The sequence below is a fragment of the Actinomycetospora aurantiaca genome (genome assembly GCF_037401875.1).
GTDB classification, from domain to species: Bacteria; Actinomycetota; Actinomycetes; order Mycobacteriales; family Pseudonocardiaceae; genus Actinomycetospora; species Actinomycetospora aurantiaca.
Genome location: NZ_JBBEGN010000002.1, coordinates 502832 through 559597 on the forward strand (window position 1 = coordinate 502832; position 56766 = coordinate 559597).

At 74.9% G+C, this 56766-nt stretch carries 52 protein-coding genes and 1 pseudogene (1 of these 53 running past the window's edge); 36 read left to right on the forward strand and 17 right to left on the reverse strand.

Annotation, left to right across the window (positions count from 1 at the left end; all coding sequences use genetic code 11):
* The first annotated feature begins 103 nt into the window (after nt 1-103).
* The gene (locus WCD74_RS07070) at nt 104-271 is read left to right on the forward strand and encodes a DUF3117 domain-containing protein (protein WP_018335229.1); all 168 of its coding nucleotides are present in this window, start codon (nt 104-106) and stop codon (nt 269-271) included.
* A 4-nt stretch (nt 272-275) separates the two neighbouring features.
* Nucleotides 276-1757 carry a leucyl aminopeptidase family protein gene (locus tag WCD74_RS07075; RefSeq protein WP_337694120.1) on the forward strand — a complete coding sequence of 494 codons (1482 nt, stop codon included), beginning with the start codon at nt 276-278 and terminating at the stop codon, nt 1755-1757.
* On the opposite strand, the gene WCD74_RS07080 is transcribed toward WCD74_RS07075, so the two are convergent.
* The gene (locus tag WCD74_RS07080; protein WP_337694121.1) at nt 1754-2791 is read right to left on the reverse strand and encodes an O-methyltransferase; all 1038 of its coding nucleotides are present in this window, start codon (nt 2789-2791) and stop codon (nt 1754-1756) included. The two genes, WCD74_RS07075 and WCD74_RS07080, sit on opposite strands and share 4 nt — an antisense overlap.
* A gap of 180 nt (nt 2792-2971) precedes the next feature.
* Here WCD74_RS07080 and sigE point away from each other — a divergent pair, with 180 nt between their 5' ends.
* The 4 genes from sigE (at nt 2972) to tatB (ending at nt 6440) form a co-directional block, all read left to right on the forward strand.
* The gene (gene sigE, locus WCD74_RS07085) at nt 2972-3565 is read left to right on the forward strand and encodes an RNA polymerase sigma factor SigE (protein WP_337694122.1); all 594 of its coding nucleotides are present in this window, start codon (nt 2972-2974) and stop codon (nt 3563-3565) included.
* Nucleotides 3562-4227 carry a zf-HC2 domain-containing protein gene (locus tag WCD74_RS07090; RefSeq protein ID WP_337694123.1) on the forward strand — a complete coding sequence of 222 codons (666 nt, stop codon included), beginning with the start codon at nt 3562-3564 and terminating at the stop codon, nt 4225-4227. Before sigE ends, WCD74_RS07090 begins: the two co-directional genes overlap by 4 nt.
* 153 nt (nt 4228-4380) lie before the next feature.
* Nucleotides 4381-5970 (forward strand): trypsin-like peptidase domain-containing protein, encoded by a 1590-nt coding sequence (locus WCD74_RS07095; protein WP_337694124.1) that lies wholly within the window; start codon nt 4381-4383, stop codon nt 5968-5970.
* 14 nt (nt 5971-5984) lie between these two features.
* A complete protein-coding gene (gene tatB, locus WCD74_RS07100) occupies nt 5985-6440 on the forward strand; it encodes a Sec-independent protein translocase protein TatB (protein WP_337694125.1) in 456 nt (151 codons plus the stop codon).
* Between the two features lie 6 nt (nt 6441-6446).
* On the opposite strand, the gene WCD74_RS07105 is transcribed toward tatB, so the two are convergent.
* The gene (locus WCD74_RS07105; protein WP_337694126.1) at nt 6447-6935 is read right to left on the reverse strand and encodes a MarR family winged helix-turn-helix transcriptional regulator; all 489 of its coding nucleotides are present in this window, start codon (nt 6933-6935) and stop codon (nt 6447-6449) included.
* Between the two features lie 81 nt (nt 6936-7016).
* Between WCD74_RS07105 and WCD74_RS07110 the strand changes: the two genes are divergently transcribed.
* The 5 genes from WCD74_RS07110 to WCD74_RS07130 all read left to right on the forward strand — a co-directional run bounded on the left by WCD74_RS07110 (nt 7017) and on the right by WCD74_RS07130 (nt 12234).
* Nucleotides 7017-7907: a dioxygenase family protein gene (locus WCD74_RS07110; protein WP_337694127.1), complete on the forward strand. Its 891-nt coding sequence runs from the start codon at nt 7017-7019 to the stop codon at nt 7905-7907.
* A gap of 166 nt (nt 7908-8073) precedes the next feature.
* A complete protein-coding gene (locus WCD74_RS07115) occupies nt 8074-9606 on the forward strand; it encodes a glycosyltransferase (RefSeq protein ID WP_337694128.1) in 1533 nt (510 codons plus the stop codon).
* Between the two features lie 41 nt (nt 9607-9647).
* Nucleotides 9648-9824: a hypothetical protein gene (locus tag WCD74_RS07120; protein WP_337694129.1), complete on the forward strand. Its 177-nt coding sequence runs from the start codon at nt 9648-9650 to the stop codon at nt 9822-9824.
* Nucleotides 9825-9826: 2 nt separating this feature from the next.
* Nucleotides 9827-10780 (forward strand): polysaccharide deacetylase family protein, encoded by a 954-nt coding sequence (locus tag WCD74_RS07125; protein ID WP_337694130.1) that lies wholly within the window; start codon nt 9827-9829, stop codon nt 10778-10780.
* Nucleotides 10777-12234 carry a lanthionine synthetase LanC family protein gene (locus WCD74_RS07130; protein ID WP_337694131.1) on the forward strand — a complete coding sequence of 486 codons (1458 nt, stop codon included), beginning with the start codon at nt 10777-10779 and terminating at the stop codon, nt 12232-12234. The genes WCD74_RS07125 and WCD74_RS07130 overlap by 4 nt, the downstream gene beginning before the upstream one ends.
* 18 nt (nt 12235-12252) lie before the next feature.
* On the opposite strand, the gene WCD74_RS07135 is transcribed toward WCD74_RS07130, so the two are convergent.
* The 3 genes and pseudogenes from WCD74_RS07135 to WCD74_RS07145 all read right to left on the reverse strand — a co-directional run bounded on the left by WCD74_RS07135 (nt 12253) and on the right by WCD74_RS07145 (nt 15340).
* Nucleotides 12253-13386, reverse strand: coding sequence for an Mrp/NBP35 family ATP-binding protein (locus WCD74_RS07135; protein WP_337694132.1), 1134 nt, complete (start codon nt 13384-13386; stop codon nt 12253-12255).
* A gap of 216 nt (nt 13387-13602) precedes the next feature.
* Nucleotides 13603-14043: pseudogene (locus WCD74_RS07140) on the reverse strand (DUF1003 domain-containing protein); the annotation flags it as partial.
* Nucleotides 14036-15340 (reverse strand): magnesium transporter MgtE N-terminal domain-containing protein, encoded by a 1305-nt coding sequence (locus WCD74_RS07145; protein WP_337694271.1) that lies wholly within the window; start codon nt 15338-15340, stop codon nt 14036-14038. The pseudogene WCD74_RS07140 and the gene WCD74_RS07145, both read right to left, overlap by 8 nt.
* A 154-nt stretch (nt 15341-15494) precedes the next feature.
* On the opposite strand from WCD74_RS07145, the gene WCD74_RS07150 reads away from it, so the two are divergent.
* The 4 genes from WCD74_RS07150 to WCD74_RS07165 all read left to right on the forward strand — a co-directional run bounded on the left by WCD74_RS07150 (nt 15495) and on the right by WCD74_RS07165 (nt 18981).
* Nucleotides 15495-16454 (forward strand): HpcH/HpaI aldolase/citrate lyase family protein, encoded by a 960-nt coding sequence (locus WCD74_RS07150; protein WP_286053761.1) that lies wholly within the window; start codon nt 15495-15497, stop codon nt 16452-16454.
* Between the two features lie 43 nt (nt 16455-16497).
* Nucleotides 16498-17691 carry an acyl-CoA dehydrogenase family protein gene (locus WCD74_RS07155; protein WP_230751495.1) on the forward strand — a complete coding sequence of 398 codons (1194 nt, stop codon included), beginning with the start codon at nt 16498-16500 and terminating at the stop codon, nt 17689-17691.
* Nucleotides 17692-17808: 117 nt separating this feature from the next.
* Nucleotides 17809-18270 (forward strand): BLUF domain-containing protein, encoded by a 462-nt coding sequence (locus tag WCD74_RS07160; RefSeq protein ID WP_337694134.1) that lies wholly within the window; start codon nt 17809-17811, stop codon nt 18268-18270.
* 192 nt (nt 18271-18462) lie between these two features.
* The gene (locus tag WCD74_RS07165) at nt 18463-18981 is read left to right on the forward strand and encodes a YflT domain-containing protein (RefSeq protein ID WP_337694135.1); all 519 of its coding nucleotides are present in this window, start codon (nt 18463-18465) and stop codon (nt 18979-18981) included.
* Nucleotides 18982-19156: 175 nt separating this feature from the next.
* On the opposite strand, the gene WCD74_RS07170 is transcribed toward WCD74_RS07165, so the two are convergent.
* Nucleotides 19157-20245 carry a magnesium and cobalt transport protein CorA gene (locus WCD74_RS07170; protein WP_337694136.1) on the reverse strand — a complete coding sequence of 363 codons (1089 nt, stop codon included), beginning with the start codon at nt 20243-20245 and terminating at the stop codon, nt 19157-19159.
* Between the two features lie 313 nt (nt 20246-20558).
* Here WCD74_RS07170 and WCD74_RS07175 point away from each other — a divergent pair, with 313 nt between their 5' ends.
* From WCD74_RS07175 to WCD74_RS07200, 6 genes are read left to right on the forward strand one after another with little or no spacing between them, the layout of a single operon-like run.
* Complete coding sequence (locus WCD74_RS07175) at nt 20559-21062, forward strand: MaoC family dehydratase (protein WP_337694137.1); 504 nt, start codon at nt 20559-20561, stop codon at nt 21060-21062.
* Between the two features lie 57 nt (nt 21063-21119).
* A complete protein-coding gene (locus WCD74_RS07180; RefSeq protein WP_337694138.1) occupies nt 21120-21281 on the forward strand; it encodes a hypothetical protein in 162 nt (53 codons plus the stop codon).
* A gap of 44 nt (nt 21282-21325) precedes the next feature.
* Entirely contained in the window at nt 21326-21835 is a 510-nt protein-coding gene (locus WCD74_RS07185) for a PH domain-containing protein (protein ID WP_337694139.1), read from the forward strand.
* Between the two features lie 14 nt (nt 21836-21849).
* Nucleotides 21850-22704: a PHP domain-containing protein gene (locus WCD74_RS07190; RefSeq protein ID WP_337694140.1), complete on the forward strand. Its 855-nt coding sequence runs from the start codon at nt 21850-21852 to the stop codon at nt 22702-22704.
* Nucleotides 22705-22714: 10 nt separating this feature from the next.
* Entirely contained in the window at nt 22715-23548 is an 834-nt protein-coding gene (locus WCD74_RS07195) for a RecB family exonuclease (RefSeq protein ID WP_373696038.1), read from the forward strand.
* Nucleotides 23549-23567: 19 nt separating this feature from the next.
* Nucleotides 23568-24125, forward strand: a complete 558-nt coding sequence (locus WCD74_RS07200; RefSeq protein ID WP_337694142.1) for a hypothetical protein — start codon at nt 23568-23570, stop codon at nt 24123-24125.
* Here WCD74_RS07200 and WCD74_RS07205 read toward each other — a convergent pair.
* The 5 genes from WCD74_RS07205 to WCD74_RS07225 all read right to left on the reverse strand — a co-directional run bounded on the left by WCD74_RS07205 (nt 24109) and on the right by WCD74_RS07225 (nt 30068).
* The gene (locus WCD74_RS07205) at nt 24109-25314 is read right to left on the reverse strand and encodes a kynureninase (RefSeq protein ID WP_337694143.1); all 1206 of its coding nucleotides are present in this window, start codon (nt 25312-25314) and stop codon (nt 24109-24111) included. The genes WCD74_RS07200 and WCD74_RS07205 overlap by 17 nt on opposite strands.
* Nucleotides 25311-26159: an oxygenase MpaB family protein gene (locus WCD74_RS07210; RefSeq protein WP_337694144.1), complete on the reverse strand. Its 849-nt coding sequence runs from the start codon at nt 26157-26159 to the stop codon at nt 25311-25313. The genes WCD74_RS07205 and WCD74_RS07210 overlap by 4 nt, the downstream gene beginning before the upstream one ends.
* Nucleotides 26156-27082, reverse strand: a complete 927-nt coding sequence (locus tag WCD74_RS07215; protein ID WP_337694145.1) for an alpha/beta fold hydrolase — start codon at nt 27080-27082, stop codon at nt 26156-26158. Before WCD74_RS07215 ends, WCD74_RS07210 begins: the two co-directional genes overlap by 4 nt.
* Before the next feature lie 63 nt (nt 27083-27145).
* Nucleotides 27146-28495 (reverse strand): Rv3212 family protein, encoded by a 1350-nt coding sequence (locus WCD74_RS07220; RefSeq protein WP_337694146.1) that lies wholly within the window; start codon nt 28493-28495, stop codon nt 27146-27148.
* A 13-nt stretch (nt 28496-28508) separates the two neighbouring features.
* Nucleotides 28509-30068 (reverse strand): DEAD/DEAH box helicase, encoded by a 1560-nt coding sequence (locus WCD74_RS07225; protein WP_337694147.1) that lies wholly within the window; start codon nt 30066-30068, stop codon nt 28509-28511.
* 400 nt (nt 30069-30468) lie between these two features.
* Between WCD74_RS07225 and WCD74_RS07230 the strand changes: the two genes are divergently transcribed.
* A complete protein-coding gene (locus tag WCD74_RS07230; protein WP_337694148.1) occupies nt 30469-31107 on the forward strand; it encodes a ferritin-like fold-containing protein in 639 nt (212 codons plus the stop codon).
* A 92-nt stretch (nt 31108-31199) separates the two neighbouring features.
* Nucleotides 31200-31430 carry a DUF3107 domain-containing protein gene (locus WCD74_RS07235; protein ID WP_337694149.1) on the forward strand — a complete coding sequence of 77 codons (231 nt, stop codon included), beginning with the start codon at nt 31200-31202 and terminating at the stop codon, nt 31428-31430.
* A gap of 28 nt (nt 31431-31458) precedes the next feature.
* Here the strand turns inward: WCD74_RS07235 and WCD74_RS07240 are convergent, their stop codons facing one another.
* Nucleotides 31459-32139, reverse strand: coding sequence for a TetR/AcrR family transcriptional regulator (locus WCD74_RS07240; protein ID WP_373696039.1), 681 nt, complete (start codon nt 32137-32139; stop codon nt 31459-31461).
* Between the two features lie 174 nt (nt 32140-32313).
* Here WCD74_RS07240 and WCD74_RS07245 point away from each other — a divergent pair, with 174 nt between their 5' ends.
* From WCD74_RS07245 to moeZ, 3 genes are all read left to right on the forward strand, one after another.
* Nucleotides 32314-33354 (forward strand): alpha/beta fold hydrolase, encoded by a 1041-nt coding sequence (locus tag WCD74_RS07245; RefSeq protein ID WP_337694150.1) that lies wholly within the window; start codon nt 32314-32316, stop codon nt 33352-33354.
* On the forward strand, nt 33351-34328 hold the full coding sequence (locus WCD74_RS07250) for a DUF3152 domain-containing protein (protein ID WP_337694151.1): 978 nt from the start codon (nt 33351-33353) through the stop codon (nt 34326-34328). Before WCD74_RS07245 ends, WCD74_RS07250 begins: the two co-directional genes overlap by 4 nt.
* A gap of 152 nt (nt 34329-34480) precedes the next feature.
* Nucleotides 34481-35656 (forward strand): adenylyltransferase/sulfurtransferase MoeZ, encoded by a 1176-nt coding sequence (gene moeZ / locus WCD74_RS07255; RefSeq protein ID WP_337694152.1) that lies wholly within the window; start codon nt 34481-34483, stop codon nt 35654-35656.
* 328 nt (nt 35657-35984) lie between these two features.
* Here the strand turns inward: moeZ and WCD74_RS07260 are convergent, their stop codons facing one another.
* A complete protein-coding gene (locus tag WCD74_RS07260; protein WP_337694153.1) occupies nt 35985-37415 on the reverse strand; it encodes a cation:dicarboxylate symporter family transporter in 1431 nt (476 codons plus the stop codon).
* A 120-nt stretch (nt 37416-37535) separates the two neighbouring features.
* Here WCD74_RS07260 and WCD74_RS07265 point away from each other — a divergent pair, with 120 nt between their 5' ends.
* A complete protein-coding gene (locus WCD74_RS07265) occupies nt 37536-38219 on the forward strand; it encodes a response regulator transcription factor (RefSeq protein ID WP_337694154.1) in 684 nt (227 codons plus the stop codon).
* Here WCD74_RS07265 and WCD74_RS07270 read toward each other — a convergent pair.
* A complete protein-coding gene (locus WCD74_RS07270) occupies nt 38151-39821 on the reverse strand; it encodes a sensor histidine kinase (RefSeq protein ID WP_337694155.1) in 1671 nt (556 codons plus the stop codon). The genes WCD74_RS07265 and WCD74_RS07270 overlap by 69 nt on opposite strands.
* Nucleotides 39822-40055: 234 nt before the next feature.
* Here WCD74_RS07270 and WCD74_RS07275 point away from each other — a divergent pair, with 234 nt between their 5' ends.
* A complete protein-coding gene (locus tag WCD74_RS07275; protein WP_337694156.1) occupies nt 40056-43913 on the forward strand; it encodes a glycosyltransferase in 3858 nt (1285 codons plus the stop codon).
* A 143-nt stretch (nt 43914-44056) separates the two neighbouring features.
* Nucleotides 44057-44932 (forward strand): hypothetical protein, encoded by an 876-nt coding sequence (locus WCD74_RS07280; protein WP_337694157.1) that lies wholly within the window; start codon nt 44057-44059, stop codon nt 44930-44932.
* Here WCD74_RS07280 and WCD74_RS07285 read toward each other — a convergent pair.
* Together WCD74_RS07285 and WCD74_RS07290 are read right to left on the reverse strand one after the other, a co-directional pair.
* The gene (locus tag WCD74_RS07285; RefSeq protein WP_337694158.1) at nt 44929-45975 is read right to left on the reverse strand and encodes an MBL fold metallo-hydrolase; all 1047 of its coding nucleotides are present in this window, start codon (nt 45973-45975) and stop codon (nt 44929-44931) included. The two genes, WCD74_RS07280 and WCD74_RS07285, sit on opposite strands and share 4 nt — an antisense overlap.
* Nucleotides 45976-46054: 79 nt before the next feature.
* Entirely contained in the window at nt 46055-46957 is a 903-nt protein-coding gene (locus WCD74_RS07290; RefSeq protein ID WP_337694159.1) for a 1,4-dihydroxy-2-naphthoyl-CoA synthase, read from the reverse strand.
* Between the two features lie 232 nt (nt 46958-47189).
* On the opposite strand from WCD74_RS07290, the gene WCD74_RS07295 reads away from it, so the two are divergent.
* Nucleotides 47190-49418: an FUSC family protein gene (locus tag WCD74_RS07295; RefSeq protein WP_337694160.1), complete on the forward strand. Its 2229-nt coding sequence runs from the start codon at nt 47190-47192 to the stop codon at nt 49416-49418.
* On the opposite strand, the gene menE is transcribed toward WCD74_RS07295, so the two are convergent.
* On the reverse strand, nt 49415-50575 hold the full coding sequence (gene menE / locus WCD74_RS07300; RefSeq protein WP_337694161.1) for an o-succinylbenzoate--CoA ligase: 1161 nt from the start codon (nt 50573-50575) through the stop codon (nt 49415-49417). The two genes, WCD74_RS07295 and menE, sit on opposite strands and share 4 nt — an antisense overlap.
* Before the next feature lie 61 nt (nt 50576-50636).
* Between menE and WCD74_RS07305 the strand changes: the two genes are divergently transcribed.
* From WCD74_RS07305 to WCD74_RS07330, 6 genes are all read left to right on the forward strand, one after another.
* A complete protein-coding gene (locus tag WCD74_RS07305) occupies nt 50637-51617 on the forward strand; it encodes an o-succinylbenzoate synthase (protein WP_337694162.1) in 981 nt (326 codons plus the stop codon).
* 121 nt (nt 51618-51738) lie between these two features.
* Nucleotides 51739-52620, forward strand: a complete 882-nt coding sequence (locus WCD74_RS07310) for a TIGR02569 family protein (RefSeq protein WP_337694163.1) — start codon at nt 51739-51741, stop codon at nt 52618-52620.
* A gap of 138 nt (nt 52621-52758) precedes the next feature.
* Complete coding sequence (locus tag WCD74_RS07315) at nt 52759-54138, forward strand: nitrate/nitrite transporter (RefSeq protein WP_337694164.1); 1380 nt, start codon at nt 52759-52761, stop codon at nt 54136-54138.
* A gap of 19 nt (nt 54139-54157) precedes the next feature.
* On the forward strand, nt 54158-54997 hold the full coding sequence (locus WCD74_RS07320) for a uroporphyrinogen-III synthase (RefSeq protein ID WP_337694165.1): 840 nt from the start codon (nt 54158-54160) through the stop codon (nt 54995-54997).
* Between the two features lie 16 nt (nt 54998-55013).
* Nucleotides 55014-55682, forward strand: a complete 669-nt coding sequence (locus tag WCD74_RS07325; protein ID WP_337694166.1) for a sirohydrochlorin chelatase — start codon at nt 55014-55016, stop codon at nt 55680-55682.
* Between the two features lie 210 nt (nt 55683-55892).
* Nucleotides 55893-56766, forward strand: the 5' portion of a protein-coding gene (locus tag WCD74_RS07330; protein WP_337694167.1) for a serine/threonine-protein kinase. It continues 701 nt past the right edge of the window; only the first 874 of its 1575 coding nucleotides appear in the window; its start codon is at nt 55893-55895; its stop codon lies beyond the right edge, outside the window.

The following is a 56766-nucleotide window of genomic DNA, read 5'->3' on the forward strand; positions in this document are numbered from 1 at the left end:
CCGATGTCGTGCCGTGCGCGCGGATGGGGAAGAATCGTCGCGCGGTGCGCAACGTCCCGGCGACGGGGCGTCGCCACGACGACCATCTGGAGGGAGCACGACTATGGCGGCCATGAAGCCCCGGACCGGTGACGGTCCCCTCGAGGTCACCAAGGAGGGGCGCGGCATCGTGATGCGCGTGCCGCTCGAGGGTGGGGGCCGGCTCGTCGTCGAGATGACCGCCGACGAGGCGGGCGACCTGCGGGAGGCCCTGTCCTCGATCTCGTCGTGACCCGATGAGCGTCCCCTTCGCCGCCCCGACCCTGCCGACCCCGCTCGCGGACCTCCGTCCCGTCGACCCGGGGTCCGCGCCGGACGGGGCGGCCGCGGTCCGGCTGTGCCGCACCGGCGAGGACGCCACCCCGCCGGACGGGGCGCCGAGCGGGTGGATCGCCTCCGCCGGGGCGGTCGCCGCCCTGGCTCCCGGCGACGACGGTGCGGGCCGCTGGCTCGTCGGCGCCGGCGCCGGGACCCCGAAGGACTGGCGGGCCGCGGGCGCGGCGGCGGTGCGGGTCGCGACCGGCCGCTCCGACCCGGGGGTGCTGTTCGGTGCGGACGACGGCCCCGCGCGGCTGCACGTGGTCCCGGACGACGACACCACGCCGGACTGGACGGCCCTCACCACCGGCCTGCTCCTGGGGTCCCACCGCTTCGCGGTGCGCTCCACCGCACCGGCCGACCCGCCCACGGTGACCGTCGAGGTCCCCGCGGCCGACCGGTCCGCCGTCGAGCGGGCGCTGGTCCTGGCGCGGGCCACCGCCGTCGCGCGCGACCTCGCCGACACCCCGTCCGGGGCGAAGTCCCCCGCGTGGTTCGCCGAGCAGGCGGTGGCCGCCTGCGCCGGCACCGACGGCCTCACGACCGTGGTCCGCGACGAGGACTGGCTCCACGAGCACGGCTTCGGCGGCGTCCTGGCCGTCGGCGGTGGCTCGTCGCGCCCGCCGCGCCTGCTCGAGATCACGTGGGACCCGCCGTCGGGCTCCGGGGCGGCCCCCGTCGTGCTGGTCGGCAAGGGGATCACGTTCGACACCGGCGGCATCTCCATCAAGCCGAACGCCGGCATGGCCGACATGCGCACCGACTGCTCCGGCGGCGCCGCGGTGGTGGGTGCCCTGGTGGCGATCGCGCGCCTGGGCCTCGACGTCCGGGTCGTCGGGCTGGTCCCGCTGGCCGAGAACCACGTGTCCGGGGCGGCGTACCGGCCCGGCGACGTCGTGCGGCACTACGACGGCCGCACCACCGAGGTCACCAACACCGACGCCGAGGGCCGGATGGTCCTGGCCGACGCGCTCGGGTACGCCGTCGCGACGCTGGGGCCGGCGGTGGTCGTGGACGTCGCGACGCTCACCGGGGCGATGAAGGTGGCCCTCGGGGTGCGCACCGGCGGGCTGTTCGCCACCACCGACGAGCTGGCCGCGGCCCTCACGACGGCGGGTGCGACGACCGGCGAGGCGTGGTGGCGGGTGCCGCTCGCGGCGGGTCACGACGACGACGTCGACTCCCGGCTCGCCGACGTCCGGCAGGCCCCGCCCGGTCCGGGCGGCATCGTCGCGGCCCTGTTCCTGCGGCGGTTCGTGGGCGACGTGCCGTGGGCGCACCTCGACATCGCCGGGCCGGCCCGCTGCGACGCGCCGCACGAGGAGGTCGCCAAGGGCGCGACCGGGTTCGCCGCGCGCACGCTCGTGGAGTTCTGCGTGGCGAGGGCGACGAGCAGTTAGCCGAGCAGCGAGGCGCAGAGCAGGCCGTCGGACACCGGCAGCAGCAGCGGGGCGAGGCGCTCGTCGGTGCGCACCGCCCGGACCGTCTCCCGCAGCGCCGCGGACACCGCGTCCCGGCGCGCCGGATCGGTGATCCGCCCCGTCCAGCACACGTTGTCGAGCGCCACCACCCCGCCCGGGCGCAGCAGCCGCACGGCCTCGGCGAGGTAGCGCGGGTACTCCACGGTGGCGGCGTCGACGAGCACGAGGTCGTAGGCGGCGTCGGACAGCCGCGGCAGCACGTCCAGCGCCCGGCCGGTGATCATCCGGACCCGGCCGGCGCCGTACCCGGCCTCCGCGCACGTGAGACGGGCCAGCCGCTGGTGCGCCACCTCGGTGTCGATGCTGGTCAGCAGGCCCTCGGGCGGCATCCCGCGGAGCAGGCTGACCGTGCCGACCCCGGCCCCGCTGCCGATCTCGACGACCGCGCGGGCCCGCCCGGCCGAGGCGAGGAACGTCAGGGCCGCGGCGGCGCCGACCCCGACCGGCACGATGCCGTGCTCCGCGGCCCGCTCCCGGGCGGCGGCCAGGACCTCGTCCTCGGGGCTGAAGTGCTCGGCGCGGGCGCGGAGCCGCTCGCGCTCGCCGTCGTCGGGGTCGAGGTCGGCCGTCGCGACGACCGCGGTGGTCGCCGTGTCGACGTCCTCCTCCGGCGGGGTGGGCGCGTCCGGGTCGACGAGCCGCGGCAGCGGGTGGGCGGTGGTGGCGGCCTCGTCGTCCGCGCCGCGCCGGGAGGGGAACGTCGTGCTCGGCAGCCGCAGCGGACCCGTCGGGACCCGCGGGTACACCGGGATGCGGGCCGTGGCGCGCCCCGGACGGTGGCCGTGGCGCCGGCCCGCGTCATCGCGGGGCCGCGTCGACGTCCTGGGAGGGGACGGCGGGGCGGCAGGAGCAGCGGGAGGGGTGGGCGTGGCGGACGGGGCCTGCTCGGGACCGACGACGCGCAACGGCGTGCGGGCACGACGTGTGCCCTCGCGTCCCCCGTCCTCGCTCACGCGGCCCAGGCTAGATCGGGATCACGCCCGTCCGGCCGCGCCGCGCCGGGCGCGTCCCGGTGGTGACGGACCCGCCCCCGCGCCGACGGTCGAGCTCCGCTCCGCTCCGTCTCCCACTTCCTCAGCCCCCTCTCAGACGACCCACACCTGGGTGTCATGACCGACCGACAGAGTGGTGCCATGACCGAGACGCTCGCTGCGCGCCCCGCCCACCTCGAGGGGACCTTCGAGGACGGAGCCGCCTGGACCCCGCCGTCCTGGGACGACGTGGTCCGCGAGCACGCCGACCGCGTGTACCGCCTCGCCTACCGGCTGACCGGCGACGCGCACGACGCCGAGGACCTCACCCAGGAGACGTTCATCCGGGTGTTCCGCTCGCTGGCGGCGTACAAGCCGGGCACCTTCGAGGGCTGGCTGCACCGGATCACGACCAACCTGTTCCTCGACATGGTGCGGCGCCGCGGGCGGTTGCGGATGGAGGGCCTGCCCGAGGACACCGACCGGCTCCCCGGCGGCGGCCCCGACCCCGAGCAGGTCTTCTCCGAGGCCCACCTCGACCCCGACCTGCAGGGCGCACTCGACGAGCTCGCGCCCGAGTTCCGGGCCGCCGTGGTGCTCTGTGACGTGGAGGGTCTCTCCTACGAGGAGATCGCGGCCACGCTGGATGTCAAACTGGGGACTGTGCGCAGTCGAATCCACCGGGGCCGCCAGGCCCTCCGCAGTGCGCTGGAGCGTCGCCGCGAGGACGCGGAGCGGGCGGGAGCCCTGACGTGATCGGCCGGTCCGGGGGCCCCTGGTCCCGCTGGTCCGACGCCGGGCACCTGTCGCTGGACGCGACGGTCGCGTTCGTCGACGGCGAGCTCGGCGAGGCCGCCGCCGGTCGTGCGGCCGCGCACGTCGACCACTGCCCGGCCTGCGCGGTCGAGGTCGCCGCCCAGCGGCAGGCCCGCCGCCGGCTGCGGGCCGCGGACACGCCTTGCGCGCCGTCGTCGCTGATGAGCTCGCTGCGCTCCATCCCGGACAGCGCGGAGCTGCCCGAGGCCCCCGCGGGGCTCGCCGTCGACGCCGAGGGCCGCTTCGTGGTGCCCGCCGAGGCGCCGCCCGCCCGGAAACGGGGGAGCGGTCGCCGGGCCGGCGGTCCTCGGTCCCGACGACGGGTCGTCCCGGCCGTCGTGGCTTCCGGCATCGTCGCCGGCGCGGCCGCGGTCGCCGGGCCGGTGCTCGCCGCGGGTGCGGTGCCCACCGGGGTGGCCCCCGAGGGCGCGTCCGCGGGCGCCTCACTGACGGCGGCGGTCCCGGTCGCGGGCGATCGCGGCAATCCCGTCGTCGGCGCGGTCGTGCAGGACGCCGCCGGTCGGAGCGCGGGCACCTCGTCGCCGAGCACCACCCCCGTCGTCGCCCCGACCGACACCACCCGGCCGCGCCCGTCGTCCTGACCGCTCCTTCACGGACGGCCCCGCAGGATCGGGTGGTGTCGCCCCCGGAGTCGCCCGCGCTCTACCGTGGGACGACGATGACCACCCACCGCGCGCGCCCGTCCACGCCCGGACCTTTCCGGCGGCGGCAGCGTCGTTGATGAGAGCGCACCCATGAGCAGCCCCTGGTCGCGACCCGCGACGACGGAGCGCCCCGACGCGCACCCGGAGCACACCGAGGACGCCGAGGACGCCGAGCACGCCGAGCCCCCCGCGGTGCCGGCGTCCAACGGCCACCACCGCGACCACGGTGCCCACGGGCACGCCACCAACGGGTGGTCGCACGCCGAGCACGCGGGGGAGTTCGCGCGTCCGACCGGATCGACCGGGTCGTTCGCCGACCGGCCCGCGGAGCCGACGGCGCCGTCGTCCGGGAGCCGCGAACCGTCGGTCGCCCTCGCCGGGGCCTTCGGGCGTCCCGGCGACGCCGTCGAGCCCCTGCAGCGGCCCCGCGAGACGCCCGGGTCCGACGACGCCGCACCGCCCGACTTCTGGGACGGCGACGCCGAGCGCGACCCGTGGCGCGACCCGGCGGCCCCGGTCGAGCTCGGCGCGCCCGCAATGCGCGAGGACGGGCCGACCGCCGACCGCCGCGCCACCGGTCCCCGCCTCTCGGCCCGCGAACTGCTCTTCGGGGGCCGGGTCGCCCCGAGCGCGCTGGTCCTGCTGACCGTGCTGGCCCTGGCCGTCGGGGCCGTGGGCGGCGTCGTCGGGCACCTGACCGCCCAGGGCTCGGACACGCTCGTCGACCCCGGCGCGAGCCTCGCCCAGGTCGACGCGGGCAAGGAGCGCCCGGCCGGGTCCGTGGCCGACGTCGCCGGGCGGGTGGTGCCCGCGGTCGTCTCGATCGAGGTCCGCTCCGGGACGACCGGCGGCACCGGGTCCGGGGTCGTCATCGACCCGCGCGGCGACATCGTCACGAACAACCACGTGGTGGCCCTGGCGGCGACCGACCCGCGCTCGACGCTCGAGGCCGTGTTCGCGTCCGGGGTCCGGGCGCCCGCCCGCATCGTCGGTCGCGACCCGCAGACCGATCTCGCCGTCATCAAGGTCGACGTCGCGGACCCGGTGGTCGCGCAGCTGGGTCGCTCGTCGGACCTGCAGGTCGGCGACGGCGTCATCGCGATCGGCTCGCCGCTGGGCCTCGCCGGGACCGTCACCACCGGCATCGTCAGTTCCCTGCGGCGCCCGGTGCGCCTGGACGCCGAGACCGCGAACGCGAACCCGGTGATCGACGCGGTCCAGACCGATGCCGCGATCAACCCCGGCAACTCCGGGGGCGCGCTGGTCGACTCGACCGGCGCGGTCGTCGGGATCAACACCGCGATCCGCACCCTCGGCGCCTCGGACTCGGGGCAGGGCGGGTCGATCGGCCTGGGCTTCGCGATTCCGATCGACGACGTGCGGGTGATCGCGGAGTCGCTGATCCGCACCGGGGGCTTCCAGCACACCGATCTCGGCGTGAACGCGAAGTCGGTCACCGACGGCACTTCCGACGGTGCGCAGGTGCTGAACGTGGTCCAGGGTGGAGCCGCGTCCCGCGCGGGCGTGCTGGAGGGCGACGTCGTCGTCCGGGTCGACGACCGGCCGATCGCGTCCGCCGACGAGCTGGTGGTCGCGATCCGGGAGCACCGGCCCGGCGACACGGTGACGCTCGGGGTGGTCCGCGGCGGCCGGCCGCTGTCGCTGCAGTCCCAGCTGTAGGACCGGGAGGTCGGGTGTTCGAGAGCGTCGGGTGGGGCGAGATCCTCGTGCTCGCGCTGATCGGGCTGTTCGTGCTCGGCCCGGAACGGCTGCCCGGGGCGATCCGCTGGGTCGCCGACACCATGCGCACCGTGCGCGAGTACGCCGCCGGCGCCCGCGACCAGCTCCGGCAGGAGATCGGGCCGGAGTTCGACGAGTTCCGCAAGCCGCTCGAGGACCTGCGGCAGATCCGCGGCATGGACCCGCGCCAGGCGGTGCGGCGCTCGCTGCTCGAGCCGGTGCAGGACGGCACCTGGACCGGGGCGGGGACCCCGGCGACCGGGGAGCCGGCCACGGGGGTCGCTCCGGTGAACGGCACGGCGCACGGGCTGCCGGCCGCCGGGGCCGGCGGCGCCCTCAAGGACCGCTCGGACCGCGCCACGCCCCTGCAGCCCGGGGAGGCCGCCCCGTTCGACCCGGACGCGACCTGACCGGTCTCAGCAGCCCTGGCTCAGCGGGTTGGCGCGCATGCGCCCGCCGGGGTCGAGGCGCCGCAGGATCTCGCCGGTGATGGCGTCCAGGTCGGCCACGCGGTCCGGGCCGACCGCGTCGATCACCAGGCGGCGGACCTCGGCGGCGTGGCCGGGGGCCGTGGCGACGACCTTGTCCCAGCCGGCGTCGGTCAGCCGCGCCATCGTCACGCGACCGTTGTCCGCGCAGGGCTCGCGGGCCACCCACTGCTGCTTCTCCAGCCGCGAGACCACGTGCGAGAGCCGCGAGAGCGACGAGCTCACCATCGAGGCCAGCTCGCTCATCGGCATCGTGCGCCCGGGCGCCTCGGAGAGCATCGCGAGGACGAGGTAGGAGAACTGGGTCAGGCCGGCATCGCGCTGCAGCTGGGCGTCGAGGGCTGCGGGGAGCAGGGTGAACACTGCAGCGGTGCGCCGCCACGCCCGTTGTTCGTCCGCGGTCAACCAGTCGGCCATGCGACCCACCGTACACTTGATGCTTCAACTGTGCATGTGTAGCGTTCGGGGCGGACACGAGACGCCCCAGGAGACCACCCCATGAGCTCGCCCTTCGACCGGGCCGCGCCCGGCGCGGCGTTCGACGCCTTCATCGGCCCCGCCCGCGACACCGCGAGCGGCCGCCGCCCGTGGAGCCCGGCCGACGGTGCCATGCCCGCGATCTACCTCTCCCACGGCGCGCCGCCCCTCTACGACGACGGCGGGTGGATGCGCGACCTGTTCGGGTGGGCGCACCGGATGCCGCAGCCGCGGGCGATCGTCATCGTCTCGGCGCACTGGGAGTCCGCGCCGCTGACGATCTCCTCGCCGGTCGAGGGGGCGCCCCTGGTGTACGACTTCGGCGGTTTCGCGCCGCGCTACTACACGATGACCTACGCGACGCCGGACGCGACCGCGCTGGCCGACCGGGTCGTGGGGCTGCTGGGCGGAGGACCCGACGGGCGCTCCGACGAGGTCCACCGCTCCACCCGCGGGCTCGACCACGGCGCCTGGGTCCCGCTGTCGGTGATGTACCCGAACGCGGACGTCCCGGTGCTGCAGGTGTCCATGCCCGACGAGGACCCGGACCGGCTGCTGGGCATCGGCGCCCGGCTGCGCGAGCTCCGCGAGGAGGGCGTCCTGGTCGTCGGCTCCGGCTTCATGACCCACGGCCTGCCGTTCCTCACCCGCGACATGCTCCGCGGCGACGCGGTCCCCGGGTGGACCGACGACTTCGACGCCTGGGTCGCCGACGCCCTCGCCCGGGGCGACGTCGACGAGCTCCGCCGCTTCCGCTCGGCGCCCGGGATGCCCTACGCGCACCCGACGGCGGAGCACTACGTGCCCCTGTTCGTCACCCTCGGCGCCGCGACCGACCCGGAGGCCCCGGTCCGCACCGAGATCGACGGGATGATGTGGGGCCTGTCCCGCCGCTCGTTCTCCCTCGCCTGAACGGCTGGGTCGGCTCGACCGGACGCGCGCCACGTTCGTGACGATCCGTACATCCGTGGCCAAACCGTGATTGCGGTGTAACACTCGGACGGTCCGTGACGGTACACCCGATATCGACCTCGATCGGGCGAGTTCGATGGAGTGACGAGTTGGTCGGGGAGACACCATGAGTCAGGGCGAGGGGCAGGGTCGCGGCGCGACATCCGTCCTCGATGCTCCGACCGGGGTCGTCGGACGCACCCGTCCGCGCCACGGCCCCCGCGTCACGGTCGCGCAGCTGCTCGCCGCCCAGCTCGAGGACTCCCAGGCGCCCACGACGCGCATGCGCGCGACCGACCTCGCCACCCGCATCCCCGGAGCCCGCGCCGGTTCCGGGCCGCTGCCGGTGGCCGACCCGCCGACCTCGCCCGCACCGCGACGAGGGGCGCACCGCGCCGCCGCCCCGGCGCCGCCCGCGCCGGCCCGGCGGACGCCCGCACCCAGGCCCTCGCCCACCCCGGACCGCCCGGCCCCGGCGCACCGCGTCCCGGCGCCGGCGGCCCGTCCGACGCCTGCGCCCACCGCGATCCCGTCCCCGGTCACCCCGTCCGCGTCTCCCGAGTCCCCGCCGACCGGCACGCGCACCCGTCGTCGGGAAGGCCGCCGGTCGGACACGGCGGTCACGAGCATGGTCGTGCTCGTGCCCGCCCACGACGAGGAGGCGGGCATCGCCGACACCGTCGAGGGGCTGCTGGCGCAGGAGACGCCCGAGTGGCTCGAGATGGTCGGCATCGTCGTCGTCGCGGACAACTGCACCGACCGCACCGTCGAGATCGCGTCGCGCTACCCGGTCACCGTCATCGAGACCTCCGGCAACACCGAGAAGAAGGCCGGTGCCCTCAACGAGGGCTGGCGGCGCGCCGCGCGCGACGCCGACCTCGTCCTGACGATGGACGCGGACACCGTGCTCGGGCCGGGCTGCGCGGCGGCCATGGCCGACGAGCTGCGGGAGCGGCCGGCCCTGGGCGCGGTGTGCGCCCGCTACTGGGCCGCGGAGGGCCGGGGGCTCGCGTGGCGGCTGCAGCGCCTCGAGTACAGCCGCTACGACGACCTGCGCGAGCTGCGGAGCTGGCGGGTCAGCGTCGCGAGCGGGGCGGCCGCGATGTACCGCCGCGCGGCGCTCGACGAGGTCGCCGCGCACCGCGCAGCGGGTCCCTGGGACGGCACGTCGCTCATCGAGGACTACGCCCTGACCCTCGACCTGAAGACCGCGGGCTGGACCGTCGGCGCCGCCCGGGGCGCCCACGTCCTCACCCATCCGCCGCGCACGTTCCGCGAGCTCTGGGTGCAACGGCTGCGCTGGGGCCGCGGCGGCATGGACGAGTGCCTCAAGCGCGGCTGGACCCCCGCGACCCGGCGCGACATCGGGGCCTACGGCCTGTTCGTGCTGAGCGTGTTCTTCCGTGTGCTCTTCCTGACGATGATCGTGCTCATGATCACCCACGCGATCCCGTTCCGGTACGCGCTGATCGGGCTGATCCCGCTCGGCGTGATGTGGCTGGAGCGGGTCACCTCGATGTGGCGGCTGCCCGGGCGGACGTGGCGCGACGTCACGCTCGTGGCGGTCCTCGTCGTCGAGGACCTGTACGGCTTCTTCCTGGAGTTCTGCGCGGTCGTGGCCGCGTGGCGCTGTCTGTTCGCCAGGCGTCAGGCCTGGTAGCCCTCCCCACCCCTCGCTCCCCACCGAGAGGCTGACGAACGATGTACGGCGAGTCCCTGTACCTGACCAGCGGTGTCACCGGCGGCGCGGCCGGCATGGCCCTGGCCGCGACGCAGGGGATCAGCGCGATCGCGGTGATCCTCACCGGGGTCACGGTCGCGTTCACCCTGATGTTGCTGGTCCGCATCGCCCGGCGCGGTGCCCGGCACCTCCGCTGAGGGTGGCGCAGAGCGGGAGACGCCGGGACACCTCGGCGGAGGAGACGACGCTGCTCGGTGCCGCCGCGCTGGCGGCGCAGGCGCGGACGGGACCGCGACGACGGGGCAAGGAGGCCTTCGACGTCCGCCGGCGGCGGACGCTGGTGACGGTCTCCTTCGTCGTCGTGCTGCTCGGCGGCGGCGTGGCCGGCTTCGCGTGGCTGCTCGCCGGGACCCGGGACACCACACCGGCGCCGGTGGCAGCCGCGGTGCAGCAGGTGACGGTCGGTCCGCGCTACCAGCCGACGGCGGCCGACCTGTCCCGGGAGCCGGCGCGGATCACAGCCGGCACGCCCCTGGTGGCCCTGACGTTCGACGACGGCCCGACCCCGGAACGCACGCCGTACGTCCTCGACGTGCTGAAGGCCAAGGGGGCGAAGGCCACCTTCTTCTTTCAGGGCGACCAGGTGGAGAAGTACCCGGACATCGCGCGCCGGGCCCTCGCCGAGGGGCACGCGGTCGGCCTGCACTCCTACGAGCACGTGTACTTCCCCGACCTCGACCAGGCCGGGGCGCGCGCGCAGATCGTGCGCGCCGAGGAGACGCTGACGGCCGCGCTCGGGGTGCGGCCGACGATGTGGCGCTACCCGTTTGGTGAGGCCTCCCCGGTGGCCGACGCGGTGCTCGCCGAGCGGCGGCTGGTCGGCGGGGTCGGCTGGGACTGGCGCTCGAACCTGAAGGGCGACTTCGAGTGCCCGGGCGCGGACGCCCTGGTGCGGTTCGTGGTGACCGAGTCCCGCGACGAGGCCGTGATCCTGCTGCACGACGGCGGCGACGCCATCACCTGCCCGGCCCCGCAGTGGGACTACCTGCCGCGGGCGATCGACCAGGTGCGGGACAAGGGTCTGGAGTTCGGGGTGATCGAGCCGACCGGGCGCCCGAACGGCGCCGGGGAGACCGCGGTGGTGGCACCGTGACCCGCGTCGTCCTGCTGCTGGCCGTCGTCGCGCTGCTCGCGGGCTGCTCGACGACCGCGGGCGACGACCCGGGCGCGCCGCCGTCCCCGAGCCCGGTGGCGGCCCCCGCGGCCGCGCCCGGGATCGGTGCGGGGGTCGACGCCCTGATCCGGACCGCCGAGAAGGGCCCGGAGGGCGGCAGCGTCTGGCGCAGCGTCATCCAGGCGCCGCACCGGCAGGTCGACCGGGACGTCGGCGCGGCCGGGATCGCCGCGGGCCTGCTGGCCGTGGCCGACGGCGCCCCGGATCCCGGCGTGCGGGACCGCGCGCTGGACACCGCCCGCGACGCCGCCGACTTCCTGCTGGTCGCGCAGCGGGGGCCGGGCCGGTTCCCGGACTACGTCGACCCGGACGGCCCCGCCGGCTACGCGTACTCCTCGTACGACGACGGCGCGGCCGGCATCGCCGACCTGCTCTGGCAGGTGGGGGAGCGCACCGGGGACGGGCGCTACCGCGACGTCGCCCTCGACGCCGCCGACTGGCTCCTCGAGCGCGCGGAGGACGTGCCCGGCGCACCCCCGTGCCCGGTCATGTGCCGGTGGGCCTGGAGCGACGACGGCGAGCCCTCCTACCGCAACGGCATGGGGGAGGGGCAGGCCGGGATCGTCTACACCCTGAGCGTCCTCGCCGAGCGGACCGGCGACCGGCGCCTCGCCGAGCACGCCGCGGGCGGCGGCGCCTACCTGCTCGCCCAGCAGGGGCCCGACGGCGGGATGCCCGAGCGTGCGGACCAGCCGGCCCGCAACACCGGGTTCCTCTCCGGCGCGGCGGGGGCGGCGTTCACCTTCCTGCGGCTGTACCGGGGGACGGGGGAGCAGCGCTGGCGCGACGGCGCCGAGCGCGCCCTGGACTTCCTCGACCGCACGGCCGTGCCCGCGGCCGACGGGTCGACCTGGCCGATCTGGGTCGACCCCTCCGGCACCCCCGGGAACCCGCGCCGGGCCACCGGGATGGAGGAGGGCGCGGCCGGGATCGGCTGGGTGTCGCTGCAGGCCGCGGCGATCCTCGACGACGAGCGCCACCGCGAGCGGGCGGAGGCGGCCGGCCGCTGGCTGCTCGCCGTCGGCCGGCCCCTCGCCGACGGCACCGCCTGGCCGGAGTTCGAGGGCAGCCCGACCACGCACCTCTCGACGAACTCCGGCGCCGCGGGCACCGGGTGGTACCTGGACACCCTCGGCCGCGTGACCGGCGAGGACTCCTACCGCGACGCCGCCCGGGCGGCGCAGCGCGCGCTGGTGTCGACGATGCGCCCGGACGGGACGTGGCCGTCGAACCTCACCGACGGGGCTCCCCGCCTGCTCGGCGAGCCCTCGTGGCACTGGGGCTCCGCCGGCATCCTGGGCTTCCTCGCCCGGATGGCAGGAGGCCCCGTCGACAGCCCGGGCATGCAGCCGCCCCTGGTGCCGCTGGAGTAGCGGGGAGCGGCAGCAGCCTCAGCGGCCGGCCGGCGAGATGTTCAGCGACATCCCGGCGAGCCCGCGGGCGCGGACGGTCAGCCGGTCGGCGACCGCGCGCAGCGACTCGCCGGCCGCGGACTGCGGCGCCGAGAGCACCAGCGGCACCCCCGCGTCGCCGCCCTCGCGCAGGCGGGTGTCGATCGGGATCTGGCCCAGCAGCGGGACCTCGGAGCCGATCGACTTCGTCAGCGAGTCGGCCACCTGCTGCCCGCCGCCGGAGCCGAAGAGGTCCATGCGCGACCCGTCGGGCAGGTCCATCCAGCTCATGTTCTCGACGACGCCGACCAGGCGCTGGCGGGTCTGCAGCGAGATGGCGCCGGCCCGCTCGGCGACCTCGGCGGCCGCCTGCTGCGGGGTGGTGACGACGAGCAGCTCCGCGTTCGGGATGAGCTGCGCGACCGAGATCGCGATGTCGCCGGTGCCGGGCGGCAGGTCCAGGAGCAGGACGTCCAGGTCGCCCCAGAACACGTCGGCCAGGAACTGCTGCAGCGCGCGGTGCAGCATCGGCCCGCGCCAGACGACCGGGGTGTTGCCCGGGGTGAACATCCCGATCGAGATGACCTTCACCCCGTGCGCCTGGGGCGGCAGGATCATCTCGTCGACCTTGGTGGGCAGCTCGTCCGCGCCGAGCATGCGCGGCACCGAGTGGCCGTAGATGTCCGCGTCGACCACGCCGACCTTGAGGCCCTTGTCGGCCATCGCCGCGGCGAGGTTCACCGTCACCGACGACTTGCCGACCCCGCCCTTGCCCGACGCCACCGCGTACACGCGGGTCATCGAGCCGGGCTGGGCGAACGGGATGACCGGCTCGTCGGCGTCGCCCTTGACGGTCTTGCGCAGCTCGCGCCGCTGCTCGTCGTTCATGACGTCGAGCTCGACCGACACGGCCGTCACGCCCGAGACCGCCGAGACGGCGTTGGTCACGCGCGAGGTGATGGTGTCCTTCATGGGGCAGCCGGCCACCGTCAGGTACACCGCGACCTCGACCTTGCCGTGGTCGAGCACCCGGATGTCCTTGACCATGCCCAGCTCGGTGATCGGGCGGTGGATCTCGGGATCCTCGACCCCCCCGAGCGCGGAGCGGATCGCCTCGACGGCCGGTGCAGACATACCTCGATGCTACGTGTCGGTACCGGCCGTCCCGTTCGACGGACCCGTGGGCTCCGGCACCCTGCCCAGCGCCCGCTCCACCGCCCTGTCCACGGCCTTCTCCACGGCGCGGTCGAGGGCCTTCTCCAGGGAGCGGTCCAACGACTTGTCGACCGCCCGCGTCAGGGCCTTCTGCGTCTCGCGGTCCACCCCGGAGCGTTCCGCGCCGCGCTCGGAGAGCTCGCTGCGCAGGAAGTCACGGGTGACCATCTCGCCCACGGCCAGCCGCACCGCCGCGAGCTCGCGCGACAGGTACTCGGTGTCGGCGATCGTCCGCTGCGCGCGGGCCCGGTCCTCGTCCAGCGAGACCCGGTCGCGGTCGTCCTGCCGGTTCTGTGCGAGCAGGATCAGCGGCGCCGCGTAGGCGGCCTGGGTGGAGAAGGCCAGGTTGAGCAGGATGAACGGGTACGGGTCCCACTGCCCGAGGATCCCGATCAGGTTCAGCGCGATCCAGACGATCACGAGCACCGTCTGCCACAGCAGGTACGTGCCGGTCCCGAGGAAGCGCGCGAGCCGTTCGGCCAGCCGCCCGAAGGCCTCCGTGTCGAACTGGACGCGCAGGCGGCGCTGCGGGCCGGCGGGCGTGTCGAGCCGGCGCCGCGGGGAACGCTCAGGCACGGCGGCCTCCCTTGCTGGTCGGCGGCAGCGCGGCCGCGGGGACCCGCAGCCCGCCCGTCGTCGTCGGGTCGGGGTCCTCGGAGCGCCAGTCCTCGGGCAGCAGGTGGTCCAGGACGTCGTCGACGGTCACCGCCCCGAGCAGGTGGTCGTTGTCGTCGATCACCGGCCCGCAGACGAGGTTGTAGGTCGCGAAGTAGCGGGTGACCTCGGTGAGCGCCGCGTCGGGGTGCAGCCGGGTCAGCTCGGCGTCGAGCACGCCCGCCACCAGCTCGAAGGGCGCCTCGCGCAGCAGGCGCTGGGAGTGCACGCAGCCCAGGTAGCGCCCGGTCGGGGTGGCCGACGGCGGGCGGCAGACGAAGACCATCGACGCGAGCGCCGGGGTGATGTCCGGGTTGCGGACGCGGGCGAGGGCCTCGGCGACGGTCGCGTCCGGGGCCAGCACGATCGGCTCCGGGGTCATCATCCCGCCCGCGGTGTCCGCGGAGTAGGTCAGCAGGCGGCGCACCGACTGCGAGTCCTCCGGTTCCATCAGGCCCAGCAGCTGCTCGGACTCGGGGTCGGGCAGGTCGGCGAGCAGGTCCGCGGCGTCGTCGGGGTCCATCGCCTCGAGGACGTCGGCGGCGCGCTCGGAGGCGAGGTGGCGCAGCAGGTCGCGCTGCTCGTCGCCGGGGAGCTCCTCGATGACGTCCGCGAGGCGCTCGTCGTCGAGCGCGTCGGCCACGTCGTACCGACGGCGGGTCGGCAGGTCGAGCAGCGCGCGGGCCACGTCGGCGGGGCGCATGTCGTCGAACGTGGCCAGCAGCTGCTCGGTGCCCTGGCCCTCCTCGGCGAGCGAGAGCCCGCTGATCGCCGCCCACGGCAGCACCTGCACCGGGCCCCGTCGTCCCAGGACCCCGAGGCGCTCGGTGACGGCGAGCCGGGTGATCAGCCAGTCCCGGCTGCGGGTGTGCTCCATGAGCACGTCGACCACGGTCGCGTCGATCTGCCGGTCGACGACGCGCACGGTCGCGTCGAGCATCTCCCCGACGACGAGGACCTCGTTCGGCCGCTGCGCGAACGGCCGCAGGTTCACCTGGCCGGTGGACAGCGTCACCGCCCCGGCGTCGATCGCGGTGATCCGCAGCATCGGCACGAAGATGCGGCGCCGCGACCCGACCCCGACGACGAGGCCCAGCACGCGGGGCGGGCGCGGGCCCACGGACACGGCCGAGACGGCGTCGCGGACCCGGCCGATGTGCTCGCCGTCCGGGCCCAGGACGGGCAGACCGACCATCCGGGCGACGAACACCCTGGTCATCGCAGTGTTCGCGGCTCGGGTCACGCCGTGAGGTTAGCGGCGTTGCCGGGGCGGCCCGTACCGGAGAGGGTGCTCACCTGAATCGGGACAGGGATGTCATCACGTGTCAGCATCCCGGTCAGCCCGACGTCGTCTCCTGTGGAGGTCAGTGCGAGTGAGTGTCGAGAACCGCCCGCGTCGGTCGTGTCTCGCGGTCCCCGGATCCAGCCAGAAGTTCATCGACAAGGCCCGGACCCTGCCGGCGGACCAGATCTTCCTCGACCTGGAGGACGCCTGCGCCCCGCTCGCGAAGCCGGGGGCGCGCAAGACGATCGTCTCGGCGCTGAACGAGGGCGGCTGGGAGGGCAAGACCCGGGTCGTCCGCGTCAACGACTGGACCACCGAGTGGACCTACCGCGACGTCACCGAGGTCGTGGAGGGCGCCGGGGCCAACCTCGACGCGATCATGCTGCCGAAGGTGCAGACCGCGGCGCAGGTGCACGCCCTGGACTTCCTGCTCACGCAGATCGAGAAGACCATGGGCTACGAGGTCGGCCGCATCGGCATCGAGGCGCAGATCGAGAACGCCCTCGGCCTGACCAACGTGAACGAGATCGCCGCCGCGTCCCCGCGCATGGAGACCATCGTCTTCGGCCCGGCCGACTTCATGGCGTCGATCAACATGAAGTCGCTCGTCGTCGGCGAGCAGCCCCCGGGCTACACCGAGGGCGACGCCTACCACTACATCTACATGCAGATCCTCATGGCGGCCCGCGCCTACGACCTGCAGGCGATCGACGGCCCCTACCTGCAGATCCGGGACGTCGACGCCTTCCGCCGCGTCGCGGGGCGGTCCGCGGCGCTGGGCTACGACGGCAAGTGGGTGTTGCACCCCGGCCAGATCGACGCCGCCAACGAGGTCTTCTCGCCCAACCAGGACGACTACGACCACGCCGAGAACATCCTCGACGCCTACGAGTACTTCACCTCCGAGGCCGGCGGGAAGAAGGGCTCGGCGATGATCGGCGACGAGATGATCGACGAGGCCTCGCGCAAGATGGCGCTCGTGATCGCGGGCAAGGGCCGCGCCGCGGGGATGACGCGCGGCGAGCGGTGGACGCCCCCGGAGAGCTGACCGCATACTCGCCGGTAACCACTTCCGTCAGGAGCTCATCGTCATGGCACGTCTCGCCCAGACCGCCGGCCTCACCGAGGTCCAGGAGGAGATCCTCTCCACCGTCCGCGACTACGTGGACAAGGAGATCATCCCGAAGGCCCAGGAACTCGAGCACGCCGACGAGTACCCCCAGGAGATCGTCGACGGGATGAAGGAGATGGGCCTGTTCGGGCTCATGATCCCGGAGGAGTACGGCGGGCTGGGCGAGTCGCTCGCCACCTACGCGCTGACGGTCGAGCAGATCGCCCGCGGGTGGATGAGCGTCTCGGGCGTCATCAACACCCACTTCATCGTCGCCTACATGCTCATCCACCACGGCACGGAGGAGCAGAAGCAGCGCTACCTGCCGAAGATGGCGACCGGCGAGATCACCGGGTCGTTCTCGATGTCGGAGCCCGAGCTGGGCTCCGACGTCGCGGCGATCAAGACCCGCGCGACCCGCGACGGCGACGACTACGTCGTCAACGGCGCCAAGATGTGGCTGACCAACGGCGGGTCCTCGACGCTGACCGCGGTGCTCGTCAAGACCGACGAGGGCGCCGAGAAGCCCTACCAGAACCTGACGACGCTGCTGGTGGAGAAGCCGCGCGGCTTCGGCAAGGTCGCCGAGGGGCTCTCGATCCCCGGCAAGATCGACAAGATGGGCTACAAGGGCGTCGACACCACCGAGATGGTGTTCGACGGCTTCCGCATCCCGCAGACCCAGGTCCTCGGCGAGCTGCCCGGCAAGGGCTTCGCGCAGATGATGGACGGCGTCGAGGTCGGCCGCGTCAACGTCGCCGCCCGCGCCTGCGGCATCGCGATCCGCGCCTTCGAACTCGGCATCGAGTACGCCCAGCAGCGCTCCACCTTCGGCAAGCCGATCGCCCAGCACCAGGCGATCGCGTTCAAGCTCGCCGAGATGGCCACCAAGGTCGAGGCCGCGCACCTGATGATGGTCAACGCCGCGCGCCTCAAGGACCGCGGCGAGCGCAACGACGTCGAGGCCGGCATGGCCAAGATGCTGGCCTCGGAGTACTGCAAGGAGGTCACCGAGGAGTCGTTCCGCATCCACGGCGGCTACGGCTACTCCAAGGAGTACGAGATCGAGCGGCTCATGCGCGAGGCGCCGTTCCTGCTCATCGGCGAGGGCACCTCGGAGATCCAGAAGACGATCATCAGCCGCGGCCTGCTGAAGGACTACAAGCTGCGCTGAGCCCCGGCTCGACATGTGATCACGGTCACTCGGCTCTGCCGTCATGCGAGGGCGCACGACGACCGGTCCAGCAGGGGGCCGGCCGGGTGCGTCGTCGATGACAGGGGAGTCGACGACATGGCAGACAGCGCGAGCACCGACAAGGTCTACCGGCTCGTTTATCACAGCCGGCTGAGCGTCCCGTCCGACGACATCGCGGCGGCGGTGTCGAACATCCTGAGCACCTCACGGCGGAACAACCCCGCACAGGGCATCACCGGGGCCCTGGTCGTGTTCGACATCGACGTGGTGCAGACCCTCGAGGGGGAGCAGGAGAAGGTCCAGGCGCTCTACGAGAGGATCGGCCGCGACCCGCGGCACGAGGACGTCAAGCTGGTCGAGACGCACGAGGGCGTGGACCGGGCGTTCGTCAAGTGGTCGATGGCCCACGTCGCCGACAACGCCGAGTCCGACATCGCCCTCGGGATGGCGGCCTGGGAGGGCGGCATCGACGTGATGGGCCACCGCGCCCTGACCACGCCCGACGAGGACCGGGTCCTCGAGACCATGCGCGAACGCGTCCGGGGCGCGAAGGCCTGAGTGCACGTCCTGCGGGCCCGCCGTCGAGCATGCAACTCCGCGGCGGGCCCGCAGTCCACCCCGCCCCTGGCGTCCTGGGCCGGGACGTCCGCGATCACACCCCGCGTGGGCACTTTCCTCCCGGTCCGAGCGTTGGAAGGATGCGCGGGCCCTCGAGACGCGGGGTTCGCCAGGCAAGCGGAGGAAAGAGTCGTGAGCGCGCCGTTCATCGGGAACCGTCCCGGATCCGCCCCCGGGCTGCCGAACCTGCCCGAGCCGCCGTCGGGCTGGCCGATCGGGTCGTACGCGAAGTACGAGGAGGCGCAGCGCGCGGTCGACCACCTCGCCGACAACGACTTCCCGGTCGCCGACGTCACCATCGTCGGGGTCGACCTGATGCTCGTCGAGCGCGTGATCGGCCGCCTGACCTGGGGTCGCGTCCTCGCCACCGGCGCCGCGTCCGGAGCGTGGCTCGGCCTGTTCGTCGGCGTGCTCCTGTCGCTGTTCAGCGCCAACGGGTCGTTCGGCGCGATCCTGCTGGGCCTCGGGATGGGCATCGTGTTCGGCGTCGTCTCCGGCGCGATCACCTACGGCGCCAGCCGCGGCCGCCGCGACTTCACCTCGGCCAGCCAGCTCGTCGCCGGTCGGTACGACGTGCTGTGCCAGCCCCGGAACGCCGAGAAGGCCCGCGACATGCTGGCCAAGCTCGCGATCGGCAGCGAGCAGACCTAGGGCAGACCTGGGTCGGACAGGACGGTTCAGCGGGTCGTGCCGGCGACGGCCCGGCCCGACGTCAGTGGTGGCACACGGCTGCCACTGGACGTCAGCAGGTCGCCACACTCGTCGGCGGGCGCGACGGTGGTGGCCTCGCAATCGCGATCGGCAGGGCGGACGGAACGGGGGCGCGCTACAGCCAGCGGTTCCGGCGGAAGGTCCGCCACAGCACCGTGCAGATCGCGACGATCAGGAGGACCACGAGCGGGTAGCCGTAGTCCCAGTGCAGCTCGGGCATGTAGTCGAAGTTCATGCCGTAGATGCCCGCGAACATCGTCGGGACCGCCAGCAGCGCGGCGTAGGCGGTGATCTTGCGCATGTCGTTGTTCTGCCGCAGCGTGATCTTCGCCAGGACGGCGTCGACGAGCGTGGTGAGCAGCTCGTCGAACTGGGCGACCCGCTCGGAGACGGTCACGAGGTGGTCGTCCACGTCGCGGAAGTAGCTGCGGACCTCGGTGGGCACCAGCGGCGAGTAGCCCTCGGTGAGCCGGCGCAGCGGGGCCACCAGGGGCGCGACCGCCCGGCGCAGCTCCAGGACCTCGCGCTTCATCAGGTAGATCTGGTCGGCGCCCAGGTCGGAGTACGGGGCGAACACCTCGGCCTCGATGGTGTCCAGGTCGCCCTCGACCGCCGTCGAGACGTCCAGGTAGGCGTCGACGATGTGGTCGGCCACCGCGTGCAGGACGACGGCGGGGCCCAGCGCCAGGTGCTCGGGCTGGTCCTCGAGCATCCGGCGCACGCGGCGCAGCCCGGAGTGCTGCCCGTGCCGCACCGTGACGACGAAGTCCTTCCCGACGAAGCACATCAGCTCGCCGGACTCGACGATCTCGTTCGCGGTGGTCGGCGAGGCGTGCGCTACGTAGCGCATCGTCTTGAACACCGAGAACAGCATGTCGTCGTAGCGCTCGATCTTCGGGCGCTGGTGGGCGTGCACCGCGTCCTCGACGGCGAGCGGGTGCAGCCCGTACACCTCGGCGATGTCGTCGATCTGCTCGGCGTCCGGCTCGTGCAGGCCCACCCAGACGAACCCCTCGCCGCGGCGGCGGACCTCCTCGATCGCGTCGCGGTGGTTCCAGTGGCCCTCGAGACGCTTGCCCTCGACGTACACCGCGCAGTCGACAACGAAGGCCGAGAGCGGGACGTGGGGCACGTGCACGCCGTGGTCGAGGGCGCGGGGGCGGCGGACCCGGGCGGCCGTGCGCAGGGAGGGGAGGGCGGGCATGGGAGACCTCGGTTCTCGGGTCGGGGCGGCGGGCGGCGCTCCGCGTCACCTCCTCCGACCGGCGCGCCCTAGCGGCGCGGCGTCGGCCCGGAGGGGACGCGGCCGGTACTTCCGCCCGGGGTGTCCGGCGCCTGCTCGGGCTGGTCCACGTCCACCTCCTGCCTCGAACTGACTCGATCCCTGTCGTACGGCTCACGCGTTCGTGCTGGTACACGCGGTGCGTCGATGGTCCATCCTACGACCCGGTCCGGGAACAGCACCCCGGGAGTGACTCATCACGTCGCTGTCGTCGACGAGTTCAGGGAGTGGACACGTGCAGTTCGGTCGGTACTTCGAGGAGTTCGAGGTCGGGGCGACGTACAAGCACTGGCCCGGCAAGACGGTCACCGAGTACGACGACCACCTCTTCTGCCTCATCACCATGAACCACCACCCGCTGCACCTGGACAACCACTACGCGTCCGGGACCCAGCAGGGCCGCAACGTCGTCGTCGGCAACTACGTGTACTCCCTGCTGCTCGGCATGTCGGTCGCGGACGTCTCCGGCAAGGCGATCGCGAACCTCGAGGTCGAGTCGCTGCGCCACGTCAAGCCGGTCTTCCACGGCGACACGATCTACGGCGAGTCCACCGTTCTGGACAAGAAGGAGTCGTCGTCGAAGAACGACCGCGGCGTGGTCCAGGTCGAGACGATCGGCTACAACCAGGACGGCGTCGTCGTGTGCATCTACCGCCGCAAGGTGATGGTGCCCAAGCGCCCGGCGGACGCCGGCGAGGAGGCCGAGCAGCCGCGCCGCCCGGTGCCGCAGCGGGACTGACCATCAATCGGTGTGTCGGGCACGCCACGTCGGACGATCTCCCTAGAGTCGTCCGGCGTGGACGTGAAGAAGGTCGGCATCGCGATCGTCGTGATCTTCGTGCTGTTCTTCGTCATCTCCCAGCCCGAGCAGTCGGCGGACTTCGTCACCGGCATCCTGGAGGCCCTCGCGGACGCCGCCGGGGCGCTGATCCTCTTCCTGCGCAACCTGGTCGCGTGACGACGAGGCGTTAGGCTCACTCCCGGGAGAAGGGGAGGGCCGCCGTGCTGTCACCGCGCGAGGTCGACGAGTACGTCCTGCCGACCGAACGGCGCGTGATCCGGTTCCGCCGGCACTGGGTGGTCATCGTCAACGAGGTCGTCCAGGCCACCGTGCTCATGGTCATCCTCGGTGTCGCGGCCGCACTGCTCCCCAAGGGCGAGGTGCTGTCGAACCTGCTCTGGTACGGCGCGCTGCTCGTGCTCGTGAAGGCCTGCTACAAGGTCAGCGAGTGGTGGGTGGAGAAGGTCGTCATCACCGACAAGCGCGTGATGCTCACCCAGGGCGTCTTCACGCAGAAGGTCGGCATGATGCCGCTCGGGAAGGTCACCGACCTCACCTTCGAGCGCACCCTCAACGGCCGCATGTTCGGCTACGGGACGATGATCATCGAGTCGGCCGGCCAGATCCAGGCGCTCAACCGGATCGACTACCTGCCCGACCCGGAAGAGGTCTACGAGGCGATCTCCGAGCTCGTCTTCGGCGAGAAGCGGCAGACCCCCAGCCGCCGCTGAGCGGCGCTGCGAGGATGGGGAGGGTGATCGACCTCCACCTCCACTCGAATGCCTCCGACGGCACCGACGACCCCGCGGACGTCGTCCGCCGGGCCGCAGCCGCGGGCGTCACGACGATGGCGCTCACCGACCACGACACGACGGCGGGCTGGGCGCCCGCCGCGGCGGCCGTTCCCGCCGGCCTGGCGCTCGTGCCCGGGGCCGAGTTCTCGACGACGAGTCCCGACGGCCGGGGCGGGCACGTGTCGGCCCACCTGCTCGGCTACCTGTTCGACCCGACGCACCCCGCGGTCCTGGCCGACCAGGAACGGCTGCGGGGCGAGCGGTCGCGGCGGATCGGGGTGATGACCGAGCGGCTGCGCGCGGCCGGGTACGACGTGGACCCCGCGGCGTTCGCGGGCGACGCGCCCGTCGGGCGGCCGCACCTGGGGCAGGCGCTGGTCGCGATCAGGGCGGTCGACTCGGTCCCGGAGGCGTTCGAGACCTTCCTGCACAAGGACGGCGCGTACTACGAGCCGAAGGCCGACACCCCCATCGAGGACGCGATCGCGATGATCCGCGCGGCCGGCGGGGTCGCGGTGTGGGCGCACCCGTGGGCGCGGATGCGCGGCGACGTGATCGAGGAGTCCGTGATCGTCGAGATGGCGGGCCGGGGCCTGCGGGGCGTGGAGGTCGACCACCGCGACAACGTGGAGACCGAGCGGCTGCGCGCCGTGGCGCGCGAGCACGGCCTCGTCGTCACCGGGTCCAGCGACTACCACGGCGGCAACAAGCCGAACGCGATCGCGGAGCACACCACCGCCCCGGAGGCGCTCGAGGCCCTGCTCCAGGGCACCACCGGGGCGGAGGTGATCACCGGCGCCGCCTAGGATGGACCCGATGAGCGGGCAGCTGACTCTGGCGGACATGCCCCTCCCGCTCGTCAAGGTCACCCCCGCCCGGCTGGCGTCCTGGGAGGGTTGCCGGCGCCGCTACCGGATGACCTACCTCGACCGGCCCACCCCGCCCCGCGGGGGCGCCTGGGCGCACGCGACGCTCGGTGCGGTCGTCCACGTCGTGCTCCGCGCGGTGTACGAGACCCCCACCGCCCGGCGCTCCCCGGAGGCGGCGGCGCGGCGGGTCGACACGGCGTGGTCGGACGAGGGATTCCGCGACGACGCCCAGGCCGCGGAGTACCGCGCCCGGGCCCGCGAGTGGGTCGCCCGCTACGTCGCCGACACCGAGGTCGGCGAGCCGCTGGGGGTGGAGCGCTGGGTGGCGGCGCCGGTCGGCGACATCGTGGCCGAGGGCCGCGTCGACCGCATCGACGCCGGCGACGACGGCGCGGCGGTGATCGTCGACTACAAGACCGGCCGCCACGTGCCGACGGCGGACGACGCCCGCGACTCCCGGGCGCTCGCGCTGTACGCGCTGGCCGCCGGGCGGACGCTGCGCCGCCGCTGCCGGCGGGTGGAGCTGCACCACCCGCCGTCGGGAACGGTGGCGGTGGCCGAGCACGACGAGACGTCCCTGGCCCGCCACCGGCGGGCCGCCGAGGTGTCCGGGCGGGCGATGGCCGACGCCACCGACGCCCTCGCCGGCGGGGGCGACCCCGAAGCCCTGTTCCCGCCGAGCCCCGGCCCCGGCTGCGCCCGCTGCGACTTCCGGCGCAGCTGCCCCGAGGGCCGGGCCGCGTCGCCGTCCCTGCGATCGTGGGCGCTGCTCGCCCCGTGACGGAGGATCCCGCTCGCCGATGACCGCTCACCCCGACGACGTGACCGAGGACCCCGCCGACGAACCCACGCCCCCGCACGGCTGGGCGGCGATGGACCGGGCGTTCACGCCGGCCCCGGGCACCCCGCTCGACGAGGTCCGGCAGGGAGGGCCCAGGGGGATCGACGGGCCGACCCAGCCGACGGCCGCGACGCCTCGGCACCTCCAGGCGGTGCCGTCGGGGCCGTCGGAGCCGTACGAGCCCCCCGCGACCTCGTCCGCGCCCCGCACGGGGGCCTTCGGGCGCCCGATCGGCCGGCACCGCCCGACGGCGTTGATGCGGCTGGTGGAGGTCGCGCGCGTGCTCACCGGCGGGCTGATGGTGCTCACGCTGGTGGTGGGGATCGCCCCCCTGGTGCTGAGCGCGGTCGGCCCCGGCCTGGACGTGCTGACCGGTCACCTGGTGGGCGCGGTCGTGGCACTGACCGCCACCGGGATCGCGGCCTGGCGCCGGACCCCGGTGTGGGCGGCGACCCTCGCGGGGGCCGCGGTCCCCGTGACGGTGCTGGTGGTGCTCTCGCTCAACTGGTGGGCGTGAGCAGCCCGGAGAGCACCTCGAGGCCCGCGGCCACCTCGGTGAACGACGTCGACAGCGGGGCGAGACCGATCCGGATGCCGTCGGGGGCGCGGAAGTCGGGGATCACGCCGCGCTCCCACAGCGTGGCCACCAGGCGCCGGGCGTCCGGGTGGCGGAGCGTGACGTGCCCGCCCCGCCGGTCGGGGTCGCGCGGGGAGGCGACCTCGAGGCCGAGCCGGTCGGCGGCGGCCACCGTGAACTCCGTCAGCGCGACCGACTTGGCGCGGACGGCGTCGATGCCGACCTCGGCGTAGAGGTCCAGGCCCACCTGCAGCGGCACCGTGGCGAGCACCGGCGGGGTGCCGGACAGGAACTGCCGGATGCCCGCGGCCGGTTCGTAGCCCGCCGCCATCGCGAACGGGTCGCGGCGGCCGAACCACCCCTGGATCGGCTGGCGCAGCACGCCGTGGTGGCGTTGCGCGACGTAGGCGAAGGCCGGGGCGCCCGGGCCGCCGCCGAGGTACTTGTAGGTGCACCCGACGGCGAGGTTCGCGCCCCAGCCGTCGAGGTCGACCGGGACCGAGCCCACCGAGTGGCAGAGGTCCCACAGCACCGGGGCACCGGCCTCGTGGGCGACTCGCGTGATCGCCGCGGCGTCGGCGAGGTACCCGCTGCGGTAGGTGACGTGGGACAGGACGACCAGGGCCGTGCGCTCCCCGACCGCAGCGCCCGCGTCGGCCACCGACACCCCGCCGGCGTGGTCGGTGTGGATCCAGCGCAGGGTCCGCCCGGTCTCGGCCGCGATGCCCTCGAGCAGGTAGCGGTCGGTGGGGAAGTCGTCGTCGGAGAGCACGATCTCGTCGCGCTCCGCGGGCGCCGCGTCGACCGCCGCCCGGGCCAGCTTGTAGAGCAGCACGCTGGTCGAGTCCCCGACGACCGTCTGCCCGGCGGCGGCCCCGAGCAGCACCGCGCCCAGCCGGTCGCCCAGCTCCGTCGGCAGCGCCACCCAGGACTCGTCCCAGGCCCGGATCAGCCGCCCGCCCCAGTCCTCGCGGGTGAAGCGCGCCAGCGCCTCGGCGGTGACGGCGAGGGGCCGGCCGAGCGAGTTGCCGTCGAGGTAGGCCACCTCCGGGCCGAGCACGAACCGCTCGCGGCAACCGGCCAGGGGGTCCGCGGCGTCCAGACCCTCGGCCGTCACGGCGTCGGTCATGCCGCCCCCAGCAGGGCCTTCTCCTTCGCGAGGGCCTCCCGGGCGACCGGGCCGCGCTGCCAGGTCTCGGGCAGGGCGAGCACGGTCGTGCGCAGCGCGCGGATCGCCAGGCCGGCCGCGAGGTCCGTCGTCGGGAGCCCGGGCAGGCCGTGCATGCGGCGGGCCCAGCGCGGCTGCAGCGCGAAGCCGAGCGTCGTCAGGGCGGCCCAGGCGGGGCGGGCGGGGGTGGTCAGCGCGACCCGGGTCGGCATCGGCGGCGCCAGCAGCCGCAGCGCCGCGGTCCGGCTGGTCCAGGTCGCCCGCAGCTCCGGGCGGACCGCCTCGAAGTAGTCGGCCACCTCGGCCCGCGAGGCGGGGACGTCGGTGGCCCCGAGCAGTTCGGCGGCGCGGACCTGCTCGGCGAGGAAGCGGTCGGCCTCGTCGTCGGTGAGCCCGGCCCCGGCGCGGCGCACGGCGTCCAGGAACCCCCACACCTCGGTGACGTGCACCCAGCGCAGCAGGTCGGGCTCGGAGGCGGCGTAGGTCCGGCCGGTCACGGGGTCGACGCCGCGCACGTGCTCGTGGGCCCTCCGCACGTACCCGGCCACCTCGTCGGCGCGGGAGCGGGAGGAGAACGTGACCGTCATGACGTACTCAGCGGTCCGCGACAGCCGCGGCCAGAACTGCGTGCGGAAGTCGGAGTGCTGGTCGACCCCGGCCAGCGCGCGGGGGTGCAGGGCCTGGGTGAACAGCGCGGCGATCCCGCCCGGGCCGGCGGCGGGGTCGGCCATCACCTTCCAGGTCACGCTCCCGGGCCCGAAGTAGCCGAGCTCGGGGTCCCGGGGCAGGGCCGGCACGTCGCTCATGTCTCCAGGGTGTCCTCGCGCAGCCAGGTCCGCCACGTGGGGACGAGGACGTCGAGCAGCCCGGCCGGGTTCTCGACGTTCGGCGAGTGCGCCGCGCCCGGCACGGCCGCGAACTCCGCCTCGAGCCGGTCGGCCATCGTGCGCTGGGTGGTGACCGGCCAGGCGTCGTCGTGCATCCCGCACACCACCAGCGTCGCGAGCCGGCGTCCGCGCAGCGCCGCGACGAGCTCGGGCACCCGGTCGGGTTCGGAGCGCAGCGCGTCGCCCATGCCCAGCAGCGCCACCGGCGACGACGACCGCAGCCGGCGGCGCAGGAAGTCCGCGACGGCGGGTGAGGCGGACTCCCAGTCGCCCGCCTCCTCGCGCAGGGCGACGACCGCGTCCAGGCCGCGCCGGCGCAGCACCGGCTCGAGGACGTCGAGCCGCGTGCGCCGGGGGCCCATCGGCAGCTCCCCGGGCCCGGTGTCCATGAGGGTCAGGCCCCGCACCGGCGCCCCGGCGAGCACCGCGGCCCGCGCGACCAGCCCGCCGTAGGAGTGGCCGAGCAGCAGCACCGTCCGGCCCGCGGCGACCTCGTCGCGCACGATCCGCGCCACGAGCATCCCCAGCGGCGCGGACCGGTGGTCGAGCTCACCGGGCAGCGACGGCGACTCGAACTGCCCGGGCAGGTCGATCGCGAGGACCTCGATCCCGGCGTCCGCGACCGGGTCGATCAGGGGCGCGAAGTCCTCCTTGGACCCGGAGTAGCCGGGGACCAGCACCGCGACCGCGTCCCAGCCCTCGTCCGCCGTGCGGGGCCGGGCCGGGGCCCGCAGCGCCACGAGGCCGCCGGGCAGTTCCACCCGCGTCGCGCGGTGCGGCGTGAGCTGTGCCCCGGCACGCGGCGCCGGGGCGACCCGCACCGGCAGGGGCTCCTCGCTCACCTCCGTCAGTCTGCCCCATCGGGGGACGGGACCGCGGTCCGTGACGACGGGCGGGCCCGGTGCTCAGCCCGGCGGTCGCAGACCCACGACGACGTCGCCGCGCTGTTCCACGACGGTCGCGCCGACGACGTCGACCCCGACCGGTCCGGGCGGGTCGGCCCGGCGGTCGAGGGGGATCACCGGGCCCGCCCGCCCGGTGGCGGCATCGACCGGGGCGAGGCCGGCGGGGACGGGCACCAGGACGGTCGTCGGGGCGCCCAGGACGCCGGTCGGCACCGCGGCGCCCGATCCCAGGGTGCCGGGCACCGTCCAGCGCGGGAGCAGGGTCGCCGAGTCCAGCCCGACCGTCGCCGTGCCGGTCCACCACACCAGCACCGGTCCGGCCACGCGGGGCCCGAGCGCCTGCCCCGGCGGGTCCGTCGTGGCCGCGTCCGGGACCGGTCCGGCCGCGGGGCCGAGCGGCACGGTCGCGATCGGGGTGCCGGCGGCGTCGTACACCCGCAGCGTGCCGTCCGGCGCCCGGACCGCGGTGCGGGAGTCGGTGGTGGCCACGACCCGCCCGTCGGTGACGCCGGAGAGCACGCTGAACCGGTCCTCGGGCCGGTCGTACTCCGCGGGGCCGGCGGACAGCACGGACAGCCGGTCCGACGGCTCGCCGGGACAGCGCTCGAGGACCGCGACGTCGTCGGAACCGACCCCGACCGACACGTGCGGGCAGCCCGCGCGCGGCTGCGGCGTGCCCTGGACCGGCGTCGGGAGGCGCCCGTACTCGAGGGTGGAGACCAGGTCGTCCCGCCACACCTCCAGGTAGTCCCGGCCGGTGGCGGCGACGTGCGAGCCGTCCGCGAGCAGGCGGGTGCCCGGCCGGACGTCCGCGTTCCGCGAGGGGCCGCGGGCACCGGTGGACGGGTCGAACGACGCGACGTCGCTGCAGAAGGTGCCGAGCGGCGACGTCGTCGCGAACACCGCCAGGACCACCCCGGAGCCCTCACCGAGGGTGCACAGGGGCTCCGGGCGGCGGTACTCCCACGCGAGGGCGCCCGTGGCCGCGTCCAGGCCGGTGACGACGCTGCTGCCGTCGGGCTCCGTGCGGCCGGTGGCGACCGCGGGGCCCACGCTCACCGGCCCCCCGATCAGGCCGGGCCCCGGCGGGGCGCCGGCCGGGTCGGCGGCCCGCCACGCCTCGCCGAGCGCGGTCGGGACGCCGGCGGCGTCCGGCGAGGGGATCGTGGCCGTCTGCTGCAGGCTCGTGCCCGCCTCGTCCCCGGTGCGCAGGACCAGGACCACGCCGACCACGGCGACGACCACGATCAGCGCGATCGCCACCAGGTCCCCGCGACGGCGGCGCTCCGCGCGGGGCCACCACGTGCTCCGAGGACTCGGGGCGCGCTGCTCCGGCGGTGCGCTGCTCACCCGTCAGATGAAATCAGTCCGCGTCGGCGCCGACCGCGACGGCCTCACCGGCGTCGCTGCCCTCGCCCGTGGCGGCGCGGCCGCGTCCCCGGCGACGACGGCGGCGCGGGCGCGAGGAGCCGCCGTCCCCGCCGTCCCCGCCGTCCTCCGACGCGTCGGAGGCGTCGGACGCGTCGGACGCCTCCGACGCGGCCTCACCGTCACCGCCCTGGGCGCCGTCGGGACCGGAGACGACCTCACCACCCCGACGGCGGGTGCGGCTGCGGGAGCGGCGGGGGCGCTTCTCCTCGGTGGCCTCCGGGGCGGGCGGCGCGGAGCCGTCGCCGGTCTCCTCCTCCTCCTCGGCGGGCCGCCGACGGCGGGCGACGCGGCCCGTGGCGTCGGCGGGGATGCCGAGGTCGCGGTAGAGGTGCGGGGAGTTGGAGTAGGTCTCCGGGGGCTCCGGGGCGCCGAGGTCCAGGTCGTCGGAGATCAGCTTCCACTTCGGCAGGTCGTCCCAGTCGACCAGCGTGATCGCGATGCCGGTCTTCCCCGCCCGGCCGGTGCGGCCGATGCGGTGCACGTAGGTCTTCGCGTCGTCCGGGCACTGGTAGTTCACCACGTGCGTGACGCCGGAGACGTCGATGCCGCGCGCGGCGACGTCGGTGCAGACCAGCACGTCGATGCGGCCGCTCCGGAACGCCTTGAGCGCGTGCTCACGAGCGCCCTGCCCGAGGTCGCCGTGCACCGCGCCGACCTTGAAGCCGCGCTCGGCGAGCTCCTCGGAGACCTTGCTCGCGGTGCGCTTGGTGCGGGTGAACACCATCGTCGGCCCGCGGTCGGCCGCCTGGAGCGTGCGCGCCAGCATCTCGACCTTGTCCATGGCGTGCGCGCGGTAGACGTACTGCGCGGTCCGCTCGCCGATGGCGCTGGCGTCGACCTGCTCGGCGCGGATGTGCGTCGGCTGCGTCAGGAAGGTGCGGGCCAGCGTGATGATCGGCCCGGGCATCGTCGCCGAGAAGAGCATCGTCTGGCGCTGCGCGGGGAGCATCCCGAGGATGCGCTCGACGTCGGGCAGGAAGCCCAGGTCGAGCATCTCGTCGGCCTCGTCGAGGACCAGGCCGCCGACCTTGGCGAGCACCAGGTGGCCCTGCTGGGCGAGGTCGAGCAGCCGGCCCGGGGTGCCGACGACGAGCTCGACGCCGCGCTGCAGGGCGGCGATCTGCTGCTCGTAGGGCCGTCCGCCGTAGATCGACACCACGCGGGTGCCGAGGCCCTTGGACGCGGCCTCGAGGTCCTTCGCGACCTGCAGGCACAGCTCGCGGGTGGGCACGACGACGAGCGCGCGGGGCGTGCCGTCGTCGGTGGGGGTGCCGGCGCGCTGCAGCAGCGGCACGCCGAAGCCGAGGGTCTTGCCGGTGCCCGTGCGGGCCTGGCCGATGACGTCCTCGCCGGCGAGCGCCAGCGGCAGCGTCAGCTCCTGGATCGCGAAGGTGCGCTCGATGCCGTTCGCGGCCAGCGCCTCGACGATCTCGGGGAGCACACCCAGCTCGGCGAACGTGGGGGAGTCCTGCGACGACGTCGTGGTCGCCACGGCCTGGGTGACGACCTCGGGGTCCTCGGCGTTGACCAGGGCGTTGTCTTCGGTGGGGTTCAGGGGTCTGCCTTCCTCGCGGCTGGTGCACGCGAGATGTCCGGCTGGCTCGACCGCCGCGCCCGGGCAGCAGTGGCATCGGGCGACGGAGCGGGAGAGCCGACATGGCGCCCGCGCGCGCTGGTTCGTCCCGGTCCCCGGGGCCGGCCGTCGGGTCGGCCCGCCCGGGGGCGGGGGTGGTCCTGGCCGATGACGAGGGCGTTGGGGGAGCGGCCCCGGGTGGGGCCACATCGGTCTCGAAGGGGGCGTCACCGGCCCTGACCAGCTCTCATGATACCCGGTCCGCCCGGGCGCGCTCACCACCACCGCGCCGGGGGCGCGCACCGTAGGCTGCGCCGCCGTGACCGGTGGCGGCGTGCAGGACGAATCCCGGGCCCTGCTGGGCCTCGTGGCCTACGGCGAGCTCGCCGCCTTCACCCAGCTCGCCGCGGACGCCCGGCAGGCGCCCGACCTGGCCGGGCGGGCCGAGCTGGCCACCCTGGCCGCCGTCGAGATGGACCACTACCGCCGGGTCCGCGACCACCTCGCCGCGCGGGGGGTCGACGTCCTGGAGGCCATGGCGCCGTTCACCGCCCGCGTCGACCGCGTGCTGAGCTCCGTCGCGGGCCGCGACTGGCCGGAGGCGCTGGTGGCCACCGCGCTCGGCCGTGGGCTGGTCACCGACCTGCAGACCGAGGCGCTCGAGGGCCTGACCGGGGCGGACGCCGAGCTGGTCGCCGAGGTCGTCGCGGACGCCGGCCACGGGGCGTTCGTGGAGGCCCGCATCCGGGAGGCCTGCGCGGACCCGCAGGTGCACGCGCGGCTCGCGATGTGGGGGCGCCGGCTGCTCGGCGAGGCCCTCGCGGCGGTGACCGCCGCGCTCGACGAGACCCCGGAACTCGCCGCGGCCGTGGCCGAGGACGCGCGGTCGACCCGCTCGCCGGTGCTCAAGCGACTGAAGTCCGCGCACAACAAGCGGGTGGCGGCGCTGGGCCTGTAGCCGCGTTCGCCCTGAGCGAGCCCCGCCGCCGGGGGTGGGTGATCTGGACTAGCCTGCGGGCGCCAGGTGAGTCGCAAGGACCGGAGGGTCGCGTGGAGGTCAAGATCGGCGTCGCGGACAGCCCGCGGGAGCTCGTCGTCTCGAGCGGGCAGACGCCCGACGAGGTGGCCGAGCTGGTCGACGGTGCCCTGTCCGGCAGCAGCGGCACCCTGTCGCTCACCGACGACAAGGGCCGGCGCTACCTCATCCCGTCCACCCGGATCGCCTACGTGGAGATCGCGCCGTCCGAGGGGCGCCGCGTGGGGTTCGGCGTCGGTAGCTGAGGTCCGCAGGGGACCCCGGCGGGCGGGCTCAGCCCTCCTGTCGGGGGAACCCGCCGCCGATGCCGCGCCACGCCAGCGTGGACATCAGCGCGATCGCGTCCTCGCGCGGCGGGCGCAGGCCGGCGTCGAGCCAGTAGCGGGCCGCGGTCGTGGACAGTCCGACCAGGCCGACCGCGAGCAGGCGCGCCCGGTCCGGCTCCAGCCCGGCGTCCGCGGTGACCACCTCGGTCACCGCGTCGATGCAGTCGCTGGTCGCGCGGTCGACGATCTCGGCGATCTCCGGCGTCGCCCGGGTGTCGGTCTCGAACACCAGGCGCATCGCGCCGTCGCGGGAGGAGACCACGTCGAAGTAGGCCTGCACCGCGGCGTGCACGCGGGCCTTGTTGTCCGTGGTGGAGCGCATGGCGGCGCGCACGGTGCGGACCATCTCGTTCGCCGCGGACTCCACGAGCGCCCGGTAGAGGTCGAGCTTGCCGGGGAAGTGCTGGTAGAGCACGGGCTTGCTCACCCCGGCCCGCTCGGCGATCTCGTCCATCGCGGCCGCGTGGTAGCCCTGCGCCCCGAACACCGCCCGGGCGGCGGCGAGCAGCTGCGCGCGCCGCTGGGACCGGGACATGCGGGGGCGACCGCCCGCCGACGAGGGCGCCCCCGCCGTCGGCATCGGGGAACCGCCGGCCGCGTGCTGCGCCGTCGCTCCGGACTCGCTCATCGACTTCCCGCTTCCCGCCTCGACCTCGCCCGGGCGTCGACCCCGGCCGTCGGCCGACCCTACCGACCGTTCTGACGGCGCGCGCCCGTCACACGCGGTTCGACGTCGGTCACCTCGAGCGAGCACCGCGAGCCGGGTTCGCTTCACCTGCCGTCAACCTGCACCATGGTCATCATGACGGTGACGGTTCCGGCGGGTGGCCCGCAGGTGAACGGGAGCTCCGTCCCGCTCGCCCCGACGAGCTCCCTGGGGCCGATCGGCGACCCGACGCCGCACTGGCCGGGCCGCCGCGTCACGGTCGCGGGCGTCGAGCTGCACGTGCGCGAGACGCCCGCCGTCGGCGAGCCGGAGGGCACCGTCGTCTACGTCCACGGCCTCGGCGGGTCCGCCACGAACTGGACCGACCTGGCCGCGGGGCTCTCGTCGCGCTGGCGCGGCCTCGCGGTCGACCTGCCGGGCTTCGGGCACTCGGTCCCGCGCGAGGACCGGGACTACTCGCTGCGCGCGCACGCCGCGGCCGTCGGCGCCTTCGTCGAGTCCCTGGGCGAGCCCGTCCACCTGGTGGGCAACTCGCTGGGAGGCGCGGTCGCGATGACGGTGGCCGCCGCCGTGCCCCACCACGTCCTCTCGACGACGCTGGTCAGCCCCGCCATGCCCGATCTGCGCCCTGCCCCGACGCGGCTGGGCGACGGCAAGATGGCGCTGGCGGCGATCCCCGTCGTGGGCGCCCGCACCCGCCGCGAGCTGGCCGCGGAGGACCCGGGCACGCGACTGCGCCGCACCATGCGCCTCTGCTACGCCGACCCGGACGCCGTCAGCCCCGCCGCGTTCGCCCAGGCGGCCTCGGAGGCGGCCGAGCGCGCCGCGTACCCCTGGCTCGCGGAGGCGTTGCAGCGCTCCTTCGGCGGGCTGGTGTCGACCTGGTTCGCGCCCCGCTCGCGGTCGCTGTGGTCGACCGCGGCCCGGGTCGCGACGCCCACCCTGGTGGTCTGGGGCGAGGTCGACCGCCTGATCTCGGTGCGCAAGGCGCGGCGGACGGTGGCGACGATCCCGCGGGCGCGCCTGCTGCGTCTGCCCGAGACGGGTCACGTGGCCCAGATGGAGCGCCCCGCGCTCGTCGCCCGCGCGATCCTCGGGATGGTCGACGCGGTGGCCGACGGCACGTGGGACTCCGTCCCCACCCGCCCGGAGGCCTGTGGGACCGTGCTCGGGTGAGCCGACCGAGCGGATCGCGGCGCTCCGAGCGGGAGTCGTCGCCGGACGCTCCCCGCGAGGCCCGCGCCCCGCGCCGCCGGGGTGAGCCCCTCGCCGCCTCCTGGGCCCCGACGGCCGCCCCGTCGGTGCGGGGTCCCGCGCCGCGCTCCCGTCGCGGGGCGCTGGCCGCGCTCGCCGTCGTCCTGCTCGCCCTGACCGGCTTCGTCGTCGTGCGGGCGCTCACCCCGAGCGCCGAGACGACGGACGTGCGCTCGCCCGCCGCCGCCGCGGAGCAGGGCCCCGTCGTCGGCGAGGCGCCGCTGGGCAGCGACTTCGCCGGGGTGGACATCCCCACCGCCGAGCTGCCGGCCGGCGGGGACTTCCCGGTCTCCGGCGCCGGGACGTGGCGGGTGGTGCCGGGGACGACACCGCAGGTCGGGACCGGGCGCGTCTACACCTACACCGTCGAGGTCGAGGACGGCGCGACCGTCGCGGAGGGCGACGTCGCGTTCGCGACCGCGGTCGACGCGACCCTCGACGACCCGCGCAGCTGGACCGGCACCGGTCAGATCGCGTTGCGGCGGGTCGACGCCACCTCCGGCGTCGTGCCGGACTTCCGCATCAGCCTCACCTCGCAGCTGACCACCCGGGCGCAGTGCGGCTACCAGATCCGCTACGAGGCGTCGTGCTGGAAGTCCGACATCGGCCGGGTGCTGATCAACGGGTCGCGCTGGGTCCGGGGCGCCGACGCCTTCGAGGGCCAGCTCGGGCTCTACCGGCAGTACGCCGTGAACCACGAGGTCGGGCACGTCTTCCGCAACCAGCACGTGCCCTGCCCCGAGAACGGCGCGCTGGCGCCGGTGATGATGCAGCAGAGCTTCGGCGTCTCGAACGACTTCCTCGCCCAGCTCACCGACGACAACCCGCAGGGCATCCAGATCCCGCGCGACGCCAAGGTCTGCCGGCCCAACGCGTGGCCGAACCCGGTCCGCTGACCGTCCCGGATGTCAGCAGTGCGGCCATGCTGACACTGGACGTCACATTCGTGGGGGGAACGGCCGAGCGCCGCCACCCGTCGTCGGGAACACCACCCGGCGTCGTGGGGTTGAATCGGGTCGAGGTAGTCGACGAAGGAGAAGGACGCGCGATGGCATCCCTGCCGCCCCTGGTCGAACCGGCCGCCGAGCTGACGAAGGAGGAGGTCGCCCGCTACTCGCGGCACCTGATCATCCCCGACGTCGGCGTCGACGGTCAGAAGCGCCTGAAGAACGCCAAGGTCCTGGTCGTCGGCGCGGGAGGCCTCGGCAGCCCGGCGCTGCTCTACCTGGCCGCCGCGGGCGTGGGCACGCTCGGCATCGTCGACTTCGACGTCGTGGACGAGTCCAACCTGCAGCGCCAGGTCATCCACGGGCAGTCCGACGTCGGCAAGCCCAAGGCGGTCTCGGCGAAGGAGTCGGTCGCCGAGATCAACCCGTTCGTGACGGTGAACCTGCACCAGCAGCCGCTGGACGCGTCGAACGCGTTGGACGTGTTCCGCGACTACGACTTGATCCTCGACGGCACGGACAACTTCGCCACGCGGTACCTGGTGAACGACGCCGCGGTGCTGCTGGGCAAGCCGTACGTGTGGGGTTCGATCTTCCGCTTCGAGGGCCAGGTCTCGGTCTTCTGGGAGGACGCCCCGAACGGCCAGGGCCTGAACTACCGGCACCTCTACCCCGAGCCCCCGCCGCCGGGCATGGTTCCGTCGTGCGCCGAGGGCGGCGTGCTGGGCGTGCTGTGCGCGTCGATCGGCTCGATCATGGTCACCGAGGCCATCAAGCTGATCTGCGGGATCGGCGACACCCTGCTCGGCCGGCTCAAGGTCTACGACGCCCTCGACATGGAGTACCGCGAGGTGAAGATTCGGCGCGACCCGAACGCCACGCCGGTCACCGAGCTGATCGACTACGAGGCGTTCTGCGGCGTCGTGTCCGACGAGGCGCAGACCGCGGCGGCCGGGCACACGATCACGGCGGTCGAGCTCAAGGAGAAGATCGACGCGGGCGACAAGTTCGAGCTGATCGACGTCCGCGAGCCGCACGAGTGGGAGATCGTCCGCATCCCGGGCGCGAAGCTGATCCCCAAGGACAAGATCCTGTCGGGTGAGGCGTTCGCGGAGATCCCGCAGGACCGGCAGACGATCCTGTACTGCAAGTCCGGCGTCCGCTCCGCCGAGGCGCTGTCCGCGCTCCAGCAGGCCGGGTTCTCGAACGCCGTGCACGTGGGCGGCGGGGTGACCGGCTGGGCGCAGCAGGTGGACACCTCGCTGCCGACGTACTGAGCCAGTGAGCGAAGGGCCCCTCCGGTCGGGTAGATCGACCGGAGGGGCCCTTCGCTCGTTCGCGACGTCGGCCCGGCGCGGGTTCGCTTCGTTCGCGAGTGCTGCATGAGGCAGCCCGCGCGGCCCCGGAACCTGCGTCACGTCACTCTCGCGGATGCCGACAGGGTCGCCCGTTCGCGAGTGCTGCATGAGGCAGCCCCCGCGGCCCCGGGACCTGCGTCACGTCACACTCGCGAGTGCCGGACCGGCGCCCGGCACGAGCGAAGGGCCCCTCCGGTCGAGTAGATCGACCGGAGGGGCCCTTCGCTCACCGCGGGCGGGGCGGACCTCAGGCGGAGGCGCCCACCGGCTTGCGGTCCCCGGACTCCGACGGCTCCTCGTCCTCGCCGCCGTGCGTCTCCTGCTCGATCGCGTCGCGGACCAGCGACGGGTCGTCCAGGGCCGCCTGGAAGCGCTCGTCGTCGCGCTCGCCGCACCAGCCGGCCACGACCATCACGGCCACCGCGTTGCCGATGACGTTCGTCAGCGCCCGGCCCTCGCTCATGATGCGGTCGATGCCGGCGATGATCGCGATGCCAATGGCGATCGACTCCACGGTGTAGAACTCGCCGCCGAACGCCTGCAGCGAGGCCGCCAGCGTGATCAGGCCGGCCCCGGAGACGCCCGCGGCGCCCTTCGAGGTGAGCAGCATCAGCGCGACGAGCCCGAGCTGCACGCCCCACGGCAGGTCCTGCCCGCCGGCCTGCGCGATGAACAGCGCGGCCATCGTCAGGTAGATGCAGGTGCCGTCCAGATTGAACGAGTAGCCGGTCGGCAGCACCATGCTGACCGTCGAGCGGGACGCGCCCGCCGCCTCCAGCTTGGCCAGCAGGCGGGGCAGCACGGTCTCCGACGACGAGGTCCCGACGATGATCAGGATCTCGTCCTTGATCATCCGGATCAGCTTGAAGACGTTGAACCCGGACAGCAGGCAGACCACGAACAGCACGCCGAACACGAAGATCGCGCAGGTCGCCCAGAACGTGACCATCAGCGACAGCAGGTTCGTCAGGCTCTCGCCGCCCAGCGCGCCGACGGTGTAGGCGATGCCGCCGAACGCCGCGAGCGGGGCCAGGAACATGATCATGCGGATGATCCCGAACAGGATCTTCGCGATCAGGTCGACGCCGCCGACGACCCGCTTGCGCAGCGCCGGGGCCAGCATCGACGTCGCGGCCGCCACCAGGATCGCCAGCACGAGGACCCGCAGGATCTCGTTCTCCACGAACGGGCCGAGGAAGCTCTCGGGCAGCAGGGTGCCGGTGATGAAGTCGATCGCGCCGCCGCCCTGGGACCCCGCGGCGACGTCCTCCTGGGCCTCGGCGAGGGTGGCCGGGTCCGGCGGGATCTGGGGGAAGCCGGCGCCGGGCTGGACGATGTTCACGACGACGAGCCCGAGGCCGAGCGCGATCACCGTCATGAGCAGGAAGTACGCGAGCGCCCGGCCCGCGATGCCGCCCGCCGCGGCCAGGTTGCCGATCGAGGCGATCCCGACGATCACCGTGCAGAAGATGACCGGCGCGGTCACCATCTTGATGAGCTGGATGAAGATGTCGGGCAGGACCTTGAGGTCGGACGCGAACCCCGGGGCCACGAAGCCGACGACGATGCCCGCGGTGATGCCGACGAGCACCCAGAACCACAGCTGCTTGTAGACGCCCCCGCGCTTCCGGTCCGGAGGTGAGGGATCCTTCGGGGCGGCCTCGGTCGTCGTCGACATCGGTGTCTCCTTCATCGCGGGCGACGTGGTACAGCTCTCATGCGTTGCGGTGAGTGTGATGACCCTCGCGCTCCGGACACAGGTCGTGCCACCCGAACTTGAGGAACCTTTGAGCCGCCGATGAAGGTCTTGCTCGTCGAGGACACCGACGCCGTGCGCGAGGCACTGGCCAAGGTCCTGCGCGCCCAGGGGTGGCGCGTCGGGACGGCGGCGAGCGGGATGGCGGCGGTCGCGGCCGTCGGGGACGAGGTGGACCCGCCCGACCTGGTGCTGCTCGACCTCGGCCTGCCCGACCTCGACGGCATCGAGGTCTGCCGCCGCATCCGCGGCCGCTCCACGGTGCCGATCATCGCGGTGACCGCCCGCGGCCACGACAGCGCCCGCGTCATGGGCCTGCGCAGCGGCGCGGACGACTACGTGGTCAAGCCGTTCTCGATCGACGAGCTGCTCGCCCGCGTCGAGGCGGTGATGCGCCGGTCGGTCGGCCACGCCCTCGTCTCCACGATCACCGCCGGCCCGCTGGAGATCGATTTGGGCGCGCGCTCGGTGCACGTCGACGGGACCGAGGTCGCCCTGCGGCGCAAGGAGTTCGACCTGCTCGCGGCCCTCGCCCGGCGCGAGGGGCGGGTGGCCACGCGCGAGGAGCTGCTCGACGACGTCTGGGGCCTCGCCCCCGACGACCACGGCGCGGACGCGGGCCGGCGCACCCTCGAGGTGCACGTCGCCGCGCTGCGCTCACGCCTGGGCGTCCCCGGGGTCGTGGTCACGGTGCGCGGCGTGGGGTACCGGCTCGGGAACCCCTGAGGGCAGCACGACCGCGAAGCCGGTGCCGGCGCCGTCCACCCCGGGACCGGTCGTGATCGTCCCGCCGCGCCGCTCCACGACCCGGGCCACCAGCGCGAGGCCCAGCCCGCGGGAGCCCGGCGCCCGGGTCGAGCTCCGCTGCGCTCCGTCTCCCGCCGCCCCCGCCTTCGTCGACCACCCCGCCGTGAACGCCGCCTCCGGGTCGGCCAGCCCCGGCCCGTCGTCCGCGACCCGGATCGTCACCCCGTCGACGCCGTCGACGCCGTCGGTGCCGTCGGCGAGCTCGAGCTCCACCACGCCCCGCCCCGCCGTCGTCAGGACCGCGTCCAGGGCGTTGTCCAGCAGGTTCCCGACGACCGTCACGAGGTCGTCCGTGCCGTCGACCGACGCCGAGCCGCCGGACACGCGCAGGTCGACGCCGCGGTCGCGGGCGTCCGTGGCCTTGTCCAGCACGAGTGCCGCGAGGGCGGGGTCGGCGATGCGGTCGCGGAGGTCGTCGCCCAGGTCGGCGAGGTCGCGGCTCCAGCGCACCGCGAGCTCCCGGGCGTCGTCGTGGGCGCCCAGCTCGATCAGCGTGGACACCGCCTGCAGGTGGTTCGCGTGCTCGTGGGCCTGGAACCGCAGCGCCCCGGCGACGGACCGGGCGTCGTCGAGGGCCCGCATCACCTGCTCGACCTCCGTGCGGTCCCGCAGCGTGATCACCCAGCTGTCGTCGGTCCGGGTGCGGTTCACCAGCAGCAGCCGCTCCCCGACGAGCACCGTCTCGTCGGCCACCGGACTCGGGTCGGCCAGGCGGGCCGCCAACGCCGGGTCCACCCCCAACTGCTCCAGGGTCTTCCCGACGGCGGATCCGGACAGCTCGAGCAGGCGCGTCGCCTCGTCGTTCACCACCACGATGGCGTCGTCGGCGTCCAGCACGAGCAGCCCCTCGCGGATCGCGTGCAGCACGGCCTCGTGGTGGCGGTGCAGCGCGGTGATCTCGGACGGCTCCAGCCCGAGGGTGTCGCGGCGGACCCGGCGGGCCGCCCCGAGGGCGAGCACGATCCCGAGGCCGATCGCCGCGACCGCGCCGAGCGCGAGGAGGCCGAGCTCGCGCAGCACCCGGGAGAACACGTCGACCCGCAGCAGACCCACCGCGACCATCCCGACGACGGGTCCGCCCGGGGAGGCCCGGACCGGCACGATCGCGCGCACCGACGGGCCCAGCGTGCCCGGGAAGGTCTCGACCAGCGTCTCGCCGCGGGCCGCCGGCGCGAACGTGCCCTGGTAGGTCTGCCCGATCAGGCTGCGGTCGGGGTGGGTCAGGCGCGTGCCGTCCGCGGTCATGATCGTGACGAAGGAGGCGTCCGCGTCCCGCCGCACCGCCTCCGCCGCCGGCTCGAGCGTCGCCACGTCGCGGGCGGAGATCGCGGCCGGGACACCGGGGGAGACGGCCAGGGCGGTCGCGAGCCCGAGCATCCGGGCGGCCTCGTCGTCCTCCACGAGGGAGCGGGTGCTCACCGCACTGACGCCGGCCGCGATCAGCACGGTGAGCAGCACCGTCACGATCTCCACGGCGAGCAACCGGCGGACCAGCCGGGACCGGCGGCGGGGTGCTGACACGCCGGAAACCGTGACGGTGCGCACCGCCGGACCGCAAGGGCACCGACCGGGATCCCGCGCCGTGACGATCTTCCGGACGAACCGGACGCATCGCCCGGAGGTGCTCACGGTGGGTGAGATGCCAAGGTCAGGAGGGTCCCGCCGTGACCGGATCGAGATGTCACACTGCCGTCACGGTGGCCGTCCGTGGTGGTCGGGTCGGTGGTCGGGTCGAGGTCGGGAAGGGGTGGGCGCGTGGGGCGACGGGCGACGAACGCGCGCACCGGGCCGTCGGTCGGGACCTGGCTCGTCGTCGGGGTCCTCGCTCTCCTCGTGATCACCGTGCTCGGGGTGACCGGCCTGGTCAACGCCTCGATCGGCAACGACTCCGAGCACGAGCAGGGCGACAGCGCGGCCGTCCCCGCGTCGGTCGCGGGTGGCGGCACGTTCGTCGACGGGCGGGTCGCGCCGGCCCGGTCCACGGCGCTGCCGCCGCGGACCGTCGCCCTGACCTTCGACGACGGTCCGGACCCGACGTGGACCCCGCAGATCCTGGCGGTGCTCGCGAAGCACCGAGTGCCGGGCACGTTCTTCGTCGTCGGCTCGCTGGGCGTGCGCCACCCCGAGCTGCTGCGCCAGATCCGCGCCGCCGGCGGCGAGATCGGCATCCACACCTTCACCCACGCCGACCTGTCCCAGGTGCCCCGCTGGCGCCTCGAGCGCGAGCTCGGCGAGACCCAGTTGGCCATCGCCGGCGCCACCGGCGAGACGACCTACCTGGTCCGCCCGCCGTTCTCCTCCACCCCCGACGCCATCGACGACCGCGCCTACGACGCGGTCCTCGAGTCCGGGCAGGACGGCTACGTCAACGTCTTCACCGACGTCGACGGCGAGGACTGGCAGCGGCCCGGCGTCGAGGCGATCGTGCGGAACTCGACCCCGCGCGACGGAGCCGGTGCGACCGTGCTGCTGCACGACGCGGGTGGCGACCGCTCGCAGACCGTCGCCGCCCTGGACCGGCTGATCCCCGAGCTGCAGGCGCGGGGCTACCGGTTCGACACCGTCACCGGCGCCGTCGGCGCCCCGGCCGCGCACGCCCCGGCCTCGGACCGCGACCGGCTCGTCGGCGGCGGCCTGGTCGGGGCCGTGGACGTCGCGACCGGCGTCGTGCGCGTGCTGACCGGCCTCCTGCTCGCCGTCGGCGGCATCGTCGTGCTGCGCCTGCTGCTGACGCTCGTCGTCGCGCGCCGCCACGCCCGCCGTCGTCGGGACCCGGAGTTCCGCTGGGGACCCGACCCGCCGGCGGCGCCCGCAGGAGCTTCTCCCGTCGCTGCGCTCGCCCCGGTGTCGGTGATCGTGCCGGCCTACAACGAGATCGAGAACATCGAGGCCACGCTGCGCTCGATCCTCGCGAACGACCACCCGCTCGAGGTCCTGGTGGTCGATGACGGGTCGACCGACGGGACCGCGGAGCTGGTCGAGTCGCTCGCCCTGCCCGCCGTGCGCGTGATCCGCCAGCCCAACAGCGGCAAGCCGATCGCGCTCAACACCGGCGTCGCCCGCGCGAAGCACGACCTCGTGATCATGATGGACGGCGACACCGTGTTCCAGGCGGACACGATCGCCCGCCTGGTCGCCCCGTTCGCCGACCCGGGGATCGGCGCGGTCGCCGGCAACGTGAAGGTCGCGAACCGCGCCGCGCTCATCCCGCGCCTGCAGCACATCGAGTACGTGGTCGGCTTCGGCGTCGACCGGCGGGTCCAGGACACGATGCAGGCGATCACGACGATCCCCGGCGCGGCGGGTGCGTTCCGGCGCGAGGCCGTGCTCGAGGTCGGCGGGCTGTCGCTGGACACGCTGGCCGAGGACACGGACCTGACGATCGCCCTGGGCCGCTCGGGCTGGCGGGTGGTCTACGAGGAGCGCGCGGTCGCGTGGACCGAGGCCCCGACGACGGTGTCGCAGCTGTGGCGCCAGCGCTACCGGTGGACCTACGGCACGATGCAGGCGGTCTGGAAGCACCGCCGCTCCCTGCGCGAGCGGGGCGCCTCGGGACGTACCGGGTGGCTGGGGCTCGGCCACATCGGCATCTTCCAGGTGCTGTTCCCCCTGGCCGCGCCGCTGGTGGACGTCTTCTTCGTCTACGGCCTGATCTTCGGCGACCCGGCGCTCACGCTGGTGCTCTGGGGCTCGATGCTCGCCGTGCAGACCGCAGGCGCGGCGTACGCCTTCCGGCTCGACGGCGAACCGCTCGCCCCGCTGTGGGTCGCGCCGGTCCAGCAGATCCTCTACCGCCCGCTGATGTACGCGGTGCTCGTCCGCTCGCTGCTCGCCGCCGTGACGGGCGGGCGGGTGCGCTGGCAGCGCATCCAGCGGCTCGGGGCGCTGCGGGCGCTGATGCCAGGCCAGGCGGCGCCGGTGCCGGTGGCGGCGGTGGCTCCCGGTGTCAGCAGTGCGGCCATGCTGTCGTCCAGTGGCACGAAAGCCGCACCGTCGAAGCCGGCCGCACCCGCCGTCGGGAAGGAGCCGCTCGAGCGGACGCGGTGGCTCGACGTGCTGCGCGCGATCGCCCTCGTGCGCGTGATCGGCTACCACATCGTCGGGTGGGGCTGGCTGTCGTTCGTCTTCCCGTCCATGGGCGTGATGTTCGCGCTGGGCGGCTCGCTGATGCTGGCGTCGCTGGCCCGTGCCGAGGCGGTCGACGTGATCGGGCGTCGGCTCAAGCGCCTGCTCCCGCCGTTCTGGCTGTTCGGGCTGATCGTCGTGCCGGTGATGGTGTGGCACGGGTTCGGTCCGGACGAGACGCCTCCGATCACCGAGTGGTTGTTCTGGTTCGTGCCGGTCCTCGACCCGCCGGGCAGCGAGTGGGCCGGCGACGCGACCGTCGTGCTCTGGTACATCCGCACCTACCTGTGGCTGGTCCTGCTCACCCCCGCCCTGCTGTGGGCGTGGCGGCGGCGGCCGGCGGTGGCGCTCGCCGCGCCGCTCGTCGTCGTCGCGGTCGACGCCCTGCTCGGCGGGGCGGTCCGGGACTTCGGGCCCGTCGGGACGGCGCTCGTGGACGCGTCGATCTTCGCGGGCTGCTGGATGCTCGGCTTCGCCCACCGGGACGGGTCGTTGCGCCGGATGCCGTGGGGCTGGGCGCTGCTCGCGGCGGGCGTCGCGATCGGCGCGGGCGTCGCGTGGGCGCTCGCCAACCCGGCCGGCGACATCGGCATCGACCTCAACGACATCCCGCTCGGCCAGGCCCTGGTCTCGCTCGGCGCGGTGCTGCTGGTGCTGCGCTACACCCCGCGGCTGGCCTGGCTCGAGCGCATCCCGCTGCTGGGCCGGCTGATCACCGTGATCAACGCCCGCGCGGTGACGATCTACCTCTGGCACAACGTCGCGATCGCCCTCGCCCCGCTGATCGACGAGCGCCTCGGCTGGGACTCCACGGGCGCGATGGTGGGGACCGCGGTCGTCCTGACGGTGGTCCTCGCGCTCGGCCTGGGCTGGATCGAGGACCTAGCGGCCGGACGCCGGCCCGCCCTGGTCCCCGGGCCGGCGCAGCGACCGCTGCGGCCGCGTGGGCCCCGCCGCCCGGTGCCGGCGCCGCCGGAGATCCCGGCTGGCGGCATGGTCGTGCCCGCGGAGACCGAGGAGAGCCCGCTCGCGGCGCTCAACGCGCTGCGGCCGGCCTCGGACTTCCGGGCGGACCCGCGCTTCCGGTCCCCGGCCGTCCGTGTCCCCGACGCCCGCCGGGCGGGTCCGTTCTCCCAGCCGGGTCCGGCGCTGCGCCCACCGCCCGGCCGGGTTCCCAGCGGCCCGCTGCCCGCGACGCGGGTGCCGGGCCGGGCCGTCCCCGTCCCGACCGCGCCGCCCCGTCGTCGGGACAGCGACCCGGAGGCGATCACCGGGGTGGTCGGGCGGGCCCCGTCCGGACGACGGCGGCTGATGTCGTTCGGCGACGACCCGTCGCCGTCCATGGCCGACGCCCCGCCGCGCCCCGGCCGGCGTCGGCGCGCCGAGGAGCCGGCCCCGTCGGCTCCGGGACGCTCCGGGAGCCACCGGTCCGAGACCCCCGACGAGCGCCTGAACGACCTGAACGCGCCGAGCCGCCACCGCCGGTAGGTGCCGGATCCTCGGGAGGAGACCGACGCGTCCCGGGAGGGGTCCCGGACGCCGGGTCGTAGACAACGGCCATGAACGGTGCACAGGAGCCCCGACCGGGGTACTCGGCTGGTCCGGGTGACCCGCTCCGGGGGGAGAACGTCATGGCGAGTCCGTCGGTGTTCCCGCCGCCTCCCGACGAGGAGGCGACCGTGCGGACGGCGCCGCCCGAGATCGGGTCGGGCCGGCCCCTCGCGGCGACGGTGGCCGTCACGCTGTGGTGGGTCGTGCTGGGTCTGGGCGTCGTCACGCAGCTGGTCGTGGTGGCCGCCGGCGGGCTGACGCTCACCTCGACCGCGCCGAACGAGTCCGCCCGGGTCTTCCTGCTGGTGCTCGTCGCGGTGCTGTTCGCGCTCCCGCCGGTGGCGCACTGGCTAGTCCTGGTCTGGGCCACGCGCCGGTTGCAGCAGGGCCGCGGTCGCCCCCGCCCGTTCCTGACGGTGCTCGCGCTCTCGTCGGTCGTGTTCGACGTGTTCCCGGTCGTCACCCTCGACCGCACGCTCCCGGTGGTGCTCAGCGTCGTGCACGCGGTGGCGGTGCTCGCCGCCGTCGTCACGACCTGGCTGCCGGACGTGTCCACGTGGCTGGCGGGCCCGGTGGCGCTCGCCCCGTCCCCGCCGACGTCCGCGGCCCCGGCCGGGCTGGCCGCGGTCCCGGTGCCGACCGCGGAGCGGCCGCGTCGGGCCCGGCCCGCGCTGGCCGCGGGCATCGTCGTGGGCGCGCTCCTGGCGCTGGTCGGGCACACCGTGCTCGGGATCGGCGGGTCGTCGCGGGTGTCCCTGGAGCAGACCATCAGCGCCGGGATCGTCGAGCAGTCCGGCTACGCCGTGCAGTCCGCCCGCTGCCCCTGGGCCCTGGGGTGGGACCTGGCGACGGGCGGCGCGGGCTCGTCGTCGTGCACCGCCGACGTGAACGGCCGCACCTATCCCGTCGAGGTCACCTCGGGGCCCGGCGGCGCGCGCTGGCAGCTCGTGACCTAGAAGGTGTAGCGGCTGCCGACCGCGCCGGGCACGAACGCGTCCCCGAGCTCCTGGGCCAGCCGCATCTGCGCCCGCCAGCCGGTGCAGTGCGCGGGCACGACGACGTCGGGGGCGAGGTCGACGAGCGCGGACACCGTCGGCTCGATGATCTGCTCGAAGCCCGGCCCGGTGAGGTGCAGGCCGCCGAGCAGGGCGTGCAGCCGGTCGGCGCCGGTCAGCCGCAGGGCGTGCCGCGCGATGTTCACCGCCCCGGCGTGGCCGCACCCGGTCAGGACGACCAGGCCGCGGTCGCGGACCTGCACCACGAGCGCCTGGTCGTCGACGATCCACGGGTCCGGGGTCCAGGCGTCGCCGACCAGGGCCTCGTGGAAGGCCATGCCCCGCTCGAACTCGGTGGTGCGGTCGACCTCGCCCGTGACGAGCACACTCCCGCCGAGCAGGAACGACGGCTCGCGGCGCTCGATCAGCTCGATCCCGTCGCCGGTGAGGGCGGCGCGGTCGAGCTGCGGCATGACGAACGGCTCGCCGCCGGGCGGGGCGAGGCGGCGCCGCGTGAACGCGGCCGGGTGCAGCACGAGCGGGCTCGCCGCCCGCCCGAGCCAACGTTCGAGCCCGGGGAAGCCGCCGGTGTGGTCGGCGTGGCCGTGCGAGAGGACGACCGCCGCGACGTCGGTCGGGTCGACGCCGAGCCGCCGACCGTTCGTGGCCATGCCGTCCGGGGAGACGCCGGTGTCGAAGAGCAGGGTGTGGTCGTGCCCGTCGCGGGTGACCGTGACCAGCGCGGAGAAGCCGTGCTCCGCGACCAGGCCCGGGCGGGCGAGCCCGTCGACGTACTGCTCCGCCTCCAGTCCCGGCCCGGTGCCGAGGCGTGCCCGCGTCGCGACGTCGGTGTTCGCCAGCAGGGCGTCGAACGAGTTGTCGACGAGCACCGTGATCGTCAGCGCGTCGACGGGCTCCAGGACGACGGGGTCCACGGCCACCCCGACGGCGGCGCGGGGCGCGGCGAACGCGACGGCGGCGGGGTCGGCCTGTTCGGTGCACACGGCGGTCGACCTCCGGACTCCCGCCGCGAGGGCGACGTGGCGCAGGATCTGGCGTCCCGGGACGTGTCAGGTGTAGCAGTCAGTAGTACCAGGGGAACGGCGACCAGTCCGGGGCGCGCTTCTCCAGGAACGACTCCTTGCCCTCCACGGCCTCGTCGGTCATGTAGGCCAGGCGCGTCGTCTCGCCGGCGAAGAGCTGCTGGCCGACCAGGCCGTCGTCGATCAGGTTGAACGAGTACTTCAGCATCCGCTGGGCCTGCGGGGACTTGCCGAGGATCTCCCGCGCCCACTGCAGCGCCGTGGTCTCCAGCTCGGCGTGCGGGACGACCTCGTTGACCGCGCCCATGTGGTGCATCTGCTCGGCGGTGTAGGTCCGGCCGAGGAAGAAGATCTCCCGGGCGAACTTCTGCCCGACCTGGCGCGCGAGGTAGGCCGAGCCGTACCCGCCGTCGAAGGACCCGACGTCGGCGTCGGTCTGCTTGAAGCGCGCGTGCTCGGCGCTGGCCAGCGTCAGGTCCGAGACCGCGTGCAGCGAGTGCCCGCCGCCCGCCGCCCAGCCGTTGACGACGGCGATGACGATCTTGGGCATGAACCGGATGAGGCGCTGGCACTCGAGAATGTGCAGGCGTCCGGCGCGGCCCTGCTCCTGGGCGCTCACCGCCGTCTCCGACGACGCGTACTGGTAGCCCGTGCGGCCTCGGATGCGCTGGTCGCCGCCGGAGCAGAACGCGTGCCCGCCGTCCCGGGGGGACGGGCCGTTGCCGGTCAGCAGGACGACGCCCACGTCCGCGCTCGTCCGCGCGTGCTCCAACGCCGTCGCGAGCTCGTCGACCGTGTGCGGCCGGAACGCGTTGCGGACCTCCGGCCGGTCGAAGGCGATCCGCACGCAGCCGAGGTCCACCGCACGGTGGTAGGTGATGTCGGTGAAGTCGAAGCCCTCCACCGGGCGCCAGGCCGAGTCGTCGAACAGCGGTTGATCCACGACGAGCGACCCTAGGCGCCGGCGGCCCGGGTCGCCGGTACCGCTCCCCGCGTTCGAGCGAAGGGCCCCTTCGCTCGAGTAGATCGACCGATGGTGCCCTTCGCTCGGGACGGGGTCGGCGGGCGAGGGGCGCCCTTCGACGGGTAGATCGAGCGAAGGGGCCCTTCGCTCAACTCCTGGGCGCTCCGGCCGGGGACTTCCGACCACGTCGCCGCGGCGCCACGATGACGCGGTGCGGCGGCGTCTCCTGCGGTGGTTGCTGCGCCGCGATCCCGGTCTGGCCGCCACCCGGCGGGCGGTGCGCATCGCGGTCGCGGCCTCGGTCGGCTTCCTCGCGTGCCGCTACGGGCTGGGTGAGCCGACCGTGGCGGTGTACGCGGTCTTCGGCGTGCTCGGGTTCGGCGTCTTCTCCGAGATCAGCGGCACCCCCGCGCAGCGGCTCCGCACGATCGCGGGCTGCTGCCTCGTCGGCCTCGTGCTGGTGACCCTCGGGTCGCTGCTCGCCGTCAGCACGGCGGCCGCGACGCTCGGCGTGCTCGTCGCCGGGATCGCGGTGGCCCTGCTCGCCCTCGGCGGACCGCGTGCGGCCGGCGTGGTGGTCGGGCTGCACCTGCTCTACATCCTGCCGTCTTTCCCGCCGTTCGAGCCCGACCAGCTCCCGCTGCGGCTCGCCGGGCTCGTGATCGGCACGGCGCTGCTCGCCCTCGCCGACCGGTTCCTGCTCCCGCCTGCGTCGCCCCGCCCGTTCGCCCGGCGGGCCGCGGCCGCCGCCCGCGCCCTCGCCGCGCACCTCGAGGCGCCGGCGACCGACGGGGCGGACCTCGCCCGGGCCCGGCGGAGGTCCGCGTGGACGGCGGAGCGGCTGCGGCTCTCGGTCGTCCCGGTCGCCGAACGCCCGACCGGCCCGGGCGCCGCCGACCGCGGGCTGACGCACCTGGCCGCGGCGCTGCGCGCGCTGCACCAGCGGGTCGTGGCCCTCGAGGAGTGGCCGCCCGCCCCGGTCGGCCCCGCGAACGGACCGGACCCCGAGGCGCCGCGGGCACTGCTGGCCGCCGTCGCACACGCCCTGCACCAGGTGGCCGCCGCCCTCGCCGGCCACCGTGCACCCCCGGACCTCGACGGCCTCGACGCGGCCCGCGCCGCGTTCACGGCACGGCGGCTGCACGCGGTGGAGGTCCTGGGGCCGGGGGAGGAGGCGGTGGCGCGGGCCGAGGCCGCCGTCGCCGTCTCGCAGGTCGCCGAGGAGGCGCGCATCGTCGTGCTCGCGACGCACGCCGTGCTGGCGCCCCGGCGGCCGGTCCCGACCCCGACCGGTCCGGGCGAGGACCTCGCCGACGACCCGTTCTGGTACGCCGGTGCCTCCTCGGTGCGCCTGTGGTGGCGGCGCGTGCGGTGCCACCTCTCGCTCCGGTCGGTGTACCTGCAGAACGCCCTGCGGCTGGGCGTCGGCCTCGCCCTCGCCCGCCTGGTCGCGGGCGAGCTGGACGTGGCGCACGGGTTCTGGGTCCTGCTCGCGACGTTGACGCTCCTGCGGACGTCGGCCGCGTCGACGCGGGCCGCCCTGCCGCCGGCGCTGCTGGGGACGACGATCGGCGGGACGCTGGCGATCGGGCTCGTGCTGCTCGTGGGCCCGTACCCGGTGGCGACGGCGGCGCTGCTGCCGGTGGTCGTGGTGGTGGCGGTCGCCTCCGGGCGGTTCGCCGGGACGGTCGCCGCGCAGGCCTGCTTCACCCTGGTCGTCGCGGTCCTCTTCGCGCAGCTCGCCCCGCCGACGTGGATGCTCGGCCCGGAGCGCGTGCTCGACGTGTTCCTCGGGGCGGCGATCGGGCTGTTGGTCGGGGTCGCCGTGTGGCCCGCCGGTGGCCACGGCGAGATCCGTCGGGCCGCGTCGCTCGGCCTGGAGGACGCCGCGGAGCTCGTCGACGGGACGACCGCGTGGCTCGCGGGGACGGTCCCGCGCCAGGTGGTGTCGGACCGGCTCGCCGCGACGGTCGTCGGGATCGCCCGCTACGAGGCGACCTACACCCAGTTCCGGTCCGAGCAGCACCGCGGGCACGACCACGACCTGGACTGGATGGTCGTGCTCGCCGTCCTCCACCGGGTGAGTCGGGGCGCCCGGAGCGCGCTCGCGGCCGAGCCCGGGTCGGCCTGCGCCGCGCCGTGGCCGGGTCTCGCGGCGCGGCTGCGCGAGGACGTCGGGACCGTCACCGACCGGTACCACCGCTGGGCGGCCGAGCTGGGTCACGACGGCGACCCGCGCCCGGTCCCGGCCCCGCCCCCGGCGCTCGTCCGGGACGGCCTCCGGGCCGTGGCCGACCTGCCCGACCGGGCGGCCCACCCGGCGGTCGCCCTGCGCCTGGTCGACGCGTGGGGATGGCTCGGCTGGCTGGCCGACGACCTCGCGGCACTCGAGGTGCGCTACGCGCCTGTGAGTACTTCTCCGTGTCCCAGGACGGATTAGTACTCACGAGGCGCCAGCCACATCGCCCGCACGGCCGCCCGGTCGGGCTTGCCGATCCCGCGCAGGGGCACGGCGTCGAGCACCCGGACGGCACGCGGCGCCGCGCGGCCCAACCTCGGCGCGACCTGCCCCCGCACCTCCTCGGGGTCCAGGTCCGCCCCGGCCACCACGGCCACGACGCGGGCTCCCCACTCGGGGTCCGGCACGCCGACCACGCACGCCTCGCGCACTCCCGGGACGTCCAGCAGTGCCTGCTCGACGACGGCCGGGGGCACCTTCTCCCCGCCGGTCACGATGACGTCGTCGGCCCGGCCCAGGACCTGCAGCCGGCCGTCGTCGCCGAGCCGCCCGAGGTCGGAGGTCGCGAAGCGGCGGCCGGGCAGGAAGGCCGGGTCGGCCGGCCCCTGGTACCCCTCGGCGACGGTCGCGCCGCCGAGCACGATCCGGCCGGCGCCGGTCGCGTCGGGGTCGACGATCTCCACGGTGACCCGGTCCAGCGGCACGCCGTCGTACACGCAGCCGCCGCAGGTCTCGCTCATGCCGTACGTCGTCACCACCCGGACCCCCGCCGTCCGGGCGCGCGCCAGCAGCGCGGCCTCCGCGGCCGCCCCGCCGATCAGCACGGCGTCGAAGCGTCGGAGCGCGTCGAGGCCCGGCCCGGCGTCGTCGAGCAGCCGCCGCAGCTGGGTGGGCACCAGCGAGAGCCGGGAGACGGGCGGGTACGCCTCGGCCACGGCGGCCGCGAACGCGTCCGGCCGGAAGCCCTCGCGCAGGTCCATCACCGCCGCCGGTGCCCCGGCCCGCGCGGAGCGCAGCAGCACCTGGATGCCGGCGACGTGGTGGGCGGGCAGGGCCAGCAGCCAGCGCCCCTCCCCGCCGAGGCGAGCGGCGGTCGACGTCGCGGAGGCGGACAGCGCGGTGCCGGACAGCCGGACGGCCTTGGGCGTGCCGGTGGACCCGGAGGTCGTGACGACCGCGGCGACGCCGGGCGGGACCGGCGAGGTCAGCACCGCGGGTGGGGGCGGGTCGTCCGGGCCGGTCGGCAGGATCGCCGGGCCGTGCCCCGCGACCGCCGCCACCAGCCGCTCGCCCAGCGCGCGGGCGGCCGCGGGCGAGCCGTCGGTCGCCACGACCTCGACGGGGCGGGAGCGGTCCATCCCCCCACGGTAGGCCGCGCCGCGATCATGGCGGCGCTAGCGTGGTCGGGTGGACGGGCGCGTGACGACGGCGGGGGGCGTCGAGCTGCGGGCCCACCCGGTGGCCCTGCCGATGCGGGTCCGCTTCCGCGGCATCACCACGCGCGAGACGCTGCTGCTGTCCGGTCCCGACGGCGGGTGGAGCGAGTTCTGCCCGTTCGTCGAGTACGACGACGACGAGGCCGTGCCCTGGCTGCGGTGCGCCCTGGAGTCGGCCCTCGGGCCCGCCTGGCCCGCGCCGCGGCGGACGAGCGTGCCGGTCAACGTCACCGTCCCCGCCGTCGACCCGGAGCAGGCCCACGCGACGGTCGCCGCCTCCGGCGCGCGCACCGCCAAGGTCAAGGTGGCCGAGGCGGGCCAGACGCGCGCCGACGACCTCGCCCGCGTCGAGGCCGTGCGTGCGGCGCTCGGCCCGGGCGGGCGGGTGCGGGTGGACGCCAACGGCGGGTGGTCGGTCGACGACGCCGTGGCGGCAGTGCGGGAGCTCGACCGGGCCGCGGGCGGCCTGGAGTACGTCGAGCAGCCGTGCCGCACCGTCGAGGAGCTGGCCGCGGTCCGCCGCCGGGTGGACGTGCCGGTCGCCGCCGACGAGTCGATACGGCGGGCGTCGGACCCGCTGCGGGTGGTCGAGGCGGAGGCGGCCGACGTCGCCGTCGTCAAGGTCGCGCCGCTGGGCGGGGTGGCCGCGTCGCTGCGGATCGCGGCGGAGATCGGCCTGCCGTGCGTGGTGTCCTCGGCGGTGGAGAGCTCGGTCGGGCTCGCCGCCGGGCTCGCCCTCGCCGGGGCGCTGCCCGAGCTGCCGTTCGCCTGCGGGCTGGGCACCACGAGCCTGCTCGCCGCGGACACGGTCCCGGAGTCGCTCGTACCGGTCGACGGGGCGCTGCCCGTCCTGCCCGCCGCGCCCGGACCCGCCGTCGGGACCCTCCCGGCCATGTCCCCGGACCGGGCCACGTGGTGGCTCGACCGGGTGGCCCGGGTGCTACGCAAGGTCCCGGACCGCTGAGGGGCCATCGGCGCCGGAGCGGCGGAGACGGACACGCCGGTCGGCGTGCCCCTGACTCGACCCGTGTCGGCGGTAGCGTGCGGAGCGTGACGGGCAGGCTCGGCGGGGCGACGGGGGAACGATGACCGCGGTGGCTCACGACTCCTCCCAGGACTCCTCCGACGACCCTGCCGCGGGCGAGCCCGAGGGCCCACCGCTGCACGTCCGCACGGCCTTCGGCGTCCGCGACTCCGTGCCGCGCCCCCGGCCGCACCTGCCCGGCCCCGCGTGGAGCTGCGACGGCGTGCTGCTGCGCCCGGTCTCGGACACCGTGCTCGCGGCGTGGTCGGCGGCCACGCTCGAGGAGCTCGGGACGGACGGGGTCGACGGCGTCCGCCTCGCCCGGCCCGTCCGCGCCTCCGACGGCCGGCGGGTCGTCTCCGGCTGGGCGGCCTGCCACGACGTCGCCGGGGAGATCCGGCCCCGGCACGACGACGTCGTGGCGGTCTCGCTGCGCCTGCACCGCGCGACACGGCGCATCGCCCGCCCGCGCATCGTCGACACCCGCGACGACATCCTGGCCCGCGCCGACCGCGCCGCCTTCGGGGAGAAGAAGGCCCCCCTGGACGCCGAGACCGGCGGGGACCTGTTCGCCGAGCTCGCGCGCCGCCGGGTGGACACGACCCTGCCGCTCCAGCTCGTGCACGGCGATCTGTTCGGCACCGTGCTCTTCGAGGGCGCCGGCACCGGTGAGGCCGACCAGACCCCGCCCGCCGTCCTGGACCTCGTGCCGTTCTGGCGGCCCGCGGAGTGGGCCGCCGCCGTCGTCGTCGTGGACGCCCTGGCCTGGGGCGGCGCCGACCCGGGGATCGTCACCCGCTGGTCGCACCTCGAGGCCTGGCCGCAGATGCTGCTGCACGGCCTGCTCTTCCGGCTCGCCGTCCACGCCCAGCACCCCGCGTGCACCCGGGAGTCGCTGCGGGGCCTCGAGCACGCCGCGCGCGTGATCACCGAGCTGCTCTGAGGTCCGTGACGCAGCACGCACCGCACCGTCGATCACCGGCAACACGGCGTCACCGCCACGTAACAGCCGCTCCCTAGCGTCGGCCGCCGACAGGGCGCGTGCGGGTCGCGCCCCGGCGGGACGAGAGGCGGACGGCCGATGGCGGTGGCGGCACGCTCCGAGGGACTGCTGCGGGGCCGGTGGATCGACGACTGGCGGCCGGAGGACGAGTCGTTCTGGCAGGCGACCGGCCGGCGCGTCGCGAACCGCAACCTGTGGTTCTCGGTGTTCTCCGAGCACATCGGGTTCTCGATCTGGACCCTGTGGTCGGTGCTCGTGCTGTTCATGCCGAACGAGGCGTTCGGCCTGGACGTGGCCGGGAAGTTCTTCCTGGTCGCGATGCCGACCCTCGTCGGCTCCGTGCTGCGCCTGCCCTACACGATGGCGGTCGCGGTGTTCGGCGGCCGGAACTGGTCGGTGATCGCGGCGGCCCTGCTGCTGGTGCCGACCGTCCTCGCGGCGTTCGTCGTCGAACCGGGCGTCAGCTACACGACCCTCATGGTGCTGGCCGCGATCGCGGGGGTCGGCGGCGGGAACTTCGCGTCGTCGATGACGAACATCAACGCGTTCTTCCCGGAGAAACACAAGGGCGCGGCGCTCGGCCTGAACGCGGGCGGCGGGAACCTCGGCGTCGCGGTGATCCAGCTGCTCGGCCTGCTGATCCTCGCCACCGCGGGCGGCGGCGTCACCGGCATCCGCATCCTGCTCGGCATCTACATCCCGCTGATCGTGATCGCGACGCTGTGCTCGGCGCTGTTCATGGACAACCTCTCCTCGGTGCGCAACGACACCGGCGCGCTCGCGGAGGCCACGAAGGACGCCCAGACCTGGATCCTCTCGTTCCTCTACATCGGGACGTTCGGCTCGTTCATCGGCTACAGCTTCGCGTTCGGTCTGGTGCTGCAGAACCAGTTCGGCCGCTCGCCCGTGCAGGCCGCCGCGGTCACCTTCATCGGTCCGCTGCTCGGCTCGCTGATCCGGCCCGTCGGCGGCTGGCTCTCCGACCGGGTCGGCGGGGTCCGCGTGACCTTCTGGAACTTCGTCGCGATGGCCGTGGCCACCCTGATCTGCATCGTCGCGTCCGGCGCGCAGTCGCTCGGGTTGTTCGTCACCGGCTTCACGCTGCTGTTCATCACCTCCGGGATCGGCAACGGGTCGACGTACAAGATGATCCCGTCGATCTTCCGGACGAAGGCCCTGGCCTCGGGCCGGGACACCGACGAGGCGTTGCTGTGGGCGCGCCGCGTCTCCGGGGCCGTCATCGGGATCGCCGGGGCCGTCGGGGCGTTCGGGGGCCTGCTGATCAACCTGGCGTTCCGCCAGTCCTTCCTCGCCGTGCAGAGCGGGGTCCCGGCGTTCTGGGCCTTCCTCGCGTTCTACGCGGTCTGCTTCGTCGTGACCTACGTCGTCTACATGCGCCGTCCGAAGGCGGCGACCGACCCGACGACGGGCGCGACGGTCTCGTACGCGTCCGTGTGAGCACCTCTACCCTGTGCAGGTGGTGAACGGACCGCTGGACGGGGTGCGCGTCGGGGTGACCGCCGACCGCCGCGCCGACGACCAGATCGACCTCCTGCACCGCCGCGGCGCCACCACGGTGCACGGCCCGACGATGCGGATCGTCCCGCTGGCCGACGACGAGGCACTGGCGGCGGTCACCCGGACGCTGGTGGAGGCCCCGCCCGACGTCGTCGTCGCCACCACCGGGCAGGGCTTCCGCGGGTGGCTCGAGGTCGCCGACTCCTGGGAGCTGGGGGAGCGGCTGCGGACGGTCCTGGGGCAGGCGGAGGTGCTCGCGCGCGGACCGAAGGCACGCGGCGCGATCCGGGGGGCCGGGCTGCGCGAGGCGTGGTCGGCCGACGAGACCGAGTCCTCGCCGGAGGTGCTCGAGCACCTGCTCGCCCTCGGCGTGGACGGCCGCCGGATCGCGGTGCAGCTGCACGGCGACCCGATGACGGACTTCTTGACGGCGTTGCGCGCGGCGGGGGCCGACGTCGTCGAGGTGCACGTCTACCGCTGGGAGCCGCCGCCGGACCTGCCCGCGGTCGACGCCCTGATCGCGGCGGTGATCGCGCACGAGGTGGACGCGGTGACGTTCACCTCCGCGCCCGCGGTCGAGGGGCTGGTGCACCGGGCGGAGGCGACCGGGCGGGCGCCCGAGCTGCTGGCGGCGTTCCGCGGCGAGGTGCTCGCGTGCGCGGTCGGCCCCGTCACCGCCGCCCCGCTGGACCGGCTGGACGTCCCGTCGATCGCCCCGGAGCGGTTCCGGCTCGGTGCCATGGTGCGGCGGTTGGAGGAGCACGTGGGAGACGGAGCGCAGCGGAGCTCGACCCGATGAGTGTCGCGGGGACCGCGTGACCCTGGTCGTCCTCGCCCACGGCACGAACGACCCGGCCGGGCGGGCGACGTGGGGTGCGCTGCTGACACGGGTGCGTTCGCTGGCGCCCGGGACCGACGTGCGCCTGGCCTGGGCCGGGGTGGCGCGCCCGCAGCTCGCGGACCTGCTGCCGAAGCTTCCCGACGACCGGTGCGTCGTGGTCCCGGCGTTCCTCGCCTCGGGGTTCCACGTGCGCCGCGACGTGCCGGACCAGCTGGCCGCGCTGGGGCGCACGGACGTCGTGGTCACCGAGCCGTTGGGACCCTCCCCGGCCCTGGTCGACGCGGCACTCGAGCGGCTCCGGGACGCCGGGTGGGCCGACGAGCGCGTGGTGCTCGCGGCGGCGGGGTCGACGGACCCGGTGGCGCAGCAGGACCTGCGGTCGGCGGCCGCAGTGGTGCGCGACCGGCTCGGCGTCGAGGTGCCGGTCGGCTACGTCGCGGGCGGGGCGCCGCGGCTCGCGGACGTGGTGGCGGCGCAGGACCGGCCGGTGGCGCTGCTGACGTGGCTGCTCGCGCCGGGGGTGTTCCACCGGTGGGCGGCGGGCGTCGGCGCGGCGGTCGTCGGCGAGCCGTTGGGTGACCACCCGGCGGTGGCGTCGCTGCTCGTGGAGCGGTACCGGGCGTCGGTGGCCCCGGCGGGCTGACCTCCCGAGGCGCCACGGGGTGCCGGGGATCGCGTCCGGGAGCGGAACGACGGTCGGCGGACCGTGTCCGATAGACAGGGTTCGCCCGCCGTCATCGACGGGCGGACGGCCGTGTGCGCGCCGCGTCGGGGCCGCTGATCATCGACGGACTACCTCGGGGCCCGGATGGGCAGACTCCGACGACGCCGCGGACGGGAGGGAGGGGAGCCGATGGCGGAGGACGACGAGCTGATCGCGGGGCGCTACCGACTCGCCGCGCAGGTCGGCAGCGGCGCGATGGGCGTGGTGTGGCGCGCCGAGGACGAGACGCTGCGCCGGACCGTGGCCCTCAAGCAGGTCCGGCTCCCGAGCGGGGTCGACGACCGCAGCCGCGACCGGGCCTACGACCGCGTCATGCGCGAGGGCCGGCTCGTCGCCCGCATCCACCACCCGCAGGCGATCTCGGTGTTCGACGTGGTCGACCACGACGGTCAGCCGTGGCTGGTGATGGAGTACCTCCCGTCGCGGAGCCTCGCCGAGGCGATCGCCGCCGACGGGCCGCTGGGCCCGCGTGACACCGCCGCGATGGGCCATCAGGTCGCCGCCGCGCTGACCGCCGCCCACGCGGCCGGGATCGTCCACCGCGACGTCAAGCCGGGGAACGTCCTGCTCGGCGCCGACGGCGTGGTCAAGGTGACCGACTTCGGCATCTCCCGCGCGATCGACGAGGCCACCATCACCTCGACCGGGATGATGGCCGGCACCCCGGCCTACCTGGCCCCCGAGGTCGCCCGAGGCGCGACCGCCGACTTCCGCTCCGACGTCTACTCGCTCGGGTCGACGATCTACGCCGCGGTCGAGGGCGGGCCGCCGTTCGGGGTGGGGGACAACGCGCTCGCCCAGCTGCACCGGGTGGCCACGGGCGACTACCCGCCGCCGCGGCACGCCGGGACGCTCGCGCCGCTGCTCGACCGCATGCTGGCCGCCGACCCGGTGCACCGCCCGGAGATGCACCAGGTGCGCGACGAGCTCGAGCGTCTCGCCGCCGTCGACGTGGAGACCGACGAGTGGGCCGGGGAGCACCCCGGGACGGGGCCCACGGTGC

What these genes read in the sequence shown, in the direction of transcription:
- WCD74_RS07070 (WP_018335229.1), top strand. Translation starts at nt 104, where the DNA reads ATGGCGGCCATGAAGCCCCGGACCGGTGACGGTCCCCTCGAGGTCACC.
- WCD74_RS07075 (WP_337694120.1), top strand. Translation starts at nt 276, where the DNA reads ATGAGCGTCCCCTTCGCCGCCCCGACCCTGCCGACCCCGCTCGCGGAC.
- sigE (WP_337694122.1), top strand. Translation starts at nt 2,972, where the DNA reads ATGACCGAGACGCTCGCTGCGCGCCCCGCCCACCTCGAGGGGACCTTC.
- WCD74_RS07095 (WP_337694124.1), top strand. Translation starts at nt 4,381, where the DNA reads ATGAGCAGCCCCTGGTCGCGACCCGCGACGACGGAGCGCCCCGACGCG.
- WCD74_RS07105 (WP_337694126.1), bottom strand. Translation starts at nt 6,935, where the DNA reads ATGGCCGACTGGTTGACCGCGGACGAACAACGGGCGTGGCGGCGCACC.
- WCD74_RS07110 (WP_337694127.1), top strand. Translation starts at nt 7,017, where the DNA reads ATGAGCTCGCCCTTCGACCGGGCCGCGCCCGGCGCGGCGTTCGACGCC.
- WCD74_RS07115 (WP_337694128.1), top strand. Translation starts at nt 8,074, where the DNA reads ATGAGTCAGGGCGAGGGGCAGGGTCGCGGCGCGACATCCGTCCTCGAT.
- WCD74_RS07120 (WP_337694129.1), top strand. Translation starts at nt 9,648, where the DNA reads ATGTACGGCGAGTCCCTGTACCTGACCAGCGGTGTCACCGGCGGCGCG.
- WCD74_RS07135 (WP_337694132.1), bottom strand. Translation starts at nt 13,386, where the DNA reads ATGTCTGCACCGGCCGTCGAGGCGATCCGCTCCGCGCTCGGGGGGGTC.
- WCD74_RS07145 (WP_337694271.1), bottom strand. Translation starts at nt 15,340, where the DNA reads ATGACCAGGGTGTTCGTCGCCCGGATGGTCGGTCTGCCCGTCCTGGGC.
- WCD74_RS07155 (WP_230751495.1), top strand. Translation starts at nt 16,498, where the DNA reads ATGGCACGTCTCGCCCAGACCGCCGGCCTCACCGAGGTCCAGGAGGAG.
- WCD74_RS07160 (WP_337694134.1), top strand. Translation starts at nt 17,809, where the DNA reads ATGGCAGACAGCGCGAGCACCGACAAGGTCTACCGGCTCGTTTATCAC.
- WCD74_RS07170 (WP_337694136.1), bottom strand. Translation starts at nt 20,245, where the DNA reads ATGCCCGCCCTCCCCTCCCTGCGCACGGCCGCCCGGGTCCGCCGCCCC.
- WCD74_RS07190 (WP_337694140.1), top strand. Translation starts at nt 21,850, where the DNA reads ATGGGGAGGGTGATCGACCTCCACCTCCACTCGAATGCCTCCGACGGC.
- WCD74_RS07195 (WP_373696038.1), top strand. Translation starts at nt 22,715, where the DNA reads ATGAGCGGGCAGCTGACTCTGGCGGACATGCCCCTCCCGCTCGTCAAG.
- WCD74_RS07200 (WP_337694142.1), top strand. Translation starts at nt 23,568, where the DNA reads ATGACCGCTCACCCCGACGACGTGACCGAGGACCCCGCCGACGAACCC.
- WCD74_RS07205 (WP_337694143.1), bottom strand. Translation starts at nt 25,314, where the DNA reads ATGACCGACGCCGTGACGGCCGAGGGTCTGGACGCCGCGGACCCCCTG.
- WCD74_RS07210 (WP_337694144.1), bottom strand. Translation starts at nt 26,159, where the DNA reads ATGAGCGACGTGCCGGCCCTGCCCCGGGACCCCGAGCTCGGCTACTTC.
- WCD74_RS07240 (WP_373696039.1), bottom strand. Translation starts at nt 32,139, where the DNA reads ATGAGCGAGTCCGGAGCGACGGCGCAGCACGCGGCCGGCGGTTCCCCG.
- WCD74_RS07245 (WP_337694150.1), top strand. Translation starts at nt 32,314, where the DNA reads ATGACGGTGACGGTTCCGGCGGGTGGCCCGCAGGTGAACGGGAGCTCC.
- moeZ (WP_337694152.1), top strand. Translation starts at nt 34,481, where the DNA reads ATGGCATCCCTGCCGCCCCTGGTCGAACCGGCCGCCGAGCTGACGAAG.
- WCD74_RS07260 (WP_337694153.1), bottom strand. Translation starts at nt 37,415, where the DNA reads ATGTCGACGACGACCGAGGCCGCCCCGAAGGATCCCTCACCTCCGGAC.
- WCD74_RS07265 (WP_337694154.1), top strand. Translation starts at nt 37,536, where the DNA reads ATGAAGGTCTTGCTCGTCGAGGACACCGACGCCGTGCGCGAGGCACTG.
- WCD74_RS07280 (WP_337694157.1), top strand. Translation starts at nt 44,057, where the DNA reads ATGGCGAGTCCGTCGGTGTTCCCGCCGCCTCCCGACGAGGAGGCGACC.
- menE (WP_337694161.1), bottom strand. Translation starts at nt 50,575, where the DNA reads ATGGACCGCTCCCGCCCCGTCGAGGTCGTGGCGACCGACGGCTCGCCC.
- WCD74_RS07310 (WP_337694163.1), top strand. Translation starts at nt 51,739, where the DNA reads ATGACCGCGGTGGCTCACGACTCCTCCCAGGACTCCTCCGACGACCCT.
- WCD74_RS07315 (WP_337694164.1), top strand. Translation starts at nt 52,759, where the DNA reads ATGGCGGTGGCGGCACGCTCCGAGGGACTGCTGCGGGGCCGGTGGATC.